Raw genomic sequence first — 57,671 nt, forward strand, 5'->3', positions numbered from 1 at the left:
GTGCAGGCGGTTTGGGTTTGTTGCTGGCTGAAAGCATTGCCCGGCAGGCGCGGGGCGTCAGGTTGATCCTGGCCAGCCGCTCGGCCAGTCAACCTTCTCCCGTAGTCAGCGGGCGAATCGAGGCGATCAAGGCACTGGGTGCCGAGGTGCGGCTTGAGGCGCTGGACGTCGCCGACCAGAGCGCTGTAGAGGCACTGCTTGCACGGTGCGAGCAAGCGTTCGGCGTGATCAACGGTATCTTCCACTGCGCCGGTATCACCCGAGACAGCCTGCTCAAGAACAAAAGCGAGGCCGATCTGGCGGCGGTGCTGGCGCCCAAGGTGGCGGGCGTGCTGAACCTGGACCGGGCCAGCGCGCATCTGCCGCTGGACTGCTTTGTGTTGTTCTCCTCGGTGAGCGCGGTGATCGGTAATCCGGGGCAGGGCGACTATGCGCTGGCCAACGCGTTCATGGACGAGTGGGCCGGCTGGCGTAACCGCCAGACCCGGGCCGGCCAACGTCAGGGCCGTACGCTGGCGATCAACTGGCCACTGTGGCGCAACGGCGGGATGCAGATCGATGCCCGGCGAGAACAACAGATGATCGAGCAGACCGGGATTCACCCTTTGAGTGACAGCGCCGGCCTGGCGTTGCTGCGCCGGGTCTTGGCCGATACCCGCGGGGCCGAACGCTGGATGGTTCTGCAAGGCGATATCACCAGGATCAAGACGTTTATCGCTGGTCAGTGGCATGAGCCGGTGGCGGTCATGTTCGATGAGCCGCCAGCGCCGCCAATGATGCAAGCGCCGGTCGAGGCGGCACCCTTGGCGCAAACCGTGGAGGGCGACCTGAACGCGCTGGCGATCCGGCATTTCAAGCAACTGCTGTCGAAAACGCTCAAGCGACCGTTGGACAAGATCGACAGTGACGGCTCGTTCGAGCGCTACGGTGTCGACTCGATCATGCTCACCGAGCTGACCAGCCAACTGGAGCGCACGTTTGGCTCGCTGCCCAACACGCTGTTGTACGAATACCAGACGGTGCGCGAGCTGAGCGAGTATTTCATCCAGCAGCACCTCGAAACGATGCGCCAGTTGCTGGTGCCCGAGCCAGCCAAGCGCAGTACGTCCAGTGAAAAAGCCGCGTCGATACCCGAGGCGCAAGAACCCCGGCGCCAGCACAGCCGCCAACAGCGCGCGACGCCGCCAGGGACCAGCAACAGCCGCGATCTGGCGATCATCGGTCTCAGTGGTCGCTACCCCGGTGCCGAAGACCTGGAGACGTTTTGGCGCAAGCTCGCTGGCGGCGAAGACCTGATCAGCGAAGTGCCGACCTCGCGCTGGGATCATCAGGCGTACTTTGACGAAGCGCGCGACCGATTCGACAAGACGTACTGCAAGTGGGGCGGTTTTCTGGATGGGGTCGAGGACTTTGATCCGCTGTTTTTCAACCTCTCACCCCGAGAGGCACAAATCATCAATCCCAACGATCGGCTGTTCCTGGAAACGTGCTGGAACCTGCTGGAAAGCGCAGGGATCACCCGGCAACACGTCAAGCAACGCTATCAACAACAGGTGGGTGTGTTTGTCGGCGTGATGTACCAGCAATACCAGGCGTTTGAGTCGGATCTGGTCCGGGAGTCGCTGGTTTCGGTGACGTCCTACAGCGCCATTGCCAACCGGGTGTCCTATTTCTTCGATTTTCAGGGGCCGAGCCTGGCAATCGACACCATGTGCTCGTCGTCGATCTCGGCGATCCATGCCGCGGGCGAGGCGCTGCGCAATGGCGACTGTCGACTGGCGATTGCCGGCGGTGTCAACCTGACCCTGCATCCGAAGAAGTACATCGGCCTGAGCGTAGGCCAGGTGCTTGGCAGTCATGTCGGCAGCCGCAGCTTTGCCGATGGCGATGGTTATCTGCCGGCAGAGGGCGTCGGCGCAGTGTTGCTCAAGACGCTGGCCGACGCCGAACGAGATGGCGACCACATTCTGGCGGTGATCAAGTCGACCGCCACCAACCACGGCGGCCACACTCATGGTTTCTCGGTGCCGAGCGCCAAGGTGCAGGCCGCGCTGATCGACAGCAACTTCAAACGCGCAGGGATTGACCTGCGAACTGTCAGCTACGTCGAGTCGGCGGCCAATGGTTCAGCGATGGGCGATGCCATTGAACTGAGCGCGCTGAGCCGCATTTTCGGCGAAGCGGGAGTTGCCAGTCAGTCCTGCGCCATTGGCTCGGTCAAATCCAACATCGGTCATGCCGAAGCGGCTTCGGGCATGTCTGCGCTCAGCAAACTGGTGCTGCAACTGCAACACCGGCAGCTGGCGCCGTCGCTGGTGCTCGGTCCGCTGAATCCCAAGCTGGACTTCGAGCACTCACCATTCGTGCTGCAACGCACGTTAGCCGACTGGCCTCAGCCGGTGGTCGAGATCAATGGCGTGCGCCAATCCGTTCCGCGTCGGGCATCGCTCAGCGCGTTCGGTGCCGGCGGTTCCAATGCCCATCTGATTATCGAGGAATACCCCGAGGCGCCGGTGACCGATGTGGCACAGGAAGAGGACGGCGTTTTGCATATCGTGCCGCTGTCAGCGAACAGCAGCGGTTCTTTGCAGCAGGCAGTGGCAAGGCTGGCGCGGCATCTCGATGTCCATACGGATCTTCGACTCAAGGATCTGGCCCACACCCTGCAAATCGGCCGAGAGGCGATGCCGCTGCGGTTGGCCTTGCTGGTGGCCAGCACGGGCGAATTGCGCACGCTGTTAGCCGATATTCAGCGGGTGCTGGAGCAGGGCGAACCCATGGCCGCGCTGGAAACACTCGATTTGCCGCTGGCCTTCGGCAATGTCGACGAGGTGCCGGCGGCGCTGGCCAGCCTGCTGTCTGGCCCAGGTGCCGTAGCGCTGAGCAACGGCCTGATTGCCGCCGATGACCGGCAACAACTGGCGCTGCTCTGGACTCAGGGCGGCGAGATTGCGTGGGACAAACTTGCGCAAAACACCGGCGCGAATCTCATTCAGTTGCCCACGTATGGCTTCGACAAGAAGCGCTACTGGCTGGAACAGTCAAACACGGCGTTGCGTGACGACATCACGGGCGCAGGCCCGGCAGTGGGCAAGGACCGGGAAACTGCCGCCGAACAGGGTTTGCGTCTGCTTGCCGACTTGCTGGGCATGCAACCCAACGACTTGTCGCCGGCCAAGCCACTCAACGCCTACGGTGCCGATTCCATCGTGATGCTGCAGTGGGCAATGCAGGTGCAAGCGCACATTGATCCTGGAGTTACCCTGGCCGAAATCCAGCAGTGCCTGACTCTCGGTGATGTCCTTCAATTGCTGAGAGCATCTGCCAGTTTCAAAAAGCCGGTGCTGCCTCCGGAAATCATCGGCCTGTTGAGCGGTTCGACGACGCGCTTCCCTGAGCTGCAACGACTCAATCAGGTGCAGCATGGCCGACCCGTGTTCTGGTTCCATGGCGCCTTGGGCGGCAGTGAAATCTATCAGGGCCTGGCCCACCATATTCAGCGCCCGTTTTTCGGGCTTCAGGCCCGAGGCTGGATGACCGACCGCGCGCCGTTGCAGGGGATTCAGGCTATGGCGGCTTATTACGTTCAGGTTATCCAGTCGGTTCAGCAGCAAGGTCCCTACGACCTGGGCGGCTATTCGCTGGGCGGCATGCTGGCGTATGAAGTGACCCGGCAGTTGCAGGAGCTGGGGGAAACCGTCGCCAGCCTGGTGATGCTGGACTCACCGGACGTGACCGGTGAACGTACCGCCCGCCTTGCCGACAAGACCCGCTTGTTGCAGACCGTCAACATGTCCTTGCAGATGACCATCGGCCAGACCCCGGAGCGCTTCGCCGAGGTGTTGATCCACCGCGACGCGGTCGATCTGTCGCTGTCGCCAGCGGACTATCTGCAGCAACTGACGGCGCTGGCCCGGGAGCGGGGCCTGAAGACCAGCGACGAGCGTTTACAGCAGCTTCTGGCACAAGTCACGCAGATCCAGCAGGCATATCAGGTGGAGCATTATCGAATCCAGCCATTGCCCAAGGCCGGTGACGTCGCCTGTTATTACTTTCGCAATGCCAGCGGCTTGTGGATGGGCGCCCTGGAGCCATTTTTCTCCACCGATAGCCAGGAATTCGCCGCTTTTAATCACGCCGATTACTGGCAGGAGTGGCAGCGGCAATTACCGAACTTCGAGATGATCGAGGTGGCATCGGCCAACCATATGACGCTGCTGACCCAGCCGGAAGTGTTCAGAGTGATCGCGCAGTTCTGCGCGTCCTTATATGGCGAAAAGCGGGTGGAGAATGCCGTTGGATAACGCCCGAAGCTGTCTCTCCACCCGCCGCCCGAACAGACTAGGCGGCCTGTTTCAAACGCCAGTACTTGTACACCAGATGGCCGTTTTTATAGGCCTTGACGCCGCTGTCGTTGAAGAAATGGAACATGGTGTCGAACGCGTGCCAGACCTCGGGCGGCAGCGAGTCACTGTGCTGTTTTTTCTCGTCCACCAGGCTTTTGAGCAGGTGCTTGAGGTGACCTTGCTCGCTTTCAAACGCCCTGATCACGCCTTCGGAAATGTCGGCATGCTCCTCAACCTTGAAGCCGGCGTGGCGAATCATTGCCTGGTGCTGCTCCAGCACGTTGGTGAAGAAGTCGACACCAATGCTGTCACGCTCGGACAGGGCACTGGTGTTGTCGCCTTTCATGGTGTCGGCATAAAAAAACAAGCCATCCTTTTTCAACACACGCTGCACCTCTTCACCAAACGTGTTGAGGTCAGGGTAGCAGTGGGACGACTCGATATTGATAACGACGTCGAATTCGTTATCGACAAACGGCAGTGCCATCGCGTCGCCGTCAACGAAGGTCAGCCCTTCAATAGGGTGCACCCGGTTGCACAACTCGACATGTGCCGGGCAAAAATCCAGCCCGGTCACGGACGCGGCGCCGGTATAGCGGGCGAGGTAGGAGCAATTACCGCCGCGTCCCGAGCCGATTTCGAGGACCTTCTTGCCGCGCAGATCGGTATCGCCCAGCAGGGTGCGAATCAGGTTTGCCGAGCATTTTTGCTCAAGATCTTCGTCGTTGATCCAGTCAAAGCTACTGTCTTTAGCCAGGTAGCCGTAGTTGAGGAAGGTCAGACGTTTGTCGGGGAACATCCGGGTCATCATGTCGTACCACTGACTGATTGGCGATACGGTTTCTTGTCCTTGCGTCGTCATGTCTACCTCCGTGTCGAAAAAACTGCAGAGTTTGCATTTCACTGTATTCGCGACAACAGCGCCGATTACAGGGCGCTGATGCGGCCGCCTGAGGAGCATAGCGGTCATGGGCCAAGGCCCCGAAGATTTTTTTGTCGATGTCGCAGGCCGTTCCAGATCGGCTCCTATACTGCGAGCCGTAACGTCAGCTATCCATTTCAGGACGAAATTTATGCCGTATCTTTTTCAGGGACAGACGTCTTGCGTGGTATTCATGTTTCCCGGCCAGGGCTGCCAGTTCTATCAGATGGGCCGCGAGCTCTATCAGAATAATTCGGTATTCCACCGCTGGATGAACGAACTTGACACACTGATTCACGCCGAACTGGGTCAGTCGGTAATCGCCGGGATCTATCACGACAACAATCCGCGCTCGAAGGCGTTCGATGATATTCGCCTGAGTCACCCGGCGATCTTCATGATCGAATACGCGCTGGGCAAGACGCTGATCGAGCACCGGATCACCCCTGATTATCTGCTGGGCACCAGCCTCGGCGAACTCGCCGCCGCTGCGTTGGCAGGCGTCATTTCGCTGCCTGACGCGATCCGCCTCGTGGTGCGTCAGGGGCAACTGTTCCACCAGAGTCAGTCACCGGCAGGCGACGGTGCAATGCTGGCGATCCTGGCCACGGAGTCGCTGTATCAGCAGACACCGGTGCTGCGCGAGCACTGCGATATCGCAGCCTACAATGCACCCTCGCTGATCGTCGTTGCCGGCCCGTCCGGCACGATTGCCGATGCCGAATTTCACCTCAGCGCTCGGGACATTGTGTTCCAGCGTTTGCCAGTCAATCAGGCCTTCCATTCGCGCCATATCGATTTTCTCAGGCTGCAAGTCGAGGCGCTGATAAGCCAGACCACCCTGCACAAGGCGCAGATCCCGGTGATCTCCTGCCATAACACCGAGACCTTGCAGCAACTCGACAGCGACCACTTCTGGCACACCATCCGCCAGCCGATCCGTTTTTCCCAGACACTGGCGCGGATCGAGCGTGAGGCCGCCGAGCGTGGCGAATCGATGATCTACCTTGACCTCGGCCCCAGCGGTACGCTGGCCAACCTCATCAAACAGAATATTCGTGACCGTGTCTTGCCGGCGATTTTCCCGGTGCTTAGCCCGTTTGGCCGCGACCTGGAAAAATTCGACGAGGTGCTGACCCTGGGCCGTGCCTTGCAGCCGTTGCTTGCCAACGCAGCCCCGGCAGCACCGACGGCGCCTGTGCCGGTACAGGCTGCTGTGCAACCTGCGGCACTTCAGGTCCAGCAGCCGACCCGCCTGGTACAGCGTCCATCGACGCCATTGCCGTCCGGGCCGAAACGCGTCTATGTGTTTCCGGGGCAGGGCTCGCAGCGGTTGGGCATGGGCGCGGCGTTGTTCGAGCAGTTTCCCGAGCATCTGGCGCAGGCGGACCAAATTCTTGGCTATTCGCTGAAAACACTGTGCCTGGAAGATCCCGATCAGCAGTTGTCCAACACCCGGTTTACCCAACCGGCGCTCTACACCGTCAGTGCCTTGGCGTTCCTCGCCAAACAGCAAGCGGACCCGCGTAAAGCCGATTTTCTGGCTGGTCACAGCCTGGGCGAGTACTGCGCGTTGTTTGCCGCTGGTGCATTCTCCTTCGAAACCGGATTGAAACTGGTGAAAAAACGCGGCGAGCTGATGGGCCTTGCCACCGGCGGCAGCATGGCGGCCGTCATTGGTCGCAGCCCTGACGAAGTCAATACGCTGCTGTCGCGCCACGGCCTCGGCGCGCTGGACATCGCCAACTACAACTCACCGTCCCAGGTGGTGCTCGCCGGTCCTGTCGAGGCACTCAGCGAGGCGAAGGAAATTTTCCAGGCGATGGACATTACCTTTGTTGCGCTGCCGGTCAGCGCTCCTTTCCATTCGCGCTACATGCACAGCGCGATGGGGGCATTTGGCGAGTACCTCGCAACGTTCGACTATTCGCCGCTGCACACCCCGGTGATCGCCAACATCCATGCTGCGCCTTATCGCGATAATGAACTGGTCGACAACCTGACCCGGCAAATCTGCGGTTCGGTGCGCTGGCTCGATACCGTGCAGTACCTGATGCGCCAAGGGGAATTCGAATTCGAGGAACTCGGGCCGGGCGAGGTGCTGACCAAACTCGTCAAGACCGTGCGAAACGCCGCCGCCTTTTCGTGACTGCACAATCGAATGGATGCCTTGTCATGGAAAAGACGATGAACGCCACGTTTACCGATCAGTTGTTTTTCATCGCCAGTGTGCTGAGTCTGGAAAGTCGTCAACTGATCTCTCGTAGTGGAATCAACCAGCCGTTCGGGTTTGCGCCTTTTGTTGCGGCTGCTTCGATCAATGCCGGTCCGTTACGGGTGGCCTTTGACGGGCTGAAGGCGTTTGGCTGGTTGAGCCAGTCGAGTGGCGACGAGTATTTCTTCAATGGCCGGGCATCGGCAATCGGTACGCTGCCCACAGAAGTGGCCGAACTGTTTTCGTTGTTGGCGCCGCGGCGAATGCCGTGCGCGGAGGACATACCGCACCTGTGGCGCTGGCTGGAGCTGTCGGCGCTGGACTGGAATCTGCTCTGTCCTGCTTTTATTCGTGGTCTGAACGAGTTGCTATCGCTGGTGCTGTTGCGCCGGTTGCAACTGAACGGGGCGATTGATATCGACACTGGGCGGGTTGATCCACGGCGCATCGACAACGGCCAGACCGGCCCGGAACGCATCCAGCTATTGAGCGATTTTCTCCGGACCCAGCAATGGATTCGCTGCGAAGAACGACAACTGGTGCTTCATCCCGAGCGGCGAACGCTGATAAACGAACGGCTGAGCGAGCCTTTTCTGGCGTACTACGCCAGTTTGCCCGCGACCCTTGATGACTTGCTGTTCGGCAAGGGTGAGCGGTGGGCAGGCGTGTTGCAATGGTTGAAGGGCGCTGCTGAGCAGCAAGTCTGGCCGGGTGATCGGCCCGCCCTCGAACAGTTACTGGGCAAGGTCTTCGATGCGCAGCCGTTGTCCGCGCAGCCGGACTGGATCGTCGAGTTGGGCGGCCATCCCGGCGTTGCGTTGAGTGAACTGGGGCAATGGGTGCGGCACCATACGGCCCGAGGCCAGGCGCTGGACAGCAACCCCCTGCAATTGCTGATGCTTGATGATGCGGTAGTGAGCGATCCGGCGGCGCTGCGTCAGCGGCTTCGGAACGCGGGTGTCGGTGCCAGTGCGCGAGTGTTGTGGCTGGGTATCGGTCAGCAAAACCTGCAACAGCCGGGGACGGCGCCGCAGCAACCCGCCTTACAGGTGCCACAGCGTTATTACCTGCGTTGTGATGGCCAGGCGGCGGAGGGCGCCAGCGTGCTTGGCAGTCTGCAGACCTCGGCAAAAGCGCTGGCGGCGCTGATTGGTGAGCAATCGATAGTACTCAGCGAAAGCCACTGGCGCCCCGACGGTCCGCAGGCTGATCACTTTGCCTGTCATTACCCGGTTGAAGCAGCGCACTACCTGATGGCGCTGGCCGGTGCCGGGCTGTTTGCCGATCCAGGGATGCTGCACAGGCTGCCGCTAGACGGCATCGACTGCGCGGCCACCAGTGGTTGTTACCGGGCGCGGGAATACCGTGTTCGGCATGTGACGCTGGCAGACATGCCCGCGCTGCTGACGCTGGAACAGGCTTGCTGGCCCGAAGGCGGCCGGGTAGATGAACACATTCTGCGGCGCCGCTTGAACCAGGACCCTGCCGGTCAACTGGCGCTGGAGCTCAAGGGCGAAGTGGTCGGTGTCATCTATTCCCAGCGGATCACCCGGATCGAAGGGCTGTTCGCGGTCAATTTCGCCACGGTCGATCAGCTGTTCCATGGCAACGGCAGCACCTTACAAATCCAGAGCCTGAACATCCTGCCGACGCATCAGTACAGCGGTTACGGCGATCAGTTGCTGGAGTTTATGCTGCAATATTGCACGCTGCTCAATGGCGTCGACACTGTGGTCGGCGTGACCCGCTGCAAGGACTATCCCAAGTACCGAGACATTGCCCAGGCGGACTACATTCATAGCCGTGACGAGCGGGGCGTGCTGCTGGACCCGGTGTTGCGTTTCCACGAATTGCACGGCGCACAAATCGAGCGGCTGGTGCCCGGTTATCGTCCCGCCGATGCCGACAATGCGGGGCACGGCGTTCTGGTGCGTTATGACCTGGCCTGCCGCCAGCGCCAGGAAATTCAGCTGGCCACGGTAATGGTTGACCAACCCGCGATCTCTATCGACGACGCGGTGCGTCAGGGCGTCAATCGCTGCCTGGGACAAGCGCAAGGCAGCCGAGTGTCACCACGCCACAGCCTGATGGAGCTGGGACTGGACTCGGCTGACTTGCTCGCGCTCAGTGAACAACTGGGTATGACGTTCGGTCTGTCGCTGGAACCGAGCTTTTTCTTTCGCTACAACAGCGTCGAGAAAATCGTCGCTGCGCTGCAAGAACGCCTCGGAACGCAGGTGCCGCCGTCAAAAGAGACTCAGGCAGCCTTAGCGCAAAAACCGCCATCGACGCTTGCTGTAGCAGACGATGATTTTGCCGTCATCGGCATCAGCGGCTGTTTCCCCGGTGGGGAGCTGGAGGGGTTTTGGGCAGCTGTTCGCAGTGGCGTCAGTCAGATACGCGACGTGCCACCCGAACGCGCAACGGCTGGGCCTGCGGGTGGCTACATCGATGGGATCGAGTGTTTCGATCATTGGTTTTTTGGTGTTTCGGCGGCGGAAGCGGCGCTGATGGACCCTCAGCAACGGCTGCTGTTGCAGCATGCCTGGTGGGCGCTCGATGATGCTGCGATCGCTGCCGCAGCGTTTGCCCGGCGTGAAACCGGCGTGTTTGTCGCCGCCGCGCCCAGTGAGTACCGCGAAGTCGTCGAGGTTCCCCGCGACAGCCCGTATCTGCTGACGTCTTCTTCTCCGTGTATGTACGCCAACCGGATTTCCTGGTTCCTCGATCTGCGGGGGCCGAGCGAATACTGCAACACCGCCTGCTCATCGGTGCTGGTCGCGTTGCATCGGGCCATGCAGTCGATCCGGGCCGGCGAGTGTCGCCAGGCGTTGGTCGGCGCGGTTAACCTGTTGCTGTCGCCTGATGAAACGGCCGGTTACCGGCAGATGGGGTTTCTCAGCGAGCAGCCGCACACCCGTTCATTCCAGGCCGAGGCTGATGGCTATGTGCGTGCCGAAGGGGTGGGTGTGCTGTTGCTCAAACCATTGGCCGACGCGCTACGGGACGGAGACCGGATCCATCTAAAAATCAAGGGCAGCGGCGTGGGTCATGGCGGGCGAGGGATTTCGCTGACTGCCCCCGATCACGCCAGCATGCAAGCGGCGATGGTTGCCGCCTACCGCAGCGCCGGGGTTGCGCCGCACACTGTCAGCTACGTGGAAGCCCACGGCACCGGTTCGGCGATGGGCGATGCCATCGAAATTGACGCGATCCAGGCGGCGCGTGTGCAGTTGAGCGGTGGTGACCAACTCGGCGCGGCCTGGAACATCAGCACCTTGAAACCGCTGATCGGGCATTGTGAGTTGGCGTCCGGCATGGCGGCGTTGTTCAAGGTGATAGACGCAGTGAAACAGCGCCAGTTGCCGGGCATTGCGGGGTATCAACAACTCAATCCCGCGATCACACTCGATCCGCAGCAACTGTCGCTCTCGTCCGGGAACCGGCCATGGCCGGCGTTGAAGGACATCGACGGTCACGAGATGCCACGTCGGGCGAGCATCAACAGTTATGGTTTTGGCGGTGTCAATGCCCATCTGGTCGTGGAGGAACACAACGCCCGCCATCGTGTGGCAGCGGGCGACAGTGAGCCTCAATTGATCCTGTTGTCGGCGCGAGATGTCGACCGACTGAAGGAGCAGGCGGCACGGTTGAACCGCGCCATTAGCCAACGCAGCGATCTGTGTCTGGCTGACATTGCTTGCACGCTGCAAGTGGGGCGAACGGCGATGGCTTGCCGCTGGGCTTGCGTGGTGGATAGCATCAAGTCTCTGCAACAGCAGCTGGACGCACTCGCTCGGGGCTTGTCGGACAATGTCTCGCTGGTTGATGAACAGGCGACTGCCATTGGCGAGACGGTCACCCAGGCACTGCTGGAGCGCGACTTGCTCGCGCTGGCCGATTATTGGCGGCAGGGCATCGAACCGGACTGGCGAAAACTACCGCATCTGGGTGAACCACAGCGAATTGGCTTACCGGGTTATGCCTTTGCGCGGGAGCGTCACTGGCTGGCGCCGCGACGGGTTGAAACTACAACTCAGGCAAGCGAATGCGAGACACCGTCACAAAAAAGCGTGCGCCAGATGCTAGCTGAGTTGCTGGGATGTGACCCGCAAACACTCGCGGGTTGCGAATCGCGGAGCCTGGCCAGCCTCGGCCTCAGCTCTCTAGGCGCGGTGGCCCTCAAGGCCAGGCTGGAGCAGCATCTGCAATTGTCGGTATCGTTGGCACAACTGAGCCCGTACCTGAGCCTTGGCTCAGTGGAAACTTGTCTGGCAGCTCTGAAGCGACAAGGCGACGATCAGCTTGTGCCTGTGTTGCAGGTCGCTCCCGACGCCCGGCATCAGCCTTTTGCGCTCAATGATATCCAGCAATCTTTTTTGTCGGGCCGCAGGCTGCTGGCCGAGTCTGAGCGGGTCGGTTGCCATATCTATCTGGAATTCGACTGGCCGGAGCTGGACGTCTACAGGCTAAATCAGGCGTGGAATCGATTGATGTTTCGCCACGACGCGTTACGGCTCAGGTTGCTGAATGACGGCCGCCAACAGGTCGGCGAACTGCCGCCTTATCGCTTCAAAACCCACGACTTTCGCCGTAGCGAACCAACTGACCGCGAGCAGTCGCTGGCAGCCCTTCGCACGTCGATGTCGCACAAGGTTTATCTGAGCGGCCAGGAAACGCTGTTTGAAATAGTCGTTTCGCTGCTGGATCACCAAGTCAGCCGGGTTCATCTGAGCATCGACGAGTTGATTGTCGATGCCACTTCTTTGGAGGTGCTGTTGCAGCAATGGCTGATGATTTATCAGGAATCTGCCACCGAGTTGCCGGCTCAGGGCGTGTCGTTGCGTGATTATCAGCTGTCGCTGGAGGCTTTCAAACAGTCGCCACGCTACCAGCGTGATTTGCAGTACTGGGTCGACAAGCTGGCGCAGGCACCGACTGGCTTGTCCTTGCCCAAGGCATCGCGACCTGCTGGCCGCGAGCGTCGTCGATTGACTTCAACCCTTGAGCAGAGCTGCTGGCAGCGATTGAAAGCGCGGGGCGATGCTTTGCAGGTTTCAGGCACTGCACTGCTGTTGAGTCTGTTCGGGTTGATCCTGCAACAGGCCAATGCCGGCAAGGCCTTTTCGTTGATATCGACCAGTTATGGCCGACTCCCGGTGCACCCAGACATTGATCGGCTGGTCGGGCCGCTGATCTCCACGCAGTTCTTTGTCTTTGCCGGCGCGGCGGAACAAACCCTGGCCGAACTGGCGCAACAGGTGCAGCGCCAGTTGCTGGCGGACCTTGATCACGCCAGCGTCAGTGGCATCTCTGCACTTCGCGAAGTCCGTCAGCGTGGCGACAAATCGAAGCTGTTCAACGGTGGCGAGGTGGTCTTCACCTCGATGCTCAACAACCCGGTAATCGACGGCGCGCCGAGCTTTGGCGACGCCCAACACTACTGCGTCACCCAGACGCCACAGATCAACCTCGATCACCAATTGCGCGAGCGTGGCGGGGCGTTGAGTTTCAGCTGGGACGTCGCCATCGACTGCTATCCCGTCGGCATGATCGATCAGCTGTTTGGCAACTATTGCCAGTTGCTGGTCACGTTGGCGAATGGTGATAACGACTGGTGGGCGCTCAAAACATCAACGCTGGTTCATGTGGCTCCTTTTGAGCTGGCGCCCGGTGCGCCGCCAAAGATACCTTTTGCATTGACTGATCAGCAGCAGGCCTACGCTTTCAACCGTTCTTTGCACCGGGGGCAGGGCAGTTCACATCTCTATATGGCCGTTGCTATCGAAGCGCTGGATATTGCTCGACTGGAAAAGGCCTGGCAGCAGTTGGTGGCGCACCATCCGATGCTGCGGACCCGGATTCTGCCCAATGGCACCCAGCAGATCTTGGAAGCACCGCTATTGATGAAACTCGAAACGGTCGAGAAGAATATCAGTGGATCGCGGATCGTCGAAGAGATGCTTGGCCGGGTGACGGCGCTGGGAGAGTGGCCTTATGCTGAACTGCGGGTCAGTACGCTGGATGAACAACGCAGCCTGGTGCATCTGGCGGTGGACCTGCTGCTCGTCGACCTCCCCAGTCGAGATCTGTTGATCCATCAACTACTGAATCTCTACCACGGTCTACCGCAGACGCCGTTGGTCATCAATTTTGGTAGTTATATGGAGGCTCTCGGACAGTACAACCGCACACCAGCGGCGCAAAACGCAGCTCTTTACTGGCAGGAAAAATTCCGACTGCTACCCCAAGGGCCGCAGGTGAATGACGAAAGGGATATCAATGGCCTGTACCTGGAATATGAGCACTACCTTGATTGTTGGCCAGCGCTGCGTGATCGTATCGCACGAACAGGAATCTCGGCCGACGCGGTACTGATTTCTGCCTATGCCTGGAGCATTGCGAAACACTGCGCCCAGCCGGCCTTTACTCTGGTGGCCCCTGGTTGGAAGAGGCCTGCAGTGCACCCGCAGATCGACGCGCTGGTCGGCGACTTCACTACGTTGAGCTGGATCGATTTCAACAATGAACCTATGACTTTTATAGAGCAGGCCCGGCGTTGCGAACGGATCTTCACCGAGGATCAACAGCACAGCATGACCAATGGCCTGCAAGCACTTCGTAAGGTGGCGACGGACAAACAACGACCACGCAAACTTGATTTCCCTGTGGTTTTTACCCGACTCAACCCACAAGGGCCACTGGACCTGCCCGAGGGAGTAACACTCGTTAAAAGTACGAGTCGCACTCACGGTGTGGCGCTGGACAATCTGAGTATCGAGCAGGCAGAAGGTTTGTTGATCCACTGGGATCTCGCGGCTAACCGCCTGACTCCGACACTGGTTGACGCAATGTTTGCCGATTACTGTCGCTTACTAGAGGGTTTGGCTGCCGACGAAGGAGCATGGGGATTGGGAGAATAAAGCACACTAAGTGCTTGTACGGATCTTTCTTATAGAGGCATTTCTGGAAGGGGGTAGCCCGCTGTGGAGCCACACGGCCACCCCGAAACCGTTAGTGAGCAGATCAGTAGCGTCTTGAGTTGCGTGACCCAATCCGCCTCGTCTGGACAGCTGTGCCAGACTTTCTGTAAAGCAGCTGATCGCTAAAGATGCGAAACGAATGACTTCATTCAGGTTCATAGGGCGCTCTCGCTGGCCGGATGAGGATCGACGTGAAGACGGTTTTCGGCCCCTCGAATGGCTTTGGCGATTCGCCAGAAATAAATGGCGCCAATCAAAAATTCGAACACCGAACCGATGACCCAGCATGTGATCAGCGACGACGGGACATCGCGATTGCTCATCGCGACGTAATAGATCAACGGAATGCTTATAAACCACATCAGAACCAGGCGCACGACCAGCGAAAATCTGGCCATGCCAATACTCTCCAAGACGGCTGCACCCGTCATAGAGAAGACAAAGGCGGCGGAGAATGTCCACAGTACGCGTTGTGTATCGATGGCCAGGGCGACGGTCTCCGGGTTGTGCCCCAGGTCGCCGAAAGCCTTGAGCAAGACCTGTGGCAAAGTGATTTGAACGGTGGAAACCAGCAGCACGTAGAGCAGCTCGATGGTCACGGTCACCCGTAGGATCGTTGCCAACTCAGTGTATTGCTCCTTGCCCACTGCAGTGGCGCACAGAATGCTGCAACCAATACCCAAACCGATGATCGGGATGATGCCCAGGTAATTGATCGTCAGATTGACGTTGTTTGCCGCTAGCGCACTAGAGCCCAGTACCGCGACTATCCAGATGAATGCAGTGTTGCCGAGCTGATCCACCCCGGCGGATAAGCCACTGGGAACACCTCTACGCAGCCGGAAGAACAGCCGGGGCAGTAGGCGCTCGCTACGGGCAATGAAGATGTTCATCAACTCAAGCCAGATTTCTCGAGGCAGCATTACTGCGTAGCACGTCAGCATGGACAGAGTGCCGATCAACGTACCGATAGCGGCTCCGGCCATTCCCATTTCGGGCAGCCCGAACTTTCCGAAGACCAGGCCGACGGTGAAGATTGAGTCGACTACTTGACCAACGATGCCGACCATGAGCGTTTCGCGGGTTCGACCCACACCGTTGAAGAACGAGGACAGCGCTGTGTCGATCGTCATTACGCCACCGAAAATCGCCGCCCAGAGCATGTACTGCGATTCGAGGCTGACAATCTGCGGTGGGCGGGAGCTGAGCTGTGGGATCATCGCGATCAGCGGGGCGGCGACAAACAGCAGGGCACCGCAGGCAATACCAAGGAGCAGCCCCAGCGCGGCTTCATTCCAAGCCTCGCTGAGCCCCGATCGACCATTCGCCTGTGCAATAAAGGAACGTGACACGCCCACGGTGCTACAGAAGAAAGCGATGATCGCCATGCTCGTGAATACTGCTGGACCGGAGGCGGCCAGCGTATCTTGTGAGTAGTGTGCCAGGCATAGCCTGTCGACAAGCATCATCAATAAATTGCCGACCATCGTCCCCATCAACGGAAACGAGACGATGGCGATTCTTTTCGCCACCCCTGCGTCAAACCAGTGCCGCATATTCACATTCCTTTGTCTCGCGGCTGCCGCGATGGTCGCTGCCGTTTCCAGGTGGCACCATCGCCCGATGCTTAAGTGCTTTCAGGTTTGCGACCGCGCGAGTTTGGCTTCACCGGCACGCTTTTCCCATACTCGCTCCACCATAACGCGAGTGCCTCCATCGTCGGCCCGAGCGCACGGGCCTTTGCCGTCATTTCATATTCGACGCGAGGGGGCACTTCTGCGAAGACTGTTCGCGACACCAGCCCATCGTTTTCGAGCTCACGAAGTTGTGCCGTCAGCATGTGCTGGGTGATGCCGCTAATCGCCTTGCGCAGTTCTCCGAAACGATAGATCCGCTGGTTCAACAACCACATGATTTCCAGCTTCCACTTGCCTGAAAGCAGCGCAAATGCACGGCGCATTTCCTCGTGCATGTTGATCTGATCATCACCATTGGTCTGGTTTTCCATACTAAGCACCACTTTTTCATCCTACTTGTAGCTTTTCATATTAGGCGACATCTTTGGCCTGAGTCGACGTATTAACACTTGCTCAGGAAAACCTCATGATCGAAAACTATGTTTATTGGATCAGCACGGCACTGCTGTCGCTGCTCTATTTCGCTTCCGCCTCCATGTACATCGCCAAGGGCGACTATGTTCGAAATGCACAAGCGGAGTTGGGCTATTCAGCCTCCTACCTGGTGCCTTTCATGATCGTGGTCAAGGTACTTGGGCCTGCCGCGATTCTGTGGCGCTTTAACGTGGCGCTCAGTGATCTTGCCTATGTCGGCATGTTTTATCACCTGCTGCTTTCCGCTTTAGCACACCTGGGTGTTCGCAAGCCCAAAGGCTCTATCCCGGCAGTTGTAGGACTCATCCTCTTGGTTGCCTCCTTCATGACACAAAACGCTGTTCGCGATCTTCCGTCGCCTTACCCACCGCTGACGGCGGTCATCCAGACGCCTCTTAAATAAAAGGAGACTTATATGACTCGACTCAATGGGAAAGTAGCCATCGTCACTGGAGCCGGTCGCGGCATCGGCCGCGCCACAGCGAAGTTGCGGCGGATGTGCCTGCTCCGACTAACGTACTTGGCCGTTATGGATCGCCCGAAGAGGACATTGCGCCGGTGGTGCTGTTTCTCGCCAGTAAAGATGGGCAATTTTTGACGGGGTATAGCCTGACGCCGGACGGTGGTCAGATCATCGATAGTGCGCGCTGATTTTACCGTCTAGTCAGCAACCGATTGCTCCACTGGGACCACAAGACTCGCCTTGGCGCATCTTGTGTTTTTTCAAGCGATGCTCTCCGATGCAACAGGCTCCCGCGAGGTTGCGCGTGCAGCCAGGAAGGCAAGAACAGCCGCCACGCCCAGCAACGCGGCGCTCAGCTCGAAGGTCGTTCGATAACCGCTTGAGTCAAAGACCAGCCCGCCCACGGTTGCTCCCGATGCAATGGCCAGTTGAATGATCGCCACCATTAAGCCGCCTCCCGCTTCAGCAGCCTCTGGCAATGTTCTGGCCAGCCATGTCCACCATCCCACCGGTGCAGCAGTCGCAACCAATCCCCAGAGGCCCAGCAAGACAGTCGTGGTTGCGGCCGAACTGCCGAACGAAACCAGCGCCAGTGCAATCACCGCCATCAAGATCGGGATGACGATGAGGGTGCGATGCAGGCCATTTTTCAAGAATGGTTCAATCAGGAAGGTTCCCGCGAGGCCCGCCAGACCCAGGACGAGCAACATCAGCGACAGCATGGAAACACTGACGTGCGTGACCGTTTCAAGGAAGGGGCGCAAATAGGTAAACAGCATGAACTGACCCATGAAAAAGACGCTGACCGCCACCATGCCTAACGCGACCGGTAGGCTTTGCATCAACCTGAAGACATTTCCAGTGCCTGAACCGCACTGCGACTTCATCGCTGGAAGGCTGAACAGAAGCCAGGCAGAGGCGACTATCGCGACCGGAATGACGCACAAGAATGCGCCGCGCCAGCCGATCAAGGCGCCGAGAAAACTGCCCAAAGGTGCTGCAATCACTGTCGCCAGAGCGTTGCCGCCGTTGACGATTGCCATTGCGCGAGTGATCTGGTCATCAGGCACCAGGCGCATGGCGGTTGCCGCCGACAGCGACCAGAAGCCGCCTATCGCCACACCGATCAACGCGCGGCCGATCATGAACATCCAGTAGTTCGGCGCGAACGCAACCACTGTTCCGGAAAGGATCATCAACAGTGTCAGGGAAAGGAGCAGCGGTTTGCGGTCGACCCGCGCAGCCACTGAAGCAATCAGGAGGCTGGCAAACAGCGCAAACAACCCAGAGACGGAAAGGCCCTGGCCCGCTTGCCCCTCGGTGATATGCAAATCGGCGGCAATCGGCGTCAGCAGGCTGACCGGCATGAATTCCGATGCCACCAGGACGAAGGCAGCGAGCGACATGGCGAATACGGCGCCCCACGATTGTTCAGTGCTCCGGTGGGCTGGGAGGGAGTGACGGGTCATTGATTGAATCCTGTAATGCGCGAAGCGTCGCGACCCCGGGAACGAGGCCGCGAGATAACCGGTGCCCGGCCGGGGCACCGGCAAGCTACTTCAGGTTGCTTTTGAAGAACGTGGTCAACTTGGCGAATGGAATGAGGTCGACCCGGTCGTAAAGATCCACATGCCCGGCATCTGGAATGATGAGCAGTTCTTTGGGTTCGGCAGCCCGTTTGTAGGCATCCTCACTGAACTCGCGTGAGTGTGCTTGGGCGCCAGCAATGAGCAGCAGCGGGCGAGGGGAGATAGTCTCGATGTCGTTGAACGGATAGAAGTTCATGAACTTCACGTTGCTGGTCTGCATCGGCATGGTGGTTGTCTGCGCCGATGCGCCAGCCGGAGTGACTTCGCCTCGCGGGGTGCGATAAAAGTTGTAGAACTCGTCGCCTACGGCGTTGCCGGTCAGTTTGAGCGGCGTGCCGCCGGTGTAGCGGATTTCACCGCCCTGGAATTCGGCATAGCGCTGCTCGCTCGCTTCGCGAATGATCTGCTGGCGTTGTTCTACCGTTACACCGTGCTTGAGGCCGTTACGATTGGCCGCGCCCATGTCGTACATGCTGACGGTGGCGATGGCCTTCAGACGCGGATCGATCTTGGCCGCGCTGATGGCGAAGCTGCCACTGCCACAGATGCCGAGGACGCCGATTCGTTCACGATTGACGATCGGGTGAGTGCCGAGAAAGTCCACAGCGGCACTGAAGTCTTCCGCGTAGATATCTGGCGAAACAGCTTGGCGAGGCGTGCCCTCGCTCTCGCCCCAGAAGGACAAGTCCAGCGACAGCGTGACAAACCCCTGCTCGGCCATTTTGCTGGCGTACAGGTTCGCACTCTGTTCCTTTACCGCACCCATGGGATGGCCCACGATGATGGCTGCATTTTTCGTTTTCGGGTCGAGGCCTTTCAGGGTGAACAGGTTGCCCACCACCTTCATGCCGTATTGATTCTTGAAGGTGACCTTTTCTACCGTCACTTTTTCGCTTTTGTAGAAGTTGTCCGCGCCGTTCGACAGATCGGCTCCCGTTGAAGAAAAAGAGGTAACAAGCAGCCCTAGGGCAAGCAAAATGCCTTTCACTGGATAGTCCTTTCGATTGGGTGGTTATTCGCTGGCGCCTTCGCTTAGCCAGCCAATGTGGCGTTGTCGATCACGAAGCGATACTTGACGTCGCCCTTGAGCATCCGCTCATAGGATTCATTGATCTGATCGACCCGAACCAACTCGATGTCGGCGACGATGTCGTGCTCGGCGCAGAAATCCAGCATCTCCTGCGTCTCGGGGATACCGCCGATCATCGAGCCGGCAATCGTTCGTCGTTTCATGATCAGGTTGAACACATTGGGCGATGGATGCGGCGAGGCGGGCGCACCGACCAGGGTCAGCGCGCCATCGCGCTTGAGCAGAACAAGGAAGGCATCGAGATCGTGGGGGGCTGCGACGGTGTTCAGAATGAAGTCAAAGCTCCGGGCATGCGCGGCCATCTCTTCAACGTTGCGCGACACGACAACCTCGTCGGCGCCCAGTTGCTTCGCCGCTTCGCGCTTGGATTCAGAAGTGGTGAACGCCACGACGTGGGCGCCCATCGCGTGGGCCAGCTTGATGCCCATGTGGCCCAGGCCACCGATGCCGACCACGCCGATTTTCTTGCCCGGCCCGGCGTTCCAGCGACGTAATGGGGAATAGGTGGTGATGCCCGCACACAGCAGGGGTGCGACGGCGGCCAGTTGTTCTTCGGGATGGCGGATACGCAGAACATAACGTTCATGCACCACGATGTTTTGCGAGTAGCCGCCGAGCGTCCAGCCGGGCTCGTCCGGGGTCGGGAAGTTGTAGGTGCCGACCATGCCGTCGCAATAGTTTTCCAGACCCGTGGCACAGTCTTCACAGTGTTTGCAGCTGTCGACGATGCAACCGACGCCGACCAGATCGCCGACTTTGAAATCCGAAACATGCGCGCCTACCGCCGATACACGACCCACAATTTCGTGCCCCGGTACGCAAGGAAATTGCGTGCCGGCCCACTCGGCTCGTACCTGATGCAAGTCCGAATGGCAGATGCCGCAAAATGCGATATCGATCTGAACGTCATGGGCGGCGGGTGTACGGCGAATGATTTGCAACGGCTCAAGGGGCTTGTCGCCCGCATGAGCACCATAGGCTTGTACAAGCATGGGAGAGTCCTCGATGGCTTTGTCGGATGAACATTCTCCGGCCCTGCCCAGACTCCCTGTAGTGCATTGCGCTGGATTACTTGCCTGATTCTATGAGTCTCTGTTTTTTTGCAGGACGGTCGCGAGCGGGCGAGTTAGAGTTCAGCGAAGAGGTACAAGACGAACATGACGATCAAACACGACACCGCTGCTCAATACCTATCGCCACAAGAAACGCTTGCGCAGATCATTGGCGCGCAGATCCCGGAACCAGGTGACTACGGAACGCCCATTACGGGCCTCGGCTTTTTCAGGCGCGAACATCCATCGCCGCCCGTCGTCTGCATGGTCGAGCCAAGCATCATCCTCGTCGCCCAAGGTGAGAAACAGTTGTGGGTAGGTGGCGAGAGCTACCCTTATGACACGTCGCGATTTCTGATCACCTCATTGGACTTGCCTGCCAATTCAGAGGTGCTGGCGGCAAGCCCGGAGCAGCCATGTCTGGGGCTGACTTTGAAGCTGGATCTGCGCATGCTGGCTGAGCTGATAGTGCAGGGTGACTTGCCGCCAACCCGTGAACGATCAGTGGTGAAAGGTGTAGGGATTGGTTCAGTAACGCCTGCCATGTTGGCGTCGTTCGAGCGCTTGCTGGCGCTACTCGATGAACCTGAAGCCATCCCTGTGCTTGCGCCCCTGATTCAGCGCGAAATTCACTATCGTCTCTTGAAGAGTGATCAGGCTGCCAGGTTGCGGCAGATTACCTCGGTCGATGGCCAGGGTTATCGCATCGCAAAAGCCATCGACTGGCTGAAGTTGAATTACGCCTCGGCGCTTCGCGTCGAAGAACTTGCGGCGCGAGTGCAGATGAGCACACCCACCTTTCATCACCACTTCCGCCAGCTCACCTCGATGAGCCCGTTGCAGTACCAGAAGTGGTTGCGATTGAACGAGGCGAGGCGATTGATGCTCAACGAGCATCAGGAAGTATCAAGCGCAGCGTACAAGGTCGGCTATGAAAGCCCGTCGCAGTTCAGCCGAGAATACAGCCGTCTGTTTGGCGTACCCCCCAAGCGGGATATTGCGATGTTGCGAGGGCAGGGGGTAGCAACATAAATACGCCATGTCAGACAGCATTCATCTAAACGGTCGCGAAATTACCGGTCATCTGGACTGCCGTTGTTCCACCAGGCAGGCCCTCGTTCTTCAAGTTCTACCTTGGCTGAGTGGACGTGCGATCTCGCCGCGACCGGCGTCATCAGGACGGTTCTCAGCTGGCAGCGCTTGGGGTGTCTCATAGAGGTATCTTCAGTAACTCACCCCGACACCTTCAAAAAGTCGTTAGCACAAACTGATGAGTCAATGAACGTGCTCAGCAGCTAAGGCTATACAAGACCGACAAACGACAGAATAACCAGGACAATCACAACAGCCCCGACGATGTAGATAATATTGTTCATGAAAACCACCTTTCTATTCCAACAGGATTGCGACACCACGGTGCCTAATACAGATGACACCTTCGTTCGCGGTTCCGTTCCCCGAACCCGTCTTGGAGACGGCACCTCGCAGCAACCTCGGCTAATTTTCGCTCCCTTGACTGCGGCATTCAGCGCCGGCCGCATCTCATCAGCGGTGTAATCGCTGTGGAAGACATCTTTCAAGTACCGCCGCGAGTGGAGTACGCGCTGACAGCGCTTGGTCATGCACTCGGCCCGGCTATGACAGCCCTTATAGTCTGGGCTGAGCTTCGTCACCTGCACGACGCCAAGTGCATGGAAACTACTTAGCGACGATGAGCTTGCGGAACGTTAATCCGTCATGTTCGATCACTCAAGCGTCAGCCCGGTTCGCGCCTGATCGACTGAAGTTTGTGATTGCTCGGAAAAGTCGCTCAAAACGGTCGATTTGTGACTATATGTCTTATCGGTCACAAGTTGTCAGTCCTCGATAGGATGAGTAAGCTGTTCCCATGAATCAGCCATCGATATCTTCATCTTCGCCCAGCCCCCGTGGCCCAGCCGATCACGACATTCGAGACCAGATTGTCGCGGCAGCCAACGAACACTTCAGTCAATACGGCTATGGTAAAACCACGGTTTCCGACCTGGCCAAGGCCATCGGGTTTTCAAAGGCCTACATCTACAAATTTTTTGATTCCAAGCAGGCGATCGGTGAAGCCATCTGCGCAAATTGCCTGGCAGAAATCGTCGCGGCTGTGGAGCAGGCTATCAATGTAGAAGACCTGTCGCCGACGGAGCGCTTTCGACGTTTGGTCAAAACTGTGATCGCCACAGGTGTGGATCTGTTCTTTAACGACCGAAAACTCTATGACATCGCAGCGTTCGCGGCGTCGGAAAGCTGGCCCAGTTCGCAGGTTTATGACGCACAGATCAAACGCTTCGTTTTGCAAATCGTGCGGGAGGGGCGAGAGATTGGTGAATTTGAGCGCAAGACTCCGCTGGACGAGACAGTAGAAGCGATACATCTCGCGCTGCGACCATTCGTCAACCCTTTGCTGTTGCAGTACAACCTCGATTTCGTCGAGGAGGCGCCCACGCTCACCTCCAACCTCATCTTGCGTAGCCTCATGCCTTGACCTTCGGCTAAAGGTTTACGGTATACCCTGGGTAAGCGACAGATCACCAAACGGCTCTCACTTTGCCCTTCGTCCATCCGTCGAAGGGCATCTTATTTATCTGTGTTGTGACCATTAGCTGAATTGGTCACATGGCTTCAGGTGGTTGCCAGCCACCCCCTAGCGATTTGAATGCCGCAACCGCCGCTCGTGCCGATTCCGTTCGCGCTTGTGCCCGAGCATCGGAAGCCTGCAGCATCGTCTCGTCGGCGTGCAGGACATCGATCAGGCTGGCCGTGCCTTTCTCATAGGCAATGAACGACGATTGGCGAGCCTGTGTCAGAGACGCCTCTCCCCCGGTGAGGGTGGTTGCTTGAGCTTCCCGATTCACCAGTGAGGAGAACGCGTTCTCGACATCCTCGGTGGCGCGCAGCACGGACTGATGGTAAGCGGCCAGGGTTTCGGCTTCCTGCCCCTTGGCTTGGTCGATTTGGGCGTTTATGCGACCGAAGTCGAAGAGCCTCCAGCGCAGTCCCAATACGCCCGCCGACTGGCTGGCGCCGCTGGTGAAAAGATTGCCTGCGGATACAGCCGTGGCACTGCCCAGCAATGCGCTAAGGGAGAATTTCGGGTAGTACTCGGCAATCGCCTCCCCGATGCGTGCGTTTGAGGCCGCAAGACGGCGCTCAGCCACAATGAGGTCTGGCCTGCGGCGCAGCAAATCGGCCGGCGTTCCCATCGCCTTTAACTGCGGCGCTACAGGAATGCTCCCCGCACTTGCCAGTTGTGTGCGGTGAGTACCTGGCGGCGTGCCGAGCATTACATCCAGCGCATTCATGGCAGCATCCAGGCCGGTCTGCAGGACAGGCACTGTCGCTTGGACCTGCGATAGCGCCCCCTCGGTCTGGCGAACCTGATAGTTGGCGGCGAGCCCCTTGCTGTAGAGCAATTGGACTTTCTCTAGTAGCTCCTGCTGTGTTTTGACTTGTCGGTTCGCAATGTCCAGCCGGGTCTGCAGTCCGCGGACAGTGATGTAGATATCAGCGGTCTGCGCGGCGATGGCCAATCGTGTGGCGGCGACGCCTGCCTGGGAAGCCTGGTACTCGGCCAGAGCAGCCTCGCGTCCGCGGCGCAATCCGCCAAAGACATCTACCTCCCAGCTGGCATCGAGGTTGGCCTCGTAGGCGCTTGCGTACCGATCATTGCCAGGCGTTGAGTTCAACACCTGGCCGAGCGGCGTCTCGATTGACTGGTAGGAGCGTGCGGCCTGTCCGCTGATGTTCCCTGAGGGGAGTAAAGCGGCATTTGCAGCACCTAGTCCGGCCCGCGCCTGTGTGACTCGCGCCGATACCTGCGCCAGGTCCAGATTCTGCTCAAGCGCCTTGGAGATGAAGTCGGTTAGCACTGGATCACCAAAGCCTTCCCACCAAGCTACAAGGCTGGTCGGCGTCGCTCCACGACGCTGTTCGACAGAAGGCTGACCCAAGTAACGATCCGAGAGCGGAGCGTCTGGACGATGGTAGTCCGGACCGACCGCGCAACCTGCCGATAAGCCGGCGCTGACCAAAAGAGCGATTGGACGGAGGGGAGGCATTGAGATTCCTTCAATAGAGGATATTTGTGACCATATTACTAAATAGTCACACTCTGTCAATTGAGGCGATTTGAGCGAATGTTGGTTTCTTCTCGGGGGCGGCGACGGTTTCGGTGTTGATCTTGAGAAGCTGAATGTTTCATGGTTCGTGACCATTGACACATATGGTCACTAGACTGAGAATGTGGCGCTCGTCCTATTTTTAAGTAAGGGAATCTATGCGCCGGCTTCGACCTTCCCCCATTGCCGCTTGCTTGTTGCCTCTTGTCCTGACGGCATGTGGCGACTCATCCACCGTTGAAGATCCGCGCACGCATGCTCCTCTGGTCAGGTCCGCAGCGGTTCAGGGGGCCTCCGACGCCTCACGTTCTTTCACGGGTGTCGTGGCTGCCCGCGTCCAGGGCGATCTGGGTTTTCGGGTATCAGGCAAGGTGCTTGAGCGTCTGGTTGACACCGGTCAGACCGTTAAACGTGGTCAGCCACTCATGCGCCTCGACCCAATCGATCTGGGGTTGCAGGCGCGCGCACAGCAAGAGTCGGTCATAGCCGCTCGGGCCCGAGCCAAGCAGACTGCAGATGACGAGGCTCGGTATCGCGACCTGGTCGCCGCAGGTGCTATTTCTGCATCGGCCTATGACCAGATCAAAGCCGCAGCGGATACCGCAAAGGCGCAGCTTGGCGCCGCTGAAGCGCAGGCTGATGTAGCTCGCAATGCTTCTGGTTATGCGGTGCTGTTTGCGGATTCCGACGGCGTTGTGGTGGAGACGCTCGCCGAGCCCGGGCAAGTTGTCAGCCCGGGACAGCCCGTGGTTCGATTGGCGCGGGCAGGGCAGCGCGAAGCCATCGTGCACCTGCCCGAGACGTTGCGCCCCGCGGCAGGATCCATCGCGCAGGCGACGCTTTATGGCAATACCACGGATGCTGTTGCAGCGAAGCTGAGGCTGCTTTCTGACTCGGCCGACCGAATGACACGCACCTTCGAGGCGCGGTATGTGCTTGAGGGGGCGCTGGCCAATGCACCAATAGGTTCGACCGTCACGCTTCGGATCGCTGAAGGCGCCGCGCAAGGGCAGGGGCTGCAAGTACCGATCGCTGCCGTTTATGACCCAGGCCAAGGCACTGGCGTGTGGGTCATCGCCGGTACGCCGGCGAAGGTGGCCTGGCGACCTGTACAAATCCTGGGCTTGAGCGACGACACAGTGCGAGTCGCGGGCGACCTCAAAATCGGCGAGCAGATCGTAGCGTTAGGCGCACATCTGTTGCGCGAAGGTGAACAGGTGAGATTGCCTCAACAGGATGACGCCAAAGTTGCCGGGGGTCGTCCATGAGCGAGGGGCGCTTCAATCTTTCCGCGATCGCCGTTCGTGAGCGATCTATTACGGTATTTCTGATCTTCCTGATTGCCGTTGCAGGCACCCTGGCGTTCTTTCAGCTGGGACGTGCGGAAGATCCTCCGTTTACGGTCAAGCAGTTGACGGTCATTACCGCGTGGCCGGGCGCCACGGCGCAGGAGATGCAGGATCAGGTAGCAGAGCCACTTGAAAAACGCCTGCAAGAACTGAAATGGTACGACCGCACGGAAACCTACACCCGTCCTGGCCTCGCTTTCACGATGGTGTCACTGCTCGATAGCACGCCGCCCTCGCAAGTGCAGGAGGAGTTCTATCAGGCGCGTAAAAAGCTCGACGACGAAGCCACCAAGCTACCGGCGGGTGTGATCGGGCCATTGGTCAATGACGAGTATTCGGACGTGACGTTTGCGCTTTTCGCCCTCAAAGCCAAAGGCGAGCCGCAGCGACTGTTGGTGCGTGATGCAGAGTCGTTGCGCCAACAACTGTTGCATGTGCCGGGCGTGAAGAAGGTCAACATCATCGGTGAGCAAGCCGAGCGCATTTTTGTGTCCTTCTCCCATGACCGACTGGCCACCTTGGGCGTTTCTCCCCAGGACATCTTCGCCGCGCTGAATAGCCAGAACGTGCTCACACCCGCCGGTTCCATCGAAACCAACGGGCCGCAGGTTTTCCTGCGGGTGGATGGCGCTTTCGATAAATTGGAGAAAATTCGTGACACGCCCCTGGCGATTCAGGGGCGCACCTTGAAGCTCTCGGACGTGGCGACGGTTGAACGAGGCTACGAAGACCCTGCCACCTTCCTGGTGCGCAATAACGGCGAAGAGGCCTTGTTGCTGGGGGTCATAATGCGCGAGGGCTGGAATGGCCTGGACCTGGGCAAGGCGCTGGACGCCGAGACGACGAAGATAAATGAAGGCATGCCGCTGGGCATGACGCTGACCAAGGTCACTGATCAAGCGGTGAACATTGACTCGGCCGTTGGCGAGTTCATGGTCAAATTTTTTGTCGCGCTGCTTGTGGTGATGCTTGTCTGCTTTCTCAGCATGGGCTGGCGGGTAGGCCTCGTGGTCGCAGCGGCGGTACCGTTGACGCTGGCGATAGTGTTTGTGGTGATGGCGGCCACCGGAAAGAACTTTGACCGTATTACCCTCGGCTCGTTGATTCTGGCGCTGGGACTGCTGGTGGACGACGCGATCATTGCCATCGAAATGATGGTGGTGAAAATGGAAGAGGGCTACGACCGCATCAAAGCTTGCGCGTACGCCTGGAGTCATACGGCCGCGCCGATGCTTGCCGGTACGCTAGTGACGGCTATCGGCTTTTTGCCGAACGGCTTCGCGCAATCGACAGCCGGCGAGTACACCAGCAACATGTTCTGGATCGTGGGCATTGCTTTGATCGCTTCCTGGGTCGTCGCGGTGGCCTTCACCCCTTACCTTGGGGTGAAGTTGTTGCCAAACATCAAGAAGGTAGAGGGTGGGCATGCGGCTATCTACAACACTCCCCGTTACAACCGCTTTCGCGGAGTTCTGACACGGGTCATCGCCCGCAAATGGCTGGTGGCTGGCACGGTTATCACGCTGCTTTTCGTGGCAGTTTTAGGCATGAGCCTGGTGAAGAAGCAGTTCTTCCCGACCTCTGACCGTCCCGAGGTAATGGTCGAGGTGCAAATGCCCTACGGAACCTCCATCGAGCAGACCAGTGCCACTGCCGCAAAGGTCGAGGCCTGGCTGCAAAAGCAGGAAGAGGCAAAAATCGTCACGGCCTATATTGGGCAGGGGGCGCCACGCTTCTTCCTGGCGATGGCGCCAGAACTGCCCGATCCATCGTTCGCGAAGATCGTAGTGCTGACGGACAGTCAGGAGGCACGTGAAACCCTCAAACTCCGCTTTCGCGAAGCGGTCGCTGAAGGACTCGCCCCAGAGGCTCGTGTCAGGGCGTCTCAAATTGTATTTGGTCCTTATTCGCCATTTCCGGTGGCCTACCGGGTGATGGGACCTGATCCGTCAAAGTTGCGTGAGATTGCGGGCCAGGTACAGGACGTGTTGCAGTCGAGCCCGATGATGAGAACCGTCAACACCGATTGGGGACCGCTGACGCCGACGCTGCATTTCGCTCTGGATCAGGATCGCCTGGAGGCGGTGGGGTTGACGTCAAGCTCAGTCGCGCAGCAACTGCAGTTCCTGCTGGCCGGAGTACCGATCACCGCAGTTCGTGAGGACATTCGCTCGGTGCAGGTGGTTGGTCGCGCAGCGGGGGATATCAGGCTCGATCCCGCCAAGATAGAAGGTTTTACGCTGGTAGGCACGGCGGGTCAGCGGATTCCGCTGTCTCAGGTGGGAGAGGTCGATGTTCGTATGGAGGATCCGACCCTCCGACGTCGTGACCGCATGCCGACCATCACCGTGCGTGGTGACATTGCCGAAGGCTTGCAGCCGCCCGACGTTTCAAGCGTGGTCATGAAGGAGTTGCAGCCGATCATTGAGAAACTGCCTGGCGGGTACCGGATTGAGCAGGCGGGTGCAATCGAGGAGTCAGGCAAGGCTGGTAAGGCGATTTTACCGTTGCTGCCAATCATGATAGCCATGACATTGCTCATCATCATTCTGCAGGTCCGTTCAATCTCGGCGTTGATCATGGTGTTCCTTACCTCGCCGTTAGGGTTGATTGGTGTGGTACCGACACTGCTTGTCTTCCAGCAGCCGTTTGGTATCAATGCTCTGGTCGGTTTAATCGCGTTGTCGGGCATCTTGATGCGCAATACGCTGATTCTGATTGGGCAAATCCATCACAACGCGCAAGAAGGGCTGGACCCGTTTCACGCAGTAGTCGAAGCCACGGTACAACGTGCCCGCCCGGTACTGCTGACAGCGCTTGCGGCAATCCTGGCATTCATTCCGCTGACACACTCCGTCTTCTGGGGGACGCTGGCCTACACGCTAATCGGAGGCACATTCGTCGGAACCATCATGACGCTGGTGTTCCTGCCAGCGATGTACGCCATCTGGTTCAAGATCCGTCCTGACAATACGGGTCAAACTGAAACAGCGAATAAGCAAGCCAGCCTAGTGGATAGGACGCCACCCCGTCCTCTCGACGTTCACCTGACCACAAAGCTTTAGCCATAGGCCATAGCTTGCTGCTTTTAGTGGGCGTCGACTGAAAAATGAAGAGGGTCCAATGATTAGTCTCGAAGGTTAAAAGCGAATCGTAGTCACGGGCGTCGGAGTTGTCGGGCCTCTGGGGTGCGGAGTAGAAGAAGTCTGGAAGAGGCTGCTGGCAGCACCGGCATCGCACTCATGGCGCACAAGACGCTTGAACAGGAGCGTCTTGAAAACAAGGCCATCGACACGTTGATCGTGACGTCGGGCTGGAAAGCCATGGATCAGCTGGATCAGACGGCCATCGAGTGGAGCCGCACGCGTGCCAGCAATGTCAGGCGTGTGTGCTCGATCTGTGTCGGGGCCTTCGCCTTGGCCGAATCAGGACTTTTGGATGGTCGAAAGGCAACGACCCACTGGCGGATGGCACGCAGCCTGGCCGAGCGCTATCCCAACGTGCAGGTGGATCCCAACCCGATTTGGGTCAAGGACGGCAACCTGTACACCTCGGCAGGCATATCGGCGGGAATCGATCTTGCGCTCGCATTGGTCAGCGAAGACCTGGGTGACGACACCGCCTTGGAGATCGCGAAAAATCTGGTTCTGTTTCTGCGACGCCCAGGCGGTCAGGCACAGTTCAGCGTCGCACTCCAGTCGCAGCATGCGACAGGTTCGAACCTGGATGAGTTATGCGTCTGGATCAGTGAACATCTACATTCGGAGCTGACGGTCGAGATACTTGCAGACAGGCTCGCCACCAGTGTGAGGACCTTGATTCGCATGTTTCAGAGGGAATTCAAGACAACGCCTGCCAAGTACGTCGAGGACGTCCGGGTCGAAGCGGCCTGTCGGCAAATAGAGCTGGGAAGGCGGTCGATGGAGGAGGTAGCGCGCCGATGCGGCTACCACAGTGTCGACGTGCTCAGAAAAGCCTTCGTGCGACGCATGGAGGTGAGTCCAAAGGAGTACGCACAACGTTTCGCACCAGTTAACGAACCCGCTTAGGCCGCAGCACTAATGTGACTTGTAATGGTCAATAAATCCCGCACGACCGTCAGCGGTCGTACTGCTCGGAGCCGACCGGATCCGCATCGGCATTTTGATTAAGGACAGTGACAGCATGCTCCCCGCAATCTAATCAGCAAGCGCCGCCACCCGGCTCCGAGTTCCGAGCTCCGTGAATCGGGGCTCACCGTATGTTTACCCCTCAATCCAATTCGAAGATTAAAAGCATGCACCTACGCAAAATTGCAGTTGGGCTATCGGCCCTTGTTTTGCTCTCGACCGGGGCAGAAGCCCGCAGTCTGCTGGATTTCATCAAGCCCCCCACCCAGCATCAGCAACAAGCGTCCCACTCGGGCTCGATCAGCCAGAACGCGGCTCTGGAACTCTATTCAAACAAACAGAAACAGGCATCGTTTGACGGCTGCGCAGAACTGTTCCCTGCAGCGAAACCGATCAACACGGCCACTGTGCCTGCCACAATGAAACCCTTGGCCCTGTGTTCCGACAACTTCGCGGTGCTGTACTCGCAAACCAGCAAGACGCCGCTGGTAGTGGTCGAACGCCTTAATGCGGCCCAGTTGCAGGATGCCAAAGGGGAGGAGCGCACCAACCAGTTCTACCCGGACCCACGCATCCCAAAGAGTGGACGGGCAGAGTTGAGCGACTACCGTAGCCAACATCCGGCCGTGGACCGTGGTCATCAATCCCCGGCGGCCGATGCACCAAACCCCAATGCAATGGCCCAATCCTTTGCGCTGTCGAACATGGTGCCGCAAGACCCAACCAACAACCGGAAGATCTGGAGTAAGGTTGAGTCGGATGTCAGAAAGTTTGCCAAGCGAGCCGATGGCAATGTTTTTGTCTTTACCGGCCCGCTCTTTGACTCAGGCCACGCCACCATCGGCGACAACAAGGTCTGGGTGCCGACCCGTCTGTTCAAGCTGGTTTACGACGCATCGTCCAAGCGTGCCTGGGCCTATGTACTGCCCAACGCTGAAACCCGTATCGAGAGACCGATGGACTATGACACTTTCGTGAAGAGTACCGGGCTCAAACTGCTGGGAAATCTGCCGGTCACAGGTTCCATAGGGCGCTCTTGATGGCTTGATGAATGGCACCCCAAAGGCTAGGTGCATCCGATGGGGTGTTTCATTCGCGGATAACGTTCAAGCAACCATGAGTGGCAGGCTAGACGAACAGGTTGCGTTGGCCGGTTTTGCCCGAAGGCCAGGGCACCGCCGCGCCTTAATAATGAAGGGAAAACAAGAATACTTCATGCAAATTTATCGGAAATGCTTGTGTGAAAATTAATAATTAATTTATAAAAAAATGCACTTCCCCTAATCTTCCAGTATCCATTTCGGAGGTGCATCTATGTTGATTTTCGTTAAGTCAATGGTCATTGGGCTTTGTATTGCGGCCCCTGTAGGACCCATTGGGCTGTTGTGCATACAGAGGAGTCTTATGCTCGGATGGAGAGCAGGCTTCGCGACGGGATTGGGGGCGGCAACAGCCGATTCGATCTATGGGTTTGTCGGTGCGCTGGGAATCACAGCTATCATAGCGACACTCATTAGCTTTAAGCCATGGTTGTGTATTTTGGGAGGGATATTCCTCGCGTACATTGGTTATCAAACAATAAGATCGAAGGGGAGCACGACAGCCTTGGCGGGTGAACGAGCCAACATGTTCAAAGCCTACTCGACCACATTGTTTTTGACGCTGTCGAACCCCATGACCATCTTATCGTTTATCGCGATATTTGCCGCCCTGAGTGACGGCATGGTCAGCGATCAAAGCAGTCAGCACTCAGTGCTGCCCATGGTGACAGGTATATTCCTGGGCTCGGCTGTCTGGTGGTTGGGGTTGAGCGGATTCTCCTCCATGTTCAAGGCTCGGATTGCCCAATCAAAGATTAAGTTGATCAACTATTTTTCCGGGGCAACCATAACCATTCTGGGTACCTACCAGGTAGCCACTGGCGTTATACTCGCCACAGGAGCCTAAGCCGCAAGTAATACAAGGCTTATCTCTCATTGACTGATGAATAAGCCTTGGCATCAGTTCCCTACGGCCCCATGGGGATGTTTTACTGCATTCTAAATTCAATGTATGCCCTGAGGCGGCCTATCGCTTGTTTGATTTCTGATTCTGTCGCATTACTAAACGACAACCTGACCTGAGTAACAGCCTCATTCGTCAGTGAAAACAAGGAAGTGGGGAATACGATAACCTTGAAATGTTTGGCGCACTCGCACATTTCAAAATACTCAAAGCTGAAAGGCAGCTGGACATTAATGAAAAAGCCTCCTGCCGGATGGTTCCAGGTGACATTTTTTCGAGAATCAGCCTTGAGCGGGAATTCGCGTTCAAGGCAGTCAATCATACAGTTTCGTTTCTTCGTGTAAGACAGCACCCTTGGCTGGTTCAGCGCTTTCAAAGAATAATTGTTCTTTATCAGCAAGCCTCCGACAACCGCTTGACACAGGGCAGGTGTATTGACCGTGATCAAGCTTTTGGCTTTACACAATCTGCTGCTAAAGGACATCACCCCAGCGCCCTCCGGAGCGACTAGATAGCCCATGCGTAATCCCGGAAAAATCGACTTTGAAAAAGAGCCAAGAAGAAAGACTCGACGGCTGTCGATCGACTTCATTGAAGGAATTTTATCTCCCTCGTACCTGAAGTAGCTGTAGGCATTGTCCTCCAGGATAAAAAAATTCTTTTCATTGGCCAAGGCGAGCAACGCCTTCCTGTCTTCATAGGAAAGGCTGTCACCAGTAGGGTTACTAAAATCTGAAATCGCGTACAGCGCTTTTATATTTTCTCCCCTGGCCTCAAGATCTTCAACTACCTTGCGCAGGGCAGATGGATCGAGAAAGGTGTTCATGGGAACAGGTACAATTTTTATTTTTAATAATTTCGCAATACCCGTGATCCCGGAAAATACAGGGTCTGGCACTAATAAAATACCACCTTCTTCAAAGATGGATAACAATGTCAAGGTGGCGGCTTCTTGAAACCCCATGCACACGACAATGCTTTCAGGGTTCAAAATCTTTATCCCTTCATCCCTCTGCAAGTGTTCGGCAATTATCTCATTGATAATTCCGGCGGTTTTTCCATATTGGCAAAGTAATGTTGCAACTGATTGTTCGGTATCGGCGACGTATCGTATGTAGCTGGCCAGCCCCTTATCGATGAGGGATGGGTCGCATTGCTCGTCATCAGGTCGACCGGAAGCCAGAGAAATAGCCTCTGGATTCTCATTGGAAATCGAGTTTAGAAGATGGATAACGTTCAGAGTAGGGTCTTCGAATATTGTTTTTTCGAATGCACTGGACACACTCGCTTCTCCCTGAAAAACAACGAGCCGTTGAAGGCTCGCTGTTTATGATTAACATCCGCTACACAGGTTTAAGAGCGCCTTATTGATCAACCATATTTTCCATGGCTTCGAAGGCTTGAAGCAGATCCTCTTTAAGATCCTCAAGGGCCTCTAAACCAAAACATAATCGAACCAATCCCTTTTCAATCCCCATATCCGCTTTTTCCTGCTCGGTCATCGAGGCATGGCTTCCACTAAAGGGTTGCGCAACCATCGACGTAACACAGGCCATTCCCGTGCCCGTTCCAAACCATTTGAGGGCGCTGGTGAAGGTCTTGTAGAAGGGAACCAGATCTGGCCGAATATCAACAAACACAATGCCACCATAACCTGTCAATTGTTTGCCATCGACTTGCGGATAATAAACATGCTCAATAAAGGGCAGTTCCCGCAGGTAGTTGAGCATGCTGGAGGTTGTGCTGCTGTGTCTCTCCATGCGCAGATTAAACGTCTGCATGCTTCTGCGAAGCAGCCACGCGCTGTGAGGGGCTAATATTGAGCCTGAATAAAAGCGACCTTCGAGGAGACGCTTATAAATAGTTTCACTGTTGACAAGAACCAGTCCGCCCATGACATCGCTGTGCCCGGAGAAATACTTCGTTGCACTGTACAGAGAAATATCGGAGCCAAAGTTTAGAGGCTTTTGAAATATCGGAGTGGCCCATGTGTTATCAACGACTACCAGGGCCTGTGGGTTGTTTTGCTTAACCGCTCTGCTGACCGCATGAATATCGATATCTTTCAGGAAGGGATTGGTCGGCGTTTCGAAAATAACCATGTCCACATTCGGTGGCAACGCCTTCAATCCACTTTCCGTGGTGAGATCCAGAATCGTCAGCTCCGCACCGATACGTGCGGCATAACGCTGAAACAGTTTATAAGAGCAGCCATAGATATATTTGTTGATCACCAATGACGCACCAGGTTTCAGCAACTCCAAAACCATGTAGATGGCACTCATTCCGGTGCTGTAGGCCAAGGCGTATTCACTGCCTTCCAGGGATGCGACAACCTGTTCCAGCTCAGTCACATTGGGGTTGGCTTTTCTCGAGTAGAAGAACGCCGAGTCAGCGCTAAACGCGCTGCACTGATAAATTGGCGTCACTGATGGATGGGCCTCTCGGTCATCGACCCTGATGTGCAGTATTTCAGTAGACACATTCATGACTTGCTGACCAGTTTGATAACCTGTTCATACATGTTCTGCTTGCCCTCATAACCAATTGTCGGGGTGATGTCATTTTGCGAAATGCCAATCTCTTCAATCGACTCGGTTGGGAAGTGAGCCCTGTCGAATACTTCATGAAGATTTGAGTTCACCCCCTTGGGAAGCCAGACCTCAGGGCCTGATTCATCAATTCGTGCCTTGGCGATAATGAATCGATAGCTTTCATACGGCCGCAATGTCAGTGATTTCCAATCACTGTTGAGTCCGTCGGTATAGTTGCGCCGCAGGTAGACGGTCTGCTCAAAGTCTTCGGTATTCAGCACTTGGGCGTGCAGCGACACGATGTCCCCATGCCACTCGAACTTTCGCTTTTCGTAAGAGGTCAGCGCATCCTCTCGCAGTTCAACAGGGTTGGTCGCTTTGTGTTCGCCAAGTAGTTTGAAATGTGCATCGTGCCCGCACCGAGTGCAGCAACCGTTGTTATCCAATCCGATTATTTCAGCGTTCAAACCGTAGCGGGTAACGAGTAGGGCGTTACAATTGTTGCAGCTTGTATTGGTGCCCTCGACATCGTTCACGTTACCCAGATAAACATGCTCAACCCCCATGCTTCGAGCGATGTCCCGAGCTTTCAGGAGTCTATCCACAGGGGTTCTGATGCTATTGCTCATTTTATAATCGGGGTGAAACCTTACAAAGTGGAGCGGTACATTCGGGCCCAGTTCATCCAGTACCCACTGGCTAATTTTCCTGGCGGTATCCTCATCGTCACTGATGTCGGTAACCATCAAGGTACTGACTTCAACATATTTGCCAGCATCGTATACTTTCTTGATGCCCGCCAGAACGGGCTCTACCCAGCCAGTTGTGACTTTTCGGTAGTATTCAGGGGAAATGGATTTTAGTGAAATTGAGAATATATCAATGACCGGCAATAGTTCGTCAATGGCTTCTTCGCTGATGAAAAATGCCGATTTATATAAATTGATTAAGCCCGCTTCCTTTGCCAGCTTTGCCGTGTCGAGGATAAATTCATGCCAGACAACTGGGTCGTTATAAGTCCAGGAAATGACGCGTATACCATGCTTCAGCGCAGTTTCCACAACTTGCTCAGGTGTGTAGTAGTAAACATCTTTGTCTGTTACATACTTGGCCTGAGAGGTCTTCCAGTTGTGACAGTAGCCGCAGTTGAGCATGCAGCCGATATTTCCTAAGGAAAGGATTCGTTCACCGGGAGCAAAGTGGAACACAGCCTCGGTTTCAATAGTTTCTTCGGTGCTGTGAACGCCTTTGCCATAATTCAATGTAACTAACCGACCGCCTCTGTTCCCACGCACCTTGCAAAAACCTACCTTGCCTTCCTGTATGACGCAGTTTCGGGGGGAAAGGTGGCACTTTACATTGCCGTCCGGGAGTATTTCTTCCAGCTTCGCGGGCATGCTTTGTAAGGTCCAGTTTTTATTTTTTGTATTGTCCATCTCTCACTCCTCATCACGGAAGTTACTGTCAACATCTCATCGGTCAAAATAGTCGAGGCGAAAAAATCCTGCAGCACAGTGGCAGCGGTTCCTTTCGTAGTTGTTGCTAGGCAGAAGAAGCGCTGTTCAATCCATAATTCTTAAGTGAAAAGCGCCTGGCATTCATATTCATGAATGGCTGTATAAGAGGACCTATAACCAACAAGAATGCAATGGTTCCCACCCCGAACGGCCCTCCTAAAAGCCACCCGGTCGAAAAGATACCAATTTCAATTATCATTTTGGCTTTGGTGAATGACCAATCCCATTTGGAAACCATGGTCAGCACTACAAGGTCCATGATTCTGATACCAATACCACTCATGATAATCAGTGCCGATGAATAAGCACACAAGATCAACCCTGTCGCCAATATCGTGTATTCATTCACTCTGACAATCAAATACTCTCCAAGCCCCAGCACGGACCAGAGGTCAATCAGCAGACCGGTGAGCGTGGTTGTAATAAATGGGCTTATCGGAGGATATTTTTTGTTCCAGAGCATCCACCACAGCAGAAAGGATATAGAAACAATACCCGAACAAACGCCCATTCCGAGCAGGAGTATTTTATCTATCGAGATGATCAGGACATCTAAAGGATCAGTTCCCAGTTGACTGACAATGAAAAACTTGGCACCCACTGAGAAAAGAGTGACTCCAGCCAGATACATAAAGAACTGATCCAACTTGAATCTACGAAGAGCTAGGACTTGCGTTCCAATATGTTTGGCGAATGATGGGTAGGGTTTTTTTTCACACTTTATTTTTTCATCTTCCATGCGAACACGATTCCTGGAGAGAAATATTTTATTATGCAGTGCGTAACGCTAGAGATTAAGGGCTATTGATTGCTTGGGTTCTTCTTAGGCTTGTCGAGCTGTAAATAGACTAGCACCGCGCTTTATTTTGGTGCATTATTTTTTTAATGAAAAACTCATGTTTTTCATTAAAATTTATACTTTTTTGCTGGGGGGAACGTACATGGACCGTATAGACATAAAAATCTTGGGAAAAGTGCAGGACTGTGGTCGCATTTCCATCACCGAGCTGTCCAGGCACGCTGGTCTTTCTATTCCCGCCACCACTGATAGGTTGCGAAAGCTCGAAGACTCAGGGGTCATCAAGGGTTATAGCGCTCAGTTAGATCCAACCAAGCTAGGGTTCGGCATATCTGCTGTTGTCGGTATCACCACCCTCAAGCCGGCGAAATCCAAATTGATAGCGACGCTCAATGACATACCCGAAGTCGTCGAGTGCCTGCATATCACAGGTAACGACTCCTACCTTATCAGGATCTATGCCAAGTCAATGGCCGATCTTGAGAATGTCATTGCGAGGATCAACGCGTACGGTGAGACACGTACAAGCATTGTTTTGTCAGTCCCTATCGAGAGAAGAAAGCTTGCCCCTTGAGCCTCTACGTTGCGCTGCGGCTCTTCTGTTTTTGGGTACCGTCATATCTCGGTATGTTCATCAATAGGTAGGCGGACTGCGAATTGTCACGATCTATAGAAAGCAGACACAAATCGAAGAGGGCTCTCGAGAGGTGAAGCGCGGAGTCGGCGACGCTGACCGTGAACACCAGCAGGTTGGTCGTCGCCGTGCGGCCTTCGACTACGGCGCCGTTGAGCGACAGGTTGACTGCCTCACCGGTGGCCGTGTCGGTCAGCCCGGAGCCACCGGCCACCACGCCCAGTGCATAGGTCAGCGTACCCGCGCCATCGGCGCCAAACGCCGAGCTGAAGTTGGCGGCGAAGTTCTGGGTGGCGTCAGTCGTCAGCACCGTTTTGTCTACTGTCAACGTCGGCTCCGGTTTAAAACGTAAAGGCATTGACCTTTGGTCGCAACTATGGATAAGCGCCGGGGATTGCGCATCGGCCGAAACTCCCACGCGGGGTGGGAGTTTCAGACTACGTGGGAGGAGGAAAGGGGATGAGGACGCGAAAGCGCGGCACCGCATATTTCGATTGTGAATAAGGACAGGCCGCCCGGACTTTAACCGCCAGCGCGTCGAGCTGAGTTTGAGTCAGCTCAGGCGGCCGGGTTTGATTCGGGTGTGCGGCGGGTCGGCCAGCATCGCGCAATGACAATGGCATGCCGCCAGGGTCATTCAAATCCAACCCTTGTTCGTTGAGGCAGGCGAACTTATGAGCTGGTTCCTCCACGCCGAATCACGATGGGCGGCTCGATCAGCCGCAGTTCAAGTTCGCCCGAGGTTGGCACGAAGCGCGGGCCAGTGCTTTCAGGCGTTGCCCGCAACCTCCAGGTGCGCTGCACCTTCGCCAGTTTGGCAACTCCCGACGCCACAGACCAGCGCCGGCAGACCTTCTCCAATTTGAGCGGGTAAAGGGTGAGTTGGTCTCCGTTGAAGTGCATGCGCAGGAAGCATTTGTGGTCGGCGATGCGTTGCGAGGAAAAAACCACCTCACTATGCAGCCCCCATAAAGTGTTGGCCATGACCATCCAGGCACCGAATAGCAGGCCTCCTAAACTGCCGCCGAGCACCAGCGTCCCCACCAGGAACAACAAGACCTGGAACAGGTTTTCTACCTCGAACTGCAAGTAGTGGATGTTGATACGGCCCATGAGCCATAGCAGCCCGATCGCCAGTCCCAGGTGAAGCAAGCCGTGAACGGCCCCGATGCCATAGGCAAGCTTTCGGGTACGTTTGACCCCGGCGGCTGAGAGCACTGCGCAGCCCAGCACAATGGTCACGGCAAACATCACCGAAGAAGGACTGTGTGCCAGGACCAGGACCAACTGTCGCCATACCTCGCGCAGGTTGGGAATAGATACTTCGAGGCCAGACAATACCTCGACCAGGCTGCGGTTATCGCGCGCCGGGTGGGGCACCTTGCTGGCGCTTTCTACCATCCAGTCGAACAGCAAGTACATGATGGCCAGCATGCCGCAGAACGAGAGGTTGTGGGTGGGTAGTCGCCATGCCCGATTACGCAGCTGTTCGGAGGTCTTTTTGTCCGGGTAGGATGCCGCCAGCTCGTAGTGCTGTGGCGTTCCGCCGACACTGATCGGTTCGGGCGGATCTGGAAGTTGATGAGTGCCATGCAGGAAGGCGCCACCACCTCCGCAGGTGATGCGCTGCGGTGCTTGGCTGCCGGCTTTTGGCTGGTAGCGCGCGTAGTGGTGCGAGTCCCCGGCCAGGACCACCGCCAAGTGGTCACCCAAGAGCTGTTCGATCTCGCGCAGACTGCTGAAGCGCAAGGTCTGGGTCTCGATCGAGGGCAGGGTCTTGCGCCCCACGCGTGCGAGTCGTTCGGCCTCATCCACCCAGCTCGGCTCCGGTGTGCAGAGGATCACGCGGTCGCCTGGCTGCAGTTTGGCGCGCATCTCTTCGAAGTACTGCTTCTGCTGTCGGTCGATCATCGACTCCAATTGCAGGTCCAGGCCCCAGATCCACCAGCCATTGGGCAGTTGCAGCACGTAGTAACTGGTGTGTTGACGGGTTTCCCAGCCGCCGATGGGCTTCTGCTCGCAAAACAGTTGAGAGAAACCGCGCAGGCCGTCATACCAATCGTGGTTGCCGGGCGTCGCCACCATCCACGGTGCACCTGGCTGCGGCACGGGCTGGTCCTGCTCATTCGGGTGAACCTTGGGGACCGGCGCGGGAAAGGCAGCGCGGAAGGGATCGAGGAAGCGGGTGCGATAGCCGGATTGGGCCGGTGTGGGGTAGACCTGATCGCCGCCGAGCAGCAGCACGTCGCCGCGCGGCAGCGTGAGCTCCGGCAACTTGACATCCTGGCTGACGCACAGCGCCATGGAATAGGTGGAGTCCCAGCCATCGCCGGTATCGGCCAGATAGTCGACCCACACGTCACCGTCGGCAGCCACCTGGATGGGCGGGTTAGCGTCCCGAGGGTTGAGCATGGCCAGCACATCGCGTGGGTCCGCGAAGGCACCCATGGTGGTGGCCGCGGCCGATTGCAAGCCCGTGCGCATGAGCTGAAACGGGCCTAGCCAGTTGACCATCGACTCCTGGGTGTAAAGCTCGATGCGGCTATTAGTCGTGGAAGATTGGGGGGTGTGGGTCATGGCGAGGAGCGCAGAGTGCCCCTCTTCAAAGTGTCCCTCACCCAAGTGCTCATCTCCAGGGCGGAACTCAATCGATTGCTCCTTCATCGCTTAGCCTCCATTGCGGTAAGAGTCCGGTACGCCGGAAGGGTTTTACGCCTTGTCGGCTGATTCAGAATAGGCCAGTTATGCGAAAGCCGCCGGTTCATGGCAAGACGATCAAAACGATGGACCCGCCAGAATGGCGGGTCCGGAAGGGGGATCAGAGTGTCGGCAACTGCCCGATGCGACCCATCATCTCGGTCACGATCTGCAGGTCCAGCAGGAACTGGTCGACGGTCTTGAACTCGTTGTCGTTGTGGCCGGTGTACTTGAGCTCGGGCCTGGCCAAACCGAACTGCACGCCGTTGGGCAGCTCATGGACCGAAGTGGCGCCAGCCGAGGTGCCGAACTTGTGCTCCATGCCAAGGTTTTCGCTGGCCACCGCCAACAGCGCCTTGACCCATTCACCCTCAGGGTTGCGGTACATCGGCTCGGCGATCGAGTAGTCGAAGGCCACTGCAATGTGAGTCTTCTCGCTCCAGGCGCCCAGCTTCTTGGCGATTTCGGCCTTGAGCGCTTCCGGGGACTTGCCCTTCGGCACGCGCAGGTTGACCGCGAGCTTGAAGGCTTTTTCATCCATCCCGACGTAGGTCAGGGAGGTGGTCAGCGGGCCCATGAAGGCATCGGAAAAACCGACCCCCAACTTGCCCCCCAGGTAGTCCAACCCCCAGTTGTCGACGGCGTAGCGGGCGGCGTCGGTCATGTGGTTGTGCTTGAGCGCGACCTTGCCGTCGAGGCTGTTGATGAAGCCCAGCATCCGTGCCACCGGGTTGATGCCTGACTCGGGCTCGGAGGAGTGGGCAGAAACGCCGGTGACCGTGAGCTTGACGTCCTTGCCAACGACCTTGGCGGTCACGTCGAAGTCGCCGCCATTGCGCTTGGCATAATCGGTGCCAGCCTTCTGCAGGCTGGCGGCCAATTCGGCGGGCTTGTCAGTCACAAGGGTAGCGACCGACGTCGACGGAATCTGATTGGTTGCCAGGCCGCCGGTCATTGAGGTGATTTCGGCGCCCTTGCCCTGACCGTTACGCCGGGCAAAGTTCGCCATGACGGTGCCGTAGCCTTTCTCGGCAATCACCACCGGGTAGCCGCCATCCAGCGCCAGGTTGTAGTTGGGTGTCGGGTTGTGTTCGAAGTAATAGGGGATGGCGTCGCCGGTGGTTTCTTCGGTGGTGTCTACCAGCAGCTTGAAATGGCGAGCCAGCGGCAGCTTCTCTTCCTTGATGATCTTCATGGCGTAGAGCGCAACCACGATGCCGTTCTTGTCATCCTCGGTGCCTCGGCCATACATACGGTCGCCGACCTGGGTAACCTTGAACGGATCGAGGCGGGTGCCGTCTTTCAGGACCCAGTTCTCTGGAGTCACGGGCACCACATCGGCATGGGCGTGAATGCCCACGACTTCATCGCCACTGCCTTCCAGGGAGATTTCATAGACGCGATTGTCGATGTTGCGAAAGTTCAGGTTAAAGGCCTGGGCAAGGCCCTTGAGCTTGTCGGCGATCTTGATGAATTCGGGATTGTCGTGCTGGGCCACGCCGTCCACGCGGAAGGTCGGGATGGCCACCAGCTCGCGCAGGGTCTCGGTGGCAGCGTCGCCGTACTTCACCCGCGCATAGAGGCCGAGCAGGCGATGGATCTCGTTTTGCTGTTCAGGGGAAAGGGGCTTGTTGCCCTGGAAAGCACTGATTGCCGGGCCGAGGTCGCCGGTTTTGGCAAGCTCGCTCTTGGCCAGGCGTCCCAGGAACTGCCTGAAATCCGTTACCGATGCATCGCTGAAGGTCTTGAGGATGGTCGCGCTCTGTTGCGGGGTGATGTTGGCATGTGCTGACGTGGTGAACGACGAAAGGCTGGCCAGCATCAGGGTTGTCGCGGCCAAGTGCTTGAGTGAGAAATCCATTGCTGGGGGCATTCCTTTGCAGGTGGTTGGTAAGAAATATCTGATTGATTAGTCAGAAACTTTTCCAAACTAACACCAAGAGGGAGTGGTACGGGAGTCCATGAAGTGCGATCTGTCGCACAGAAATGCAAAAGCGACGCAGAAATGAAAAAACCGGGAAGGTTCCCCGATGCTGCTCATTTAATAGAGTCTTGAGTCAGTGAGAAACCTGTGGCGAGGGAGCTTGCTCCCGCTTGAGTGCGTAGCACTCACAAAAATCGGTGATTGTTATCAGATTTTTGGGGCCGCTACGCTGCCCAACGCGAGCAAGCTCGCTCGCCACAAAGGTAGGCACCTACCAACGCAACTCAAAGGCATTTTTCGCACCCGGCCGGAGGCTGCTGCCCAAGCGTGCGCACTCGCGAGAAAGGGTGTCGTGCAGCCATTGACGGTCATCCCCTTCGGCGCGACAGAGGCGAAAGCGGCAGAGGCGGGTGGGTATCAGCTCCAGCGTCTGCAGGTGCCCGTCCGGGGCCAACGAGGCAAAGTACAGAAGCCCCAGGTCGCCGCGATAGGTTGAGTGGCCCTCGATGCCTTCGTAATCGTTCAGCAGATCACCGCAGCCATAGAGAATCAGGCGTTCGCGGTACACCTCGATGCCCTTGACGTGGTGCGAGGAATGCCCGTGCACCACGTCAACTCCGGCCTCGTCGATCAAGGCATGGGCGAACCGGACTTGCTCGCGCGGGATATCGAACCCCCAGTTGCCACCCCAGTGAATGGAGGCGACCACCCGATCCCCCGGTTTTTTGCCCGCGAGAATCCGTTCGGCCACAGGGTGCAGGCTTTGCATCGACAGATCTTCCAGCCGCGCGACGCCCGCGCGCTTATCCGTGGCGGCCCAGTCCGGCGCAATGCCGCTGTCGGGTGCACCGAGGCCAAACACCAGCAAGCGCCGCCCGCCAGGCTGCGGCAGCACGGCGGGCGCTTCGGCGGATTGCCGGTTGCGCCCGGCGCCGGCGCTGCGCATGCCGTTGCTCGATAAGGTATCCAGCGTATCGGCCAGGCCGGCTGCCCCCCAGTCCAGCACATGGTTGTTGGCCAGCACGCAGCAGTCGATGCCGGCGGCGCTGATGGCCGGGAAGTTCTCCGGGCTCATGCGGTAATTGATGCCTTTTGGCTCCGGCCGTCCGCGGCGGGACACCGCGGTTTCCAGATTGATGATGCGTGCGTGTGGTTGGCGAAGTTCGAACTCATCCAGCGCAATGCCCCAGATGTAGGTGAAATCGACTGGGCGCGGAATCGGGCCATTGAGTCGTTCTGCCAGCCGGACGTAATCGCCGGCATTCTTGACGCAGGCTTCGTAAAGCCGTGGATCGCCAGGATGCGGCAGTACCGAGTCGATGCCGCGGGCGGTCATGACGTCGCCGGCGAGAAACAACTTCAGGGTATCGGTAACAGCTGCCATGGCACCCTCCGGATGTCCCGAATAGCCTGGATCAACAGTAAATATCTGTTTTAAAACAAATTAGTTTATTTTTGGTCTTCCCAGACGCAACGAAAGTTGATAAATTTCCGCGCGTTCTTGCAGAGGTCCTTACAGGGCTTGCAGCGCAGGGACGCAGCAGCTCGATATTGCTCGCAAGCTGCACAATCAGAAAGAGAGTGCCGGGCACTCGTCGCAACAGATACAGGGGCGTCGCCAAGCGGTAAGGCAGCAGGTTTTGATCCTGCCATGCGTTGGTTCGAATCCAGCCGCCCCTGCCATTTTCTTACATCCATCCCGATATGACTTAGCCTGCAGGTATTGCGCAGCTCCGGGATGGTTGTCTTTACGAGAAACGCCAACGCCGATCCGGCTTGGCGTTTTTTTGTGTCGCTCATTCAGCCGACATGAGAGCGCAGCGAGCGCGACGCCGTAGCGGCGCGCTCGCCCGTCACTCAGTGGGGCGCGCGAGGGATGGTCTTGAGCAGGTCTTCAGGGCTGATGTGGCCGACAACTTGCTGCACCGCGCTGCCCGGTTGTGGCAGGCCAAGGATGTGCCCCTTCATCTTGCCGATCACGTGCATCTCGCAGGGCTTGCAGTCGAACTTCAGCGTCAGTACCTCGTCACCGTGCACCAGTTGCATCGGCGCGACCTTGGTGCGTACGCCGGTGACGCCCTTGGCCTGCTTGGGGCAGAGGTTGAAGGAGAAGCGCAGGCAGTGCTTGGTGATCATCACCGGCACTTCGCCGGTCTCCTCGTGAGCCTCATAGGCCGCGTCGATCAGCTTGACACCGTGACGGTGATAGAAGTCGCGGGCTTTCTGGTTGTAGACGTTGGCCAGGAACGACAGGTGCGACTCCGGATACACCGGTGGCGGATCGGTCTCGGCCTTGCGACCACCCCGAGGGTGGGCTTGGATGCGGGCCGCGGTCAGCGCTTCGATGACTTCGCGGCGCAAGGTCTTGAGCTGCGAGTTGGGGACGAAATACGCCTGCGGTGCATCCAGCTCGATAGCCGTGGCGTGGTACTGCGTGGTGCCCAGTTGGCCGAGCAGGTCGTGCAGTTGCTCCAGGGCCTGTTCCGGCTTGTTGGCCAGACCGAATGGGCCGTCCAGGGCGACGCTGGCGCTGACACCTTCTTCGCTGGTGGCGGTCAGTTCCAGGCGATCCTCGCGCAGGCGAGCGACCCAGGCAAGACCCACCCGGCGCTCGGCGGAGGTCTTGATCAGGGCCTGTTGCCAGTTGTGGTCGAGGTTGCGGCTCAGCGGGTGGTTCGGCCGCAGCTGATGCAGCCCTTTCGGCATTTCGTTGGGCTCGACACGGTAGCGGTAGCGCTTTTCACCGTCATCGATGAACTCGCCCTTGGGCTCGGCGATGTTGGTGCGCCAGCCCACCACCTCGCGTTTGACCAGCACATTGAGGCCGTCGCCGTTGGACAGCGGTTCGTGGGTGACCACCAGCAAGTCGCGCTTGCCGACTTTCTCCACCACGCCCACGGGCAGGCCGGTGAAGGTGGGTGTGTCGAAGGCGCCGATGTCGATCTTGCGGTCGCTGACGAAGTAGTCGGTGCTGCCGCGGTGGAAGGTCTTTTCCGGATCGGGCACGAAGAAGTGCGCGGTGCGGCCGCTGGAAGCGCGGGCCAGGTCCGGACGGTCTTCGAGGACGTCGTCCAGGCGCTGGCGATAGTAGGCGGTGATGTTCTTCACATAGCCCATGTCCTTGTAGCGCCCCTCGATCTTGAACGAGCGTACGCCGGCTTCCACCAGGGCGCGGATGTTGGCGCTCTGGTTGTTGTCCTTCATCGACAGCAGGTGTTTTTCGTAGGCGATCACACCGCCTTTTTCGTCCTTGAGGGTGTACGGCAGGCGGCAAGCCTGGGAGCAATCGCCACGGTTGGCGCTGCGACCGGTCTGCGCATGGGAGATGTTGCATTGGCCGGAGAACGCCACGCACAGCGCGCCGTGGATAAAGAACTCGATGGCCGCATCGGTCTCGTCGGCAATGGCGCGGATCTCCTGGAGGTTCAGCTCGCGGGCCAGCACCAGTTGCGAGAAGCCGGCCTGATCGAGGAACTTCGCCCGTGCCAGGGTGCGGATGTCGGTCTGGGTGCTGGCGTGCAGCTCGATCGGCGGAATGTCCAGCTCCATCACGCCCAGATCCTGGACGATCAGCGCATCGACGCCGGCGTCGTACAACTGGTGGATCAGCTTGCGCGCCGGCTCCAGCTCGTTGTCGTGCAGGATTGTGTTGATGGTGGTGAACACCCGGGCGTGATAGCGACGGGCGAATTCCACCAATTGGGCGATATCGCTCACCTCGTTACAGGCGTTGTGCCGGGCGCCGAAGCTCGGGCCGCCGATGTACACGGCGTCGGCGCCATGCAGGATGGCCTCGCGAGCGATGGCCACGTCACGGGCGGGGCTGAGCAGTTCAAGGTGATGTTTGGGTAGGGACATGTTTTTTTAGTCTGGCTTGTCACGGTCAAGGTGCGCATTGTAGCGGCGAAACGCTTGACCGGCACCCGTGTGGTGCCCGATGGCGCCTGTTTGCCGGGCGGGGCTGCGGGGCACAGGGCGCAAAATCATCCGGCAGGGGGCTGCGCAGCCAGCGCGATGACATGCGCAAGGCGTCTGGTGACGGACTCGATCTCCTCGGCACTGAAACCACCCAAGCCCAAAATCAGCCCCGAACGACCATGGCCACCGGCATACATTGGGGACACTGCACGTACCGATACGTGAACTTCGAAGGCTTTGGTGGCGACCCACTGATCGTCGATTCCCTCTGCCAGCCAAAGCACCAAATGCATGCCCTGATCGCTCGGTTCCAGCCATGCCAATTCGCGAGGAATCAGCCTCGCAACCGCCTCGATTATTTGCCTGTGGATGTCCGCGTACACGCCGCGGATTCGCCGGATGTGTCGATCCAGATGTCCTTCTGCGATGAATGCCGCGAGAACATGCTGATCGGCGTTGGCGGGATGCCGATCCATCAGAACCCTTGCACCACAGAAGGCTTGCACCAGGTAAGGCGGAACGATTGCGTAGCCGAGTCGTAACGACGGGAACAGTATTTTGCTGAACGTCCCCAAATAGATAACGCGGTCGGGGTCCAGCCCCTGCAGGGATGGAAAAGGGTGGCCCGCATAGCGCAACTCACCATCATAATCGTCCTCGACGATCCAGGCATCGCAGGCCCTGGCCCATGACAACAGGGCCTCGCGCCGGGCCATGCTCATCGGCATGCCGAGCGGATATTGGTGTGAAGAGGTCACGAAGGCTGCCCGTGCCTGGGGGCATTGCTCTATTCCACGTTCAACATTCAAGCCCTCGGAATCGACAGGGACGCGGATCATTTGATTCGTATGGCCCGCGCTTTCCAGAATCCCGGTGATACCCCGGTAGGCCGGATCCTCCACCCACGCAAAATCCCCAACATCGAGCAGCACCTGGCACGCCAGGTACAGGCCTTGTTGCGTGCCGGATGTGATGATGACCTGGCTCGCTTCACACCGGACAGATCGTGACTTGCGTACGTAATCCGCTACCGCTTCCCGTAACTCGAGAGCGCCCTGTGGATCACCGTACCCCGATGGAGCTCCGGGCCCGCGCGCCCTTATACGATTGCCAAGGCGACGCCAAATATCGTCAGGCGCCGCTTTTCCAGTCGGGACGGAGACTGAAAACGGAATCTGGGGAGCCGCTCCAAATTGCCGGGCCACCTGAGCGAACCTTTCGATTCGCGCAGAGGGAGTCCACGACCTTGTTCCAGCCAGGCTGTCTTCCGGTTTGCTGGTTGGCGCCGCGTCTACCAAAGAGCGGGCAACCCGCGTACCCGCTCTACCTCGGGATTCCAGGAAGCCCTCGGCGATCAACTGCTCAAAGGCCTCGATAACGGTGCCTCGGGCAATCATCAGCGATTTGGCGAGAATGCGCGTCGATGGCAGGGGTTCACCTGGTTTGACGTCGCCCCTGCGGATCGCAGACCGAAGCGCTTGAGCCAGTTGTCGTCCTAACTGACCTGCGGTTCGATCCAGCGTGCCTAACGATGGAATTTCAACAACGTTCGCTTTTCGTGCCATCAATTCTGGCTCAGTAATTATGTTGGATATTGGCTCTATAACATGAGCCAGTTAACCAACACAATTTATAGGAAGGCCACATCACCACTGCCGAGACGTTCGCAAAAGGCGAGTGTTTCCTTAGCTGTTCTGCGATGTCCCCACCCCTTGGACGATTGATGGAGTTGATATGTACGTACCTGCCCATTTCGATGAGCCCCGGGCCGAAGCCCTTCATGAACTGATGGTTCAGAACCCGCTTGGCATTCTTTTTACCAACGGCGAAAGCGGGCTGGATGCTAACCACATCCCTTTCGAGTTGAAGGCTTCGGAAGGGCAGTTCGGCGTTCTCCATGCTCACGTAGCGCGAGCCAATCCGGTCTGGCAAGACGTGAAGGACGGGGACGAAGTGCTGGTGGTTTTTCGTGGCGCTGAAGCTTACATCTCGCCCACCTGGTATCCGAGCAAGCACGAAGCCCACAAGCAGGTTCCGACCTGGAACTATAAGGTGGTGCACGCGCACGGGAGGATCACCATCCGGGATGATGAACGCTACGTTCGTGGATTGGTGGCGCTCCTGACCCGAACCCACGAGTCGTCCCAGCCTGAACCATGGAAAATGACGGATGCGCCCAAGGACTATATCGCCTCGATGCTTAAAGCGATCGTTGGGGTAGAGATCGAGATCACTCGATTGGTCGGTAAATTCAAGTTGGGTCAGAACAAGGAAGCGAGAGACATCCGCGGTGCCGGTCAGGCGTTGAAAGACAGCGGGAAAATAGCGTTAGGGGAGGCAATGCTCGCTGGCCTCGATGCCAGATTCTGAGGTGAGCTGGCGTTGAGCAACGGTGTGAGATACCTCTTGTCTTTTTTTGAAGCAAGGCCGGTGCGAGGTGAACTGAAACGGCTCTCCTCTGCACCGTTGCGAAGTCGAATGGAGATAAGCCTCAGTCCAGATCCCGACGGATCGCGTCGAGGCGTTCGTCGAGTAAGGGGGTGAGGAGGGCGTAGCACTCCGCCGGGGCGATGGACACTGTCGTTGTGCCGATCAGGCAGCGTTGCAGCCGTTCGAGAGCGTTGTGCAACGAGCGGGGGGCATGCCTGAGCAAGCGTTCGTGCAGGTACTGCAATTGAACCAGCATTTCCAATGGGCAACTCTGATGGGCAGCGGCGCGCACCGACAGGCCGCGCAGCCGCCCCAGGTCTTCCAGCTCCCAACAGCGCTCGGCGATGCTCGGGGGCTGCAGATTGAGCGCGCAGCGCTGCAGTTCGAGGTGCTGGATGGCGCCGAGCAGGTCTTGCAGTAACCGGCAATGGCCATCGAAATCCGCTGGATTACGGCGTAACGCGTTCCAGGCCTGGCACTGTGCGCAATACGGCCACTCTCTCCAGCGTTGGTCGAGCGCCTGACCCAGTGACTGGCACCGCTGTTGTGCCTCGCGGGTGATCTGTCCGCCGAGACCGCGATGTTGCTGCAGACCTTGCAGCAGGTCGAGGCCCAGCAAGAGAGCCTGCCTCAGCCCCATGTCACTCTGTGGCAGAAGAATTCGTCGGGGTTGCCTACCCTCGAGTGCGGTGGCGAGTTGTTGATTCATGGGCGGTTTCCGACAGTGAGCTGGTTGAGATAGCGGGTCAGGTCGTGCAGCGCATGGGTCTGCGTGCTCTGCTGCTGCACCGCCCCATTGACCTGTTGCAACTGTTCGCTGAGGGCATGATTGGCTTGCTGGTGCTCGCTGAGCGCCTGTTGCATGGCGCTGAGGTGTTGCAGATTGGACTGGCTTTGTCGAGCCAGGTCGTCGAGGTTGGCGGCCAGGTGCTCGCTCTGCTGGCTGCCGGTTCTCAGCAGGTCTCGGTGTTCTTTGACCTCGCCATCCACCTGGCGCACGGCATCGGCGATCGCCGTCGCGGCCGTGGTGATTTCGTTGGTGGCCCGGTCGGTGGCCTGGGCCAGGCTGCGGACCTCCTCGGCGACCACGGCAAAACCGCGGCCGTGCTCGCCAGCGCGGGCAGCCTCGATGGAGGCGTTGAGCGCCAGCAACTGGGTCTGCCTGGCCAGTGCCTGGATGCTATTGACGGTGCTTTCCACTGCGGTCGTGCGTTGCAGCAACGCTTCCACGGCCTGCGCGGTATTGCCCAGACTGTGCTGAATGGTGAGCATGCTGCCACCCACTGAACGCGCCTCCAGACAACCGGCTTCGCTCTGGGCATGGGCGTTGGCAAAGGCCGCCAGCGCACCTTGGGCCAAGGCATCGATGCTGTGCAGGGTCTGATCGATCTGCTCGCTGGCGGCAGCGATCATGGCGATTCGTTGGCTCTGCTCTTCACCCTGATCGCGGGCCTGCTGGGCCATCTGCTCCAGGGCACGGCTGGCGAACTGTACCTCGCTGCGCAGGCGTTCGTTGTTGCGCAGTTGCATGCTGGCGGCCACCAGTAACGTCGCCGGGTCGGCATCCCGGGAGTTGCGTAGCAGCTGTGCCAGTTCAGTGTCCCAGAATGTCTGTAGATGGCGTTGATGGCGCTCACGCAGGTGCCAGGCGCAGCCCAGGTAGAGGGCGCCGGGTATCAGGGCCAGTGCGCTTGCGGGCTGTTCGGCCAGCGCGAGACCACAGGCACCCAGGGCCAATCCGAGCGGTAGCCAGAAGCCGAGCTTGCTGCGTTCGAGCAGGGCCATGCCAGGTTCGAGCAATGCCTTGGTGAATGTTGTGCCGGCCAGGTGCGACTTGCCGCCATCGCTGCGCAGATTAGCGATGGCATGACCCGGGGGGAGCATTCCTTGAGCAGACATGAGGATTTCCTTTTATGCCGGGGTGAAAGCAAAAACGGCGCACGCTCACCTGCCGCAATATGCAGGGGAGCGGACGCCGTTGTCCGTGATGTTTGCGAAGCCATCGTCGTTGATGGCGAAAACCTGACAAGACCTAAGCAAGTTGTTTGCCAGCCTATGTCAGTCAGTCAAGGTGCGGAACCTGTGGAAGCGGGCTTGCACTTAACTGACTGGCATCAGGGGCAGGCCTATCCGTTTTTCCCCGGCCTGATTCTGATTTTTACTTCGCTGGCTGCGAAGGCAGAAAAGGCGATCAATGCACCAGGCGCGGGAGTTGTAGAGTTGCAGTGCTCCGTTCTGGTTCGAGCCAATCAAGGCCGGGGTTCTTTGATCCGGGTGCAGGCCGCCTGAACCGAAATTCCGTAAGGTAAAAAGGTCTGGCACAGTGTCCAATGCCAGTCAGTTAAGGTGCGGAATCTGTGGGAGCGGGCTTGCTCGCGAAAACGGTGTATCAGGCGACATCAATGTGGAAGCCCAACTGCAGGCGCTCGCCGGTCTCGACCCACAACCGCTGCCGGGTGACCAGATTGAAGTCATCGTCAACAACGCGGTCTTCACTTTCCTCCACGGCACACAGCTCAAAAAGGACTCGCTATGAAACTGCCTGAATTTTCCTGGAAGGCCTTTCTGGCCTGGTGTTGGCGGCGTTCTTTCTGATCGGCGTCATAGGCAAGATCTTTGTCTCCGGACAGATCGCCACCGACTATGCGCGCTGGGGATATCCGGGCTGGTTCCACTATTTGACCGGCTCACTTGAACTGATCACCGCGATTCTGCTGGCGCTCAAAGCTCTGCGTTTTTGGGGGGGCAATACCCGATCCAGTCAAGAGAAAGGGCGGCAACTGTAAAACCGCCCCCAGGTAGCTGCCAGGATCTTGCTAGTTACCATCCGCCACCTTCCGTTCTATCTCAGCTATTTTTCGACGGATTTCCTCAGCCTCCTGCTCCTGGGTTCGAGTCGAAGCGGGCGTATTGGCTGGATCTGCACCTTCGGCGTCACTGTCGCTGTCCTCAAGATCTCTTTCGACCACATCGACAGGTTTACCAGACGTATCGGTGGACGGGGCGTTCGTGGTTATTCCTGGTTTGACGTCGTCAACACTGCCATCGTTGTTCATATCGATTTACCTCCGTTGACCTACACATTGGATAACAGCGGTATGGATTGAGTTCGAGATTTTTTGCCGGTGTTCAGGTCAGGAAACCCACGATTTTCATCCTTTACGACGCGGCTCAACGGTTTGCGCTTTTTGGAAGGCCTCTCTATTGCCTCACTGGGATGTCGCAACCGTTCCCAGGGATGTCGTCCCCGGCCAACCGGCCTGAACACAGGTGCGCTTGGTAATAAGCTTTATTAGGGATTGATCTAGGAAATAGCATTCCAGAAGCGACCCTGTTCTTTCCTATAAGCGACTACGTCGTTTTTTGAATAAATAACCAAATGAATCATGCAGACGGTGCCGCCTTGGGTTTACCTGACCCTCGCCGTGAGTCTCTTCAGCCTGGGGCGCGTGCCAGCAATGATTGCGACGATTGTGTACGGCATTCCACCGATGTTCAGATTGACGACCCTTGCCTTCAAGCAACTGCCCAAAGATCTGCTCGAGTTAGTCCAGGCGTCCGGAGCTTCGCCAAGGGACATTCTGTTCAAAGTCGAGCTGCCGACGGCCGCACCCACGCTGTTGGTCGGGTTGAACCAATGCATCCTCATGTCTTTGGCGATGGTGGTGCTGGCAGGTCTGGTGGGGGCGGGTGGTCTTGGCGGGTGGCGGGCCTTTGTTGCCGTCGGTTTCGATGGCCGAACGACGTGAGATCTTCGTTCGCGATCATGACTGGGTTCGAACCGCGTTGATGTTCGAACCCAGGGGGCACGACTTCATGTCGGGCGTGATCATCTATCCGTCTACGCGTGAAGATTGGGCTCAACTGTTTGGGAAGGGACGGTTGAAAGTAGGGGATACGTTCCGCAATGAAAGCCTGACAGGAACAATCTTCTCGCGCCTTGCCCTGCACAACAGCAGACCCGGCGCGGCGGGGAAACTAATTGAGAACGCCCCCTAGGGCTTTTTGAACTTCTGCGGTTAGCATGACGCTTTATCAACGCACCAAGCGACAGGTTGGTTAACGTAACCGAGTGGGTCAAACATTGATCGAACGACGCCAATTCAGCGGAGGCATGAAGGGGAAAAATCTCCGCTACCTGAATGAGAACTCTGGTGAGCCTGCGCGAATGACACGGGCAGGCTTTGTGTTGCTCGAGCATTTCTCGCTGCCCGCTTTCACCCAGGCGCTGGACACCATTGTCACTGCGAATTTGCTACGCCCCGGGCTGTTCTCTTCCCGAACGTTCGGCTTGAATGACGGGGAGGTCATCAGCGATCTGGGCCTGGTCATTCGGCCTGACGCACGTCTCGATTCTTCAGCCATTCAAAACCTGGATCTGCTGGTCATTTGCGGCGGCTACAGGACAGAACTGAAGGCGACTGATGAGTTCATCCACCTGTTGAGAGCGGCGGCAGACCTGGGTGTCAGCCTGGCCGGGTTATGGAATGGCGCGTGGTTCCTGGGCAGGGCTGGGGTGCTGGATGGATATCGTTGCGCCATTCACCCCGAGCATCGCCCCGCGCTTGCGGAAATCTCCAAGGCGACGCATGTCAGCAGTGAGCCCTATATCATTGATCGAGATCGGCTCACTGCCTCCAGTCCCTCTGGGGCATTCCATATGGCGTTGGACTGGATCAAGGAATTGCACGATAAAGCCCTCGTCGAGGGTATTGAGGACATCCTGGCTTTTGAGGAGTCTCGTTACCGGCGCATCAAACCGACTGAAAATATCTGTGTGAGCGCGCCATTACGCGAGGTGGTCAAACTGATGGATGCCAACCTCGAAGAGCCTTTGGAGTTGGAGCAGTTGGCCGTATACGCAGGCCGTTCCAGGCGACAACTCGAGCGTTTGTTCAAGGAGCAACTGGGCACGACACCGCAACGCTACTACATGGAATTGCGGATTACCGAGGCGCGTCGACTCCTTCAGCACACAGAGCTATCTCAGGTCGATGTGCTGGTTGCCTGTGGTTTTGTTTCGCCCAGTCATTTCAGCAAATGCTACAGCTCGTATTTCGGCTACAGGCCTTCCAAGGAAACGCGACTCGTCAAGTGAAAGCATCTTTTCGAGTCTGCGCACCCTCGTGACCTGCCGCGTCACCCTACTTGAAGCGTGCTTCAAAGTCCGGGACCTGCGCCTCTGATTGCTCAGCGGCGCTTGCCGAATACCGATTTGGGTGGCTTGCCGAAAAACCGGGTAAAGGCTGCGCTGAAATTGTTGGGGAACTTGTAGCCCACCTGATAGGCCGCCTGGGCCACCTGGCAACCGCTTTCGAGCAGGGTGTATGCCTTGCGCATGCGGATCTCGTGAAGCATGCGGTGCGGTGTGGAATTGAAGCGGTAATGCAGGCCTTCCTTGAGTTTGAACTCATTGAGCCCCACCGCGGCGCACAGGTAGGGGATGGTCAACGGCTGGTCCATCCGCTCGATCATGATGTCCCGGGCGCGATCGAGTTTCTCGATGTCCACCGCGCTGAACTGCAGGCTGTCGGAACTGGTGGCAGGGCTCAGCAGTTTCAGTTGTTCGGAGAGCAGGCTCAGGGTGTGAATGTGCATGTCCAGGGTGCCGCTCACCCCTTGGTTGAGGTAGCGGGTCAGGGCGGTGGCGTGGCTGGCGCTGGCCGCCGAGGTCTTCTGGAACGCCAGTTGGCGGACGTTACCGTTGCCCAGCAACTGGCGGGTGCGCTGCTCGCCAATGTACTTGTTGAGCATGTTTTCGCCGATCAGCAACCGCAGTTGGGATACCGTTGCCCCGGCTTCGTAACAGCGCTCGCCGAGGCTCATCTGGAACGAGGTGATGGTGGTGTAGCCGGCGCGAAACGACACCGCCGAACCGTCGACGCCCTTGTACCCGGAGTCACCCTGCATGCCGAAGGTGATCACCAGCATATGACGATTGTGTGGGCTGACGGTTTCCTCGATCAGGTTGCGCGTGGGCCGGTAGCGCGAGCGCACCACCATCAGGTCGTCATCCAGACACAAGCGTTCGGAATAGCACTCGCCCAACTCCTCTGGTAATTGCTGGCGCATCCAGCCGCCGGTGTTGTTGCTGACCAGCCGCGAGTGCGTTGACGCGACTCGATACGACTGAGAAATCCTCTGTAAGACCGCCACTTTTATTGTCCTCCTTGATTGGGCTACGGCTCGCATATGGATTAATCCAGAATCCATATGTATACATATGATAAGCATTCGCATTAATGAATATCATGTTTACAAGTCTACTGCCATCTCCGGGGAAGGCAGTGCGCTGATTCATTGATGGGGAAAGCAATGAGCATGCATGTGTTGAAAGCCAGCGGTTATACGCTGTTTGTTGGCTGCTGGGTGGGTGGCGTGACGACTGTCATTGCGCAGACAGAGCTGCCGTCGGTCATCGTCACGGCGAACAAGATCGAGCAGGAACAGGAGAAAGTCCCGGCCAGCCTATCGGTGCTCAACGGCGAAGACCTGCGCAAGGGCGCCATCGATGATCTGGAGCGCCTGGCCCGAGTCACCCCCGGGTTCACCTTTCAACCCTTTGGCCAGTCTGGCACCAACCTGCCGGTGGTGCGCGGCCTGACTTCCAGCTCCACGGCGTTTTCGTCTTCGATGCTGATGCTGGTGGATGGCGTGCCGACCCTGATGGGGCAGGGTTTCGACCACAACCTGCTGGGGGTGGAACGCATCGAGATCCTCCGTGGGCCACAGTCGACCCTCTACGGCCGCAACGCCGAAGCCGGGGTCCTGAGCATCCATACCCGCCAGCCCGATGCCGAGCCTTACGCACGGATTGAAGCCGGTGGTGGCAGCCGCGACCAGCGCACCCTGAGCACCGATGCCAGCACCGCCCTGGTGCCGGACACCCTGTATGCCGGGGTGTCCGGGCAATGGCTGGAACAGGACGGTTTTATCGACAATACCTATCGCGGGGGCCAGGCCGATGACCGCGAACGGCACAGCGCGCGGACGGTCCTGCGCTGGACTCCGGGTTTGGCGACGGACGTCAACCTGCGCTATAGCCGTCAGGATTATCGCGACGGCGGTTCGCAGTGGGGCGCGGTGAATGCCTCACGGCGCGAGGTGCGCTCCGGTACTTCAAGCTGGAACCATTCCAGCGGCCGTAGCTTGTCTCTGGATGTGCTGCATGAGTTCGATTCGGGACTGAAGCTGCACTCGATCACCGCACGCAATGACTTCTACGACCGGGTCCGGCAGGACGCGGATTTCATGCCGGCGGACCTGTTCCATCTGGGTCGCGATTACCACATGAACACCCTGTCCCAGGAGTTTCGTCTGGAAGGCCAGTGGCGCGACAACCAGTGGCTGCTCGGTGCCTATGCCGACCGCGACGATCATGACCTGTCCTATGAGCTGAAGCTGCCCCTGAGCCTGACCCGCACCGACGTGCAATTGGGCGGCAACACCACCGCGCTGTTCGGCCAATGGGTGATGCCCCTGACCGAGCGCTGGACGCTGACGCTCGGTGCGCGGGCCGAGCAGGACAAAGTGCATATCGACCCGGCGGTCGGCAGCCGCCAGAGCGACCAATGGCAACGCTTCACCCCCAAGGCGGCGCTGCAATACGAATGGCAGCCCGACGCCTTTGTGTATGGCAGTTACGCCGAAGGTTTTCGCGCCGGCGGTTTCAATGCCTTCTCCAGTGCCGCCAATTACCCCGGTTACGACCCGGAAAAAGTCAAAACCTACGAGGTCGGGGCCAAGGGCTGGCTCGACGACAAACGCCTGCGCTACTCGGCGGCGCTGTACTGGATGGACGTACGTGACATGCAGGTGCAGCAGATCTTCCAGCCGGGAGTGGTGTACATCACCAACGCCGCCTCGGCGCGCTCGACGGGGCTCGACCTGGAAGCTGAATACCTGTTCGCCGACAACTGGCGGGTGATCAGCGCCGTGGGCCTCAATCGCACCCGTTTCGAACGCTTCAAGGAAGGCAGCAACGACTACCAGGGCAACCGCAACCCCTACGCGCCGGACCTCACCGGCCACCTCAGCCTGCGCTATGACGCTCCCACTGGCTGGTACGCCCAGGGCGGTATCAGTGCCATCGGCAAGACCTACCTGGATTCGGCCAACCAGTACAGCCGTGGCGGCTACGGTCTGATCGACCTGAATGCCGGTTACGACTTCAGCCACTACGGTATATCCGCTTACGTGAAAAACGCCGCAGACAAGCGCTACGACGCCGTCGGCTATCTGAATGGCACAGCCCGGGTCTACAGCCCGCCACGGGAGATCGGCCTGCGGGTCAGCTACGAACTGTGAACGATGAAAATAGTGAGCTGCGAACTATGAACGGAATCAACCTGGCATCCCCCCATCCCCTGCAACCTTACTGGGACCTGACCCTGGCGGCGGTACGCGCCGATGCCCTGCGCATTGCCCTGGACTGGAAGCTGTTCAACCTGCTGCAAGTGCCGGCCACGGCCCTGGCGGTTGCCCGGCAATTACAGCTCGACCCAGCCAATACCGGTTACTGGCTGGAGGCGCTGTGGAGCATGGAATTGCTGGCGCGCGACGATCGCCAGCCGCCCCATTACCGCAATACCGCAGTGGCCAGCGATTACCTGCGGGTCGAGGCGCCGGATTATTGCGGTGACGCCTGGGCCTTTCGCCTGCGCGGCTTGCGGCATTTCGGCAGCCAGCTTGGCGATCAGGTGCGCACCGGCCAGCCCGGCGGCCAGGCGCCGAATGTAGCGACCACCATCGACAACTGGACCACGGCGGCGCGCTTGCAAATCGCCCAGGAGCAACGGGCGGTCACCGTGGATATGGCGTTGCGCCTGATGGCCCAG

The 57,671-nt window shown here is 57.9% G+C and carries 40 protein-coding genes, 1 tRNA gene and 4 pseudogenes (2 of these 45 running past the window's edge); 24 read left to right on the forward strand and 21 right to left on the reverse strand.

The annotated features are described in order from the left end of the window. Window positions 1-4,304: the 3' portion of a type I polyketide synthase gene (locus tag LOY38_RS12690; RefSeq protein WP_258700304.1), read on the forward strand. 3,310 nt of this gene lie to the left of the window's left edge; the window shows 4,304 of its 7,614 coding nt (coding positions 3,311-7,614); its start codon lies off the left edge, out of view; its stop codon occupies window positions 4,302-4,304. 37 nt (window positions 4,305-4,341) lie between these two features. Here the strand turns inward: LOY38_RS12690 and LOY38_RS12695 are convergent, their stop codons facing one another. Further along, entirely contained in the window at window positions 4,342-5,208 is an 867-nt protein-coding gene (locus LOY38_RS12695; protein ID WP_258700305.1) for a class I SAM-dependent methyltransferase, read from the reverse strand. Between the two features lie 211 nt (window positions 5,209-5,419). Here LOY38_RS12695 and fabD point away from each other — a divergent pair, with 211 nt between their 5' ends. After that, a complete protein-coding gene (fabD, locus tag LOY38_RS12700; RefSeq protein ID WP_258700306.1) occupies window positions 5,420-7,417 on the forward strand; it encodes an ACP S-malonyltransferase in 1,998 nt (665 codons plus the stop codon). A gap of 26 nt (window positions 7,418-7,443) precedes the next feature. Further along, the gene (locus LOY38_RS12705) at window positions 7,444-14,406 is read left to right on the forward strand and encodes a beta-ketoacyl synthase N-terminal-like domain-containing protein (protein WP_258700307.1); all 6,963 of its coding nucleotides are present in this window, start codon (window positions 7,444-7,446) and stop codon (window positions 14,404-14,406) included. Between the two features lie 215 nt (window positions 14,407-14,621). Here LOY38_RS12705 and LOY38_RS12710 read toward each other — a convergent pair whose 3' ends face one another. Both LOY38_RS12710 and LOY38_RS12715 read right to left on the reverse strand, forming a co-directional pair. Beyond that, window positions 14,622-16,022 carry an MATE family efflux transporter gene (locus LOY38_RS12710; protein ID WP_258700308.1) on the reverse strand — a complete coding sequence of 467 codons (1,401 nt, stop codon included), beginning with the start codon at window positions 16,020-16,022 and terminating at the stop codon, window positions 14,622-14,624. A 71-nt stretch (window positions 16,023-16,093) separates the two neighbouring features. Continuing rightward, entirely contained in the window at window positions 16,094-16,474 is a 381-nt protein-coding gene (locus LOY38_RS12715; protein WP_258700309.1) for a helix-turn-helix domain-containing protein, read from the reverse strand. Between the two features lie 95 nt (window positions 16,475-16,569). Here LOY38_RS12715 and LOY38_RS12720 point away from each other — a divergent pair, with 95 nt between their 5' ends. Both LOY38_RS12720 and LOY38_RS12725 read left to right on the forward strand, forming a co-directional pair. Then, the gene (locus LOY38_RS12720; RefSeq protein WP_258700310.1) at window positions 16,570-16,980 is read left to right on the forward strand and encodes a DoxX family protein; all 411 of its coding nucleotides are present in this window, start codon (window positions 16,570-16,572) and stop codon (window positions 16,978-16,980) included. Window positions 16,981-17,075: 95 nt separating this feature from the next. After that, a complete protein-coding gene (locus LOY38_RS12725) occupies window positions 17,076-17,228 on the forward strand; it encodes a short-chain dehydrogenase/reductase (protein WP_258700311.1) in 153 nt (50 codons plus the stop codon). 72 nt (window positions 17,229-17,300) lie between these two features. Here LOY38_RS12725 and LOY38_RS12730 read toward each other — a convergent pair whose 3' ends face one another. The 3 genes from LOY38_RS12730 to LOY38_RS12740 all read right to left on the reverse strand — a co-directional run bounded on the left by LOY38_RS12730 (window position 17,301) and on the right by LOY38_RS12740 (window position 20,711). After that, window positions 17,301-18,509, reverse strand: a complete 1,209-nt coding sequence (locus LOY38_RS12730; RefSeq protein WP_258700312.1) for an MFS transporter — start codon at window positions 18,507-18,509, stop codon at window positions 17,301-17,303. An 85-nt stretch (window positions 18,510-18,594) separates the two neighbouring features. Continuing rightward, window positions 18,595-19,617, reverse strand: a complete 1,023-nt coding sequence (locus tag LOY38_RS12735) for an alpha/beta hydrolase (RefSeq protein WP_258700313.1) — start codon at window positions 19,615-19,617, stop codon at window positions 18,595-18,597. A gap of 44 nt (window positions 19,618-19,661) precedes the next feature. Beyond that, window positions 19,662-20,711: an NAD(P)-dependent alcohol dehydrogenase gene (locus LOY38_RS12740; protein ID WP_258700314.1), complete on the reverse strand. Its 1,050-nt coding sequence runs from the start codon at window positions 20,709-20,711 to the stop codon at window positions 19,662-19,664. A gap of 165 nt (window positions 20,712-20,876) precedes the next feature. On the opposite strand from LOY38_RS12740, the gene LOY38_RS12745 reads away from it, so the two are divergent. From LOY38_RS12745 to LOY38_RS12755, 3 genes are all read left to right on the forward strand, one after another. Continuing rightward, on the forward strand, window positions 20,877-21,803 hold the full coding sequence (locus LOY38_RS12745; RefSeq protein WP_258700315.1) for an AraC family transcriptional regulator: 927 nt from the start codon (window positions 20,877-20,879) through the stop codon (window positions 21,801-21,803). Between the two features lie 524 nt (window positions 21,804-22,327). Beyond that, window positions 22,328-22,477: a winged helix-turn-helix transcriptional regulator gene (locus tag LOY38_RS12750; RefSeq protein ID WP_408980626.1), complete on the forward strand. Its 150-nt coding sequence runs from the start codon at window positions 22,328-22,330 to the stop codon at window positions 22,475-22,477. Window positions 22,478-22,659: 182 nt separating this feature from the next. Further along, a complete protein-coding gene (locus LOY38_RS12755; protein ID WP_258700316.1) occupies window positions 22,660-23,286 on the forward strand; it encodes a TetR/AcrR family transcriptional regulator in 627 nt (208 codons plus the stop codon). Between the two features lie 127 nt (window positions 23,287-23,413). Here LOY38_RS12755 and LOY38_RS12760 read toward each other — a convergent pair whose 3' ends face one another. Continuing rightward, complete coding sequence (locus LOY38_RS12760) at window positions 23,414-24,859, reverse strand: efflux transporter outer membrane subunit (protein ID WP_258700317.1); 1,446 nt, start codon at window positions 24,857-24,859, stop codon at window positions 23,414-23,416. Window positions 24,860-25,077: 218 nt separating this feature from the next. Between LOY38_RS12760 and LOY38_RS12765 the strand changes: the two genes are divergently transcribed. The 5 genes and pseudogenes from LOY38_RS12765 (at window position 25,078) to LOY38_RS12790 (ending at window position 32,324) form a co-directional block, all read left to right on the forward strand. Next, window positions 25,078-26,187 (forward strand): efflux RND transporter periplasmic adaptor subunit, encoded by a 1,110-nt coding sequence (locus LOY38_RS12765; RefSeq protein ID WP_258700318.1) that lies wholly within the window; start codon window positions 25,078-25,080, stop codon window positions 26,185-26,187. Beyond that, window positions 26,184-29,333 (forward strand): efflux RND transporter permease subunit, encoded by a 3,150-nt coding sequence (locus LOY38_RS12770; protein ID WP_258700319.1) that lies wholly within the window; start codon window positions 26,184-26,186, stop codon window positions 29,331-29,333. The genes LOY38_RS12765 and LOY38_RS12770 overlap by 4 nt, the downstream gene beginning before the upstream one ends. A 144-nt stretch (window positions 29,334-29,477) precedes the next feature. Further along, window positions 29,478-30,317 (forward strand): annotated as a pseudogene (locus LOY38_RS12780) (GlxA family transcriptional regulator); the annotation flags it as partial. A gap of 227 nt (window positions 30,318-30,544) precedes the next feature. Further along, window positions 30,545-31,417 (forward strand): DNA/RNA non-specific endonuclease, encoded by an 873-nt coding sequence (locus LOY38_RS12785; RefSeq protein WP_258700320.1) that lies wholly within the window; start codon window positions 30,545-30,547, stop codon window positions 31,415-31,417. A gap of 274 nt (window positions 31,418-31,691) precedes the next feature. Further along, window positions 31,692-32,324, forward strand: coding sequence for a LysE family transporter (locus tag LOY38_RS12790; RefSeq protein ID WP_309475874.1), 633 nt, complete (start codon window positions 31,692-31,694; stop codon window positions 32,322-32,324). An 82-nt stretch (window positions 32,325-32,406) separates the two neighbouring features. On the opposite strand, the gene LOY38_RS12795 is transcribed toward LOY38_RS12790, so the two are convergent. The 4 genes from LOY38_RS12795 to LOY38_RS12810 form a co-directional block, all read right to left on the reverse strand. After that, window positions 32,407-33,663 carry a PLP-dependent aminotransferase family protein gene (locus tag LOY38_RS12795; protein ID WP_258700321.1) on the reverse strand — a complete coding sequence of 419 codons (1,257 nt, stop codon included), beginning with the start codon at window positions 33,661-33,663 and terminating at the stop codon, window positions 32,407-32,409. An 82-nt stretch (window positions 33,664-33,745) separates the two neighbouring features. After that, window positions 33,746-34,870 carry a PLP-dependent aspartate aminotransferase family protein gene (locus LOY38_RS12800; protein WP_258700322.1) on the reverse strand — a complete coding sequence of 375 codons (1,125 nt, stop codon included), beginning with the start codon at window positions 34,868-34,870 and terminating at the stop codon, window positions 33,746-33,748. After that, a complete protein-coding gene (amrS, locus tag LOY38_RS12805; protein ID WP_258700323.1) occupies window positions 34,867-36,351 on the reverse strand; it encodes an AmmeMemoRadiSam system radical SAM enzyme in 1,485 nt (494 codons plus the stop codon). The genes LOY38_RS12800 and amrS overlap by 4 nt, the downstream gene beginning before the upstream one ends. A gap of 106 nt (window positions 36,352-36,457) precedes the next feature. Beyond that, complete coding sequence (locus tag LOY38_RS12810) at window positions 36,458-37,171, reverse strand: YitT family protein (RefSeq protein WP_258700324.1); 714 nt, start codon at window positions 37,169-37,171, stop codon at window positions 36,458-36,460. A 202-nt stretch (window positions 37,172-37,373) separates the two neighbouring features. Here LOY38_RS12810 and LOY38_RS12815 point away from each other — a divergent pair, with 202 nt between their 5' ends. Further along, window positions 37,374-37,805: an Lrp/AsnC family transcriptional regulator gene (locus tag LOY38_RS12815; protein ID WP_309475880.1), complete on the forward strand. Its 432-nt coding sequence runs from the start codon at window positions 37,374-37,376 to the stop codon at window positions 37,803-37,805. 148 nt (window positions 37,806-37,953) lie between these two features. On the opposite strand, the pseudogene LOY38_RS30190 reads toward LOY38_RS12815, so the two are convergent. The 4 genes and pseudogenes from LOY38_RS30190 to LOY38_RS12835 form a co-directional block, all read right to left on the reverse strand. After that, window positions 37,954-38,247: pseudogene (locus LOY38_RS30190) on the reverse strand (DUF5801 repeats-in-toxin domain-containing protein); the annotation flags it as partial. 290 nt (window positions 38,248-38,537) lie between these two features. Then, the gene (locus LOY38_RS12825) at window positions 38,538-40,529 is read right to left on the reverse strand and encodes a metallophosphoesterase (protein ID WP_258700327.1); all 1,992 of its coding nucleotides are present in this window, start codon (window positions 40,527-40,529) and stop codon (window positions 38,538-38,540) included. Window positions 40,530-40,683: 154 nt separating this feature from the next. Then, complete coding sequence (locus LOY38_RS12830; RefSeq protein ID WP_258700328.1) at window positions 40,684-42,423, reverse strand: dipeptidase; 1,740 nt, start codon at window positions 42,421-42,423, stop codon at window positions 40,684-40,686. A gap of 334 nt (window positions 42,424-42,757) precedes the next feature. Then, window positions 42,758-43,870, reverse strand: coding sequence for a CapA family protein (locus LOY38_RS12835; RefSeq protein ID WP_258700329.1), 1,113 nt, complete (start codon window positions 43,868-43,870; stop codon window positions 42,758-42,760). 224 nt (window positions 43,871-44,094) lie between these two features. On the opposite strand from LOY38_RS12835, the gene LOY38_RS12840 reads away from it, so the two are divergent. After that, window positions 44,095-44,169: transfer RNA gene (locus LOY38_RS12840), tRNA-Gln, on the forward strand. 174 nt (window positions 44,170-44,343) lie between these two features. On the opposite strand, the gene LOY38_RS12845 is transcribed toward LOY38_RS12840, so the two are convergent. Together LOY38_RS12845 and LOY38_RS12850 are read right to left on the reverse strand one after the other, a co-directional pair. Next, complete coding sequence (locus LOY38_RS12845) at window positions 44,344-46,344, reverse strand: U32 family peptidase (protein ID WP_258700330.1); 2,001 nt, start codon at window positions 46,342-46,344, stop codon at window positions 44,344-44,346. Window positions 46,345-46,469: 125 nt separating this feature from the next. Continuing rightward, window positions 46,470-47,969 carry a PLP-dependent aminotransferase family protein gene (locus LOY38_RS12850; RefSeq protein WP_258700331.1) on the reverse strand — a complete coding sequence of 500 codons (1,500 nt, stop codon included), beginning with the start codon at window positions 47,967-47,969 and terminating at the stop codon, window positions 46,470-46,472. 169 nt (window positions 47,970-48,138) lie between these two features. Between LOY38_RS12850 and LOY38_RS12855 the strand changes: the two genes are divergently transcribed. Beyond that, the gene (locus LOY38_RS12855) at window positions 48,139-48,774 is read left to right on the forward strand and encodes an FMN-binding negative transcriptional regulator (RefSeq protein WP_258700332.1); all 636 of its coding nucleotides are present in this window, start codon (window positions 48,139-48,141) and stop codon (window positions 48,772-48,774) included. A gap of 121 nt (window positions 48,775-48,895) precedes the next feature. Here the strand turns inward: LOY38_RS12855 and LOY38_RS12860 are convergent, their stop codons facing one another. Then, window positions 48,896-49,543, reverse strand: coding sequence for a hypothetical protein (locus tag LOY38_RS12860; RefSeq protein WP_258700333.1), 648 nt, complete (start codon window positions 49,541-49,543; stop codon window positions 48,896-48,898). Beyond that, window positions 49,540-50,733: a methyl-accepting chemotaxis protein gene (locus LOY38_RS12865; RefSeq protein WP_258700334.1), complete on the reverse strand. Its 1,194-nt coding sequence runs from the start codon at window positions 50,731-50,733 to the stop codon at window positions 49,540-49,542. The genes LOY38_RS12860 and LOY38_RS12865 overlap by 4 nt, the downstream gene beginning before the upstream one ends. On the opposite strand from LOY38_RS12865, the gene LOY38_RS12870 reads away from it, so the two are divergent. The 3 genes from LOY38_RS12870 to LOY38_RS12880 all read left to right on the forward strand — a co-directional run bounded on the left by LOY38_RS12870 (window position 50,722) and on the right by LOY38_RS12880 (window position 51,620). After that, window positions 50,722-51,123 carry a hypothetical protein gene (locus LOY38_RS12870; RefSeq protein WP_258700335.1) on the forward strand — a complete coding sequence of 134 codons (402 nt, stop codon included), beginning with the start codon at window positions 50,722-50,724 and terminating at the stop codon, window positions 51,121-51,123. The two genes, LOY38_RS12865 and LOY38_RS12870, sit on opposite strands and share 12 nt — an antisense overlap. Window positions 51,124-51,238: 115 nt before the next feature. Then, window positions 51,239-51,370 carry a hypothetical protein gene (locus tag LOY38_RS12875; protein ID WP_258700336.1) on the forward strand — a complete coding sequence of 44 codons (132 nt, stop codon included), beginning with the start codon at window positions 51,239-51,241 and terminating at the stop codon, window positions 51,368-51,370. Between the two features lie 37 nt (window positions 51,371-51,407). Further along, window positions 51,408-51,620, forward strand: coding sequence for a DoxX family protein (locus LOY38_RS12880; protein ID WP_258700337.1), 213 nt, complete (start codon window positions 51,408-51,410; stop codon window positions 51,618-51,620). A gap of 30 nt (window positions 51,621-51,650) precedes the next feature. Here LOY38_RS12880 and LOY38_RS12885 read toward each other — a convergent pair whose 3' ends face one another. Next, complete coding sequence (locus LOY38_RS12885; RefSeq protein ID WP_258700338.1) at window positions 51,651-51,890, reverse strand: hypothetical protein; 240 nt, start codon at window positions 51,888-51,890, stop codon at window positions 51,651-51,653. A gap of 327 nt (window positions 51,891-52,217) precedes the next feature. On the opposite strand from LOY38_RS12885, the pseudogene LOY38_RS12890 reads away from it, so the two are divergent. The 3 genes and pseudogenes from LOY38_RS12890 to LOY38_RS12900 all read left to right on the forward strand — a co-directional run. Next, a pseudogene (locus LOY38_RS12890) lies at window positions 52,218-52,535 on the forward strand (ABC transporter permease subunit); the annotation flags it as partial. A gap of 31 nt (window positions 52,536-52,566) precedes the next feature. Then, window positions 52,567-52,689, forward strand: a pseudogene (locus LOY38_RS12895) (proline racemase family protein); the annotation flags it as partial. A gap of 229 nt (window positions 52,690-52,918) precedes the next feature. Continuing rightward, window positions 52,919-53,932, forward strand: a complete 1,014-nt coding sequence (locus LOY38_RS12900) for a GlxA family transcriptional regulator (protein WP_258700339.1) — start codon at window positions 52,919-52,921, stop codon at window positions 53,930-53,932. Window positions 53,933-54,024: 92 nt separating this feature from the next. Here the strand turns inward: LOY38_RS12900 and LOY38_RS12905 are convergent, their stop codons facing one another. Next, entirely contained in the window at window positions 54,025-54,990 is a 966-nt protein-coding gene (locus tag LOY38_RS12905) for an AraC family transcriptional regulator (protein ID WP_258700340.1), read from the reverse strand. Window positions 54,991-55,149: 159 nt separating this feature from the next. Between LOY38_RS12905 and LOY38_RS12910 the strand changes: the two genes are divergently transcribed. Next, window positions 55,150-57,141: a TonB-dependent receptor gene (locus LOY38_RS12910; protein WP_258700341.1), complete on the forward strand. Its 1,992-nt coding sequence runs from the start codon at window positions 55,150-55,152 to the stop codon at window positions 57,139-57,141. Window positions 57,142-57,167: 26 nt separating this feature from the next. After that, window positions 57,168-57,671, forward strand: the 5' end (the start) of a protein-coding gene (locus LOY38_RS12915; RefSeq protein ID WP_258700342.1) for an acetylserotonin O-methyltransferase. 537 nt of this gene lie beyond the right edge of the window; 504 of the gene's 1,041 nt are visible here — the first part of the coding sequence; the start codon lies at window positions 57,168-57,170; its stop codon lies off the right edge, out of view.

The sequence above is a fragment of the Pseudomonas sp. B21-015 genome (genome assembly GCF_024749285.1).
Lineage (GTDB): Bacteria > Pseudomonadota > Gammaproteobacteria > Pseudomonadales > Pseudomonadaceae > Aquipseudomonas.

What these genes read in the sequence shown, in the direction of transcription:
- LOY38_RS12695 (WP_258700305.1), bottom strand. Translation starts at nt 5,208, where the DNA reads ATGACGACGCAAGGACAAGAAACCGTATCGCCAATCAGTCAGTGGTAC.
- fabD (WP_258700306.1), top strand. Translation starts at nt 5,420, where the DNA reads ATGCCGTATCTTTTTCAGGGACAGACGTCTTGCGTGGTATTCATGTTT.
- LOY38_RS12705 (WP_258700307.1), top strand. Translation starts at nt 7,444, where the DNA reads ATGGAAAAGACGATGAACGCCACGTTTACCGATCAGTTGTTTTTCATC.
- LOY38_RS12710 (WP_258700308.1), bottom strand. Translation starts at nt 16,022, where the DNA reads ATGCGGCACTGGTTTGACGCAGGGGTGGCGAAAAGAATCGCCATCGTC.
- LOY38_RS12715 (WP_258700309.1), bottom strand. Translation starts at nt 16,474, where the DNA reads ATGGAAAACCAGACCAATGGTGATGATCAGATCAACATGCACGAGGAA.
- LOY38_RS12720 (WP_258700310.1), top strand. Translation starts at nt 16,570, where the DNA reads ATGATCGAAAACTATGTTTATTGGATCAGCACGGCACTGCTGTCGCTG.
- LOY38_RS12730 (WP_258700312.1), bottom strand. Translation starts at nt 18,509, where the DNA reads ATGACCCGTCACTCCCTCCCAGCCCACCGGAGCACTGAACAATCGTGG.
- LOY38_RS12740 (WP_258700314.1), bottom strand. Translation starts at nt 20,711, where the DNA reads ATGCTTGTACAAGCCTATGGTGCTCATGCGGGCGACAAGCCCCTTGAG.
- LOY38_RS12745 (WP_258700315.1), top strand. Translation starts at nt 20,877, where the DNA reads ATGACGATCAAACACGACACCGCTGCTCAATACCTATCGCCACAAGAA.
- LOY38_RS12755 (WP_258700316.1), top strand. Translation starts at nt 22,660, where the DNA reads ATGAATCAGCCATCGATATCTTCATCTTCGCCCAGCCCCCGTGGCCCA.
- LOY38_RS12760 (WP_258700317.1), bottom strand. Translation starts at nt 24,859, where the DNA reads ATGCCTCCCCTCCGTCCAATCGCTCTTTTGGTCAGCGCCGGCTTATCG.
- LOY38_RS12765 (WP_258700318.1), top strand. Translation starts at nt 25,078, where the DNA reads ATGCGCCGGCTTCGACCTTCCCCCATTGCCGCTTGCTTGTTGCCTCTT.
- LOY38_RS12770 (WP_258700319.1), top strand. Translation starts at nt 26,184, where the DNA reads ATGAGCGAGGGGCGCTTCAATCTTTCCGCGATCGCCGTTCGTGAGCGA.
- LOY38_RS12785 (WP_258700320.1), top strand. Translation starts at nt 30,545, where the DNA reads ATGCACCTACGCAAAATTGCAGTTGGGCTATCGGCCCTTGTTTTGCTC.
- LOY38_RS12790 (WP_309475874.1), top strand. Translation starts at nt 31,692, where the DNA reads ATGTTGATTTTCGTTAAGTCAATGGTCATTGGGCTTTGTATTGCGGCC.
- LOY38_RS12800 (WP_258700322.1), bottom strand. Translation starts at nt 34,870, where the DNA reads ATGAATGTGTCTACTGAAATACTGCACATCAGGGTCGATGACCGAGAG.
- amrS (WP_258700323.1), bottom strand. Translation starts at nt 36,351, where the DNA reads ATGGACAATACAAAAAATAAAAACTGGACCTTACAAAGCATGCCCGCG.
- LOY38_RS12810 (WP_258700324.1), bottom strand. Translation starts at nt 37,171, where the DNA reads ATGGAAGATGAAAAAATAAAGTGTGAAAAAAAACCCTACCCATCATTC.
- LOY38_RS12815 (WP_309475880.1), top strand. Translation starts at nt 37,374, where the DNA reads ATGGACCGTATAGACATAAAAATCTTGGGAAAAGTGCAGGACTGTGGT.
- LOY38_RS12825 (WP_258700327.1), bottom strand. Translation starts at nt 40,529, where the DNA reads ATGAAGGAGCAATCGATTGAGTTCCGCCCTGGAGATGAGCACTTGGGT.
- LOY38_RS12830 (WP_258700328.1), bottom strand. Translation starts at nt 42,423, where the DNA reads ATGGATTTCTCACTCAAGCACTTGGCCGCGACAACCCTGATGCTGGCC.
- LOY38_RS12835 (WP_258700329.1), bottom strand. Translation starts at nt 43,870, where the DNA reads ATGGCAGCTGTTACCGATACCCTGAAGTTGTTTCTCGCCGGCGACGTC.
- LOY38_RS12845 (WP_258700330.1), bottom strand. Translation starts at nt 46,344, where the DNA reads ATGTCCCTACCCAAACATCACCTTGAACTGCTCAGCCCCGCCCGTGAC.
- LOY38_RS12850 (WP_258700331.1), bottom strand. Translation starts at nt 47,969, where the DNA reads ATGGCACGAAAAGCGAACGTTGTTGAAATTCCATCGTTAGGCACGCTG.
- LOY38_RS12855 (WP_258700332.1), top strand. Translation starts at nt 48,139, where the DNA reads ATGTACGTACCTGCCCATTTCGATGAGCCCCGGGCCGAAGCCCTTCAT.
- LOY38_RS12860 (WP_258700333.1), bottom strand. Translation starts at nt 49,543, where the DNA reads ATGAATCAACAACTCGCCACCGCACTCGAGGGTAGGCAACCCCGACGA.
- LOY38_RS12865 (WP_258700334.1), bottom strand. Translation starts at nt 50,733, where the DNA reads ATGTCTGCTCAAGGAATGCTCCCCCCGGGTCATGCCATCGCTAATCTG.
- LOY38_RS12885 (WP_258700338.1), bottom strand. Translation starts at nt 51,890, where the DNA reads ATGAACAACGATGGCAGTGTTGACGACGTCAAACCAGGAATAACCACG.
- LOY38_RS12910 (WP_258700341.1), top strand. Translation starts at nt 55,150, where the DNA reads ATGAGCATGCATGTGTTGAAAGCCAGCGGTTATACGCTGTTTGTTGGC.